Annotated in this window: 54 protein-coding genes and 3 pseudogenes (1 of these 57 running past the window's edge); 25 read left to right on the forward strand and 32 right to left on the reverse strand. The window is 67.2% G+C overall.

The genetic code is table 11. The annotated features are described in order from the left end of the window. The coding region (locus tag E0L17_RS04690; RefSeq protein ID WP_167930102.1) for a helix-turn-helix domain-containing protein at positions 1-196 on the reverse strand (196 nt) is incomplete at its 3' end. Positions 197-419: 223 nt separating this feature from the next. On the opposite strand from E0L17_RS04690, the gene E0L17_RS04695 reads away from it, so the two are divergent. Continuing rightward, complete coding sequence (locus E0L17_RS04695) at positions 420-719, forward strand: type II toxin-antitoxin system RelB/DinJ family antitoxin (protein ID WP_167930103.1); 300 nt, start codon at positions 420-422, stop codon at positions 717-719. Next, positions 709-1,137 carry a type II toxin-antitoxin system VapC family toxin gene (locus E0L17_RS04700; protein ID WP_167930104.1) on the forward strand — a complete coding sequence of 143 codons (429 nt, stop codon included), beginning with the start codon at positions 709-711 and terminating at the stop codon, positions 1,135-1,137. Before E0L17_RS04695 ends, E0L17_RS04700 begins: the two co-directional genes overlap by 11 nt. 113 nt (positions 1,138-1,250) lie before the next feature. Here the strand turns inward: E0L17_RS04700 and E0L17_RS04705 are convergent, their stop codons facing one another. The 4 genes from E0L17_RS04705 to E0L17_RS04720 all read right to left on the reverse strand — a co-directional run bounded on the left by E0L17_RS04705 (position 1,251) and on the right by E0L17_RS04720 (position 3,987). Next, positions 1,251-2,267 (reverse strand): aldo/keto reductase, encoded by a 1,017-nt coding sequence (locus tag E0L17_RS04705; RefSeq protein ID WP_167930105.1) that lies wholly within the window; start codon positions 2,265-2,267, stop codon positions 1,251-1,253. A gap of 148 nt (positions 2,268-2,415) precedes the next feature. Beyond that, positions 2,416-2,835 carry a cupin domain-containing protein gene (locus E0L17_RS04710; protein ID WP_167930106.1) on the reverse strand — a complete coding sequence of 140 codons (420 nt, stop codon included), beginning with the start codon at positions 2,833-2,835 and terminating at the stop codon, positions 2,416-2,418. Positions 2,836-2,880: 45 nt separating this feature from the next. Further along, positions 2,881-3,606, reverse strand: a complete 726-nt coding sequence (locus E0L17_RS04715) for a carboxymuconolactone decarboxylase family protein (RefSeq protein ID WP_286163297.1) — start codon at positions 3,604-3,606, stop codon at positions 2,881-2,883. A 21-nt stretch (positions 3,607-3,627) separates the two neighbouring features. Continuing rightward, entirely contained in the window at positions 3,628-3,987 is a 360-nt protein-coding gene (locus tag E0L17_RS04720; protein WP_167930107.1) for a cyclophilin-like fold protein, read from the reverse strand. Positions 3,988-4,114: 127 nt separating this feature from the next. Between E0L17_RS04720 and E0L17_RS04725 the strand changes: the two genes are divergently transcribed. Continuing rightward, positions 4,115-5,008 (forward strand): LysR family transcriptional regulator, encoded by an 894-nt coding sequence (locus tag E0L17_RS04725; protein ID WP_167930108.1) that lies wholly within the window; start codon positions 4,115-4,117, stop codon positions 5,006-5,008. A 63-nt stretch (positions 5,009-5,071) separates the two neighbouring features. Here E0L17_RS04725 and E0L17_RS11215 read toward each other — a convergent pair whose 3' ends face one another. From E0L17_RS11215 to E0L17_RS04765, 7 genes are all read right to left on the reverse strand, one after another. Next, complete coding sequence (locus E0L17_RS11215; RefSeq protein ID WP_167930109.1) at positions 5,072-5,461, reverse strand: MarR family transcriptional regulator; 390 nt, start codon at positions 5,459-5,461, stop codon at positions 5,072-5,074. Between the two features lie 125 nt (positions 5,462-5,586). Then, positions 5,587-6,462 (reverse strand): EamA family transporter, encoded by an 876-nt coding sequence (locus E0L17_RS04735; protein ID WP_167930110.1) that lies wholly within the window; start codon positions 6,460-6,462, stop codon positions 5,587-5,589. A gap of 126 nt (positions 6,463-6,588) precedes the next feature. Next, positions 6,589-7,932 carry an ATP-binding protein gene (locus tag E0L17_RS04740; RefSeq protein WP_167930111.1) on the reverse strand — a complete coding sequence of 448 codons (1,344 nt, stop codon included), beginning with the start codon at positions 7,930-7,932 and terminating at the stop codon, positions 6,589-6,591. 163 nt (positions 7,933-8,095) lie between these two features. Further along, the gene (locus E0L17_RS04745) at positions 8,096-8,632 is read right to left on the reverse strand and encodes a flavodoxin family protein (protein WP_167930112.1); all 537 of its coding nucleotides are present in this window, start codon (positions 8,630-8,632) and stop codon (positions 8,096-8,098) included. A 10-nt stretch (positions 8,633-8,642) separates the two neighbouring features. Continuing rightward, positions 8,643-9,299 (reverse strand): flavodoxin, encoded by a 657-nt coding sequence (locus E0L17_RS04750; protein WP_167930113.1) that lies wholly within the window; start codon positions 9,297-9,299, stop codon positions 8,643-8,645. Positions 9,300-9,399: 100 nt separating this feature from the next. Beyond that, positions 9,400-10,770 (reverse strand): cyclophilin-like fold protein, encoded by a 1,371-nt coding sequence (locus tag E0L17_RS04760; protein WP_206109008.1) that lies wholly within the window; start codon positions 10,768-10,770, stop codon positions 9,400-9,402. Positions 10,771-10,834: 64 nt separating this feature from the next. Next, the gene (locus E0L17_RS04765; protein WP_167930114.1) at positions 10,835-11,404 is read right to left on the reverse strand and encodes a flavin reductase family protein; all 570 of its coding nucleotides are present in this window, start codon (positions 11,402-11,404) and stop codon (positions 10,835-10,837) included. 192 nt (positions 11,405-11,596) lie between these two features. On the opposite strand from E0L17_RS04765, the gene E0L17_RS04770 reads away from it, so the two are divergent. Beyond that, positions 11,597-12,238 (forward strand): TetR/AcrR family transcriptional regulator, encoded by a 642-nt coding sequence (locus E0L17_RS04770; RefSeq protein ID WP_167930115.1) that lies wholly within the window; start codon positions 11,597-11,599, stop codon positions 12,236-12,238. A gap of 255 nt (positions 12,239-12,493) precedes the next feature. On the opposite strand, the gene E0L17_RS04775 is transcribed toward E0L17_RS04770, so the two are convergent. Together E0L17_RS04775 and E0L17_RS04780 are read right to left on the reverse strand one after the other, a co-directional pair. Then, positions 12,494-15,085 carry a heavy metal translocating P-type ATPase gene (locus E0L17_RS04775; RefSeq protein ID WP_167930116.1) on the reverse strand — a complete coding sequence of 864 codons (2,592 nt, stop codon included), beginning with the start codon at positions 15,083-15,085 and terminating at the stop codon, positions 12,494-12,496. Between the two features lie 43 nt (positions 15,086-15,128). Beyond that, positions 15,129-15,464 (reverse strand): metal-sensing transcriptional repressor, encoded by a 336-nt coding sequence (locus E0L17_RS04780; protein ID WP_167930117.1) that lies wholly within the window; start codon positions 15,462-15,464, stop codon positions 15,129-15,131. Between the two features lie 309 nt (positions 15,465-15,773). On the opposite strand from E0L17_RS04780, the gene E0L17_RS04785 reads away from it, so the two are divergent. Further along, on the forward strand, positions 15,774-17,012 hold the full coding sequence (locus tag E0L17_RS04785) for an IS1096 element passenger TnpR family protein (RefSeq protein ID WP_167930118.1): 1,239 nt from the start codon (positions 15,774-15,776) through the stop codon (positions 17,010-17,012). Between the two features lie 106 nt (positions 17,013-17,118). After that, entirely contained in the window at positions 17,119-18,204 is a 1,086-nt protein-coding gene (locus E0L17_RS10915) for a GNAT family N-acetyltransferase (RefSeq protein ID WP_206109009.1), read from the forward strand. Positions 18,205-18,258: 54 nt separating this feature from the next. On the opposite strand, the gene E0L17_RS04795 is transcribed toward E0L17_RS10915, so the two are convergent. Beyond that, the gene (locus E0L17_RS04795) at positions 18,259-18,462 is read right to left on the reverse strand and encodes a hypothetical protein (protein ID WP_167930119.1); all 204 of its coding nucleotides are present in this window, start codon (positions 18,460-18,462) and stop codon (positions 18,259-18,261) included. Positions 18,463-18,617: 155 nt separating this feature from the next. Between E0L17_RS04795 and E0L17_RS04800 the strand changes: the two genes are divergently transcribed. From E0L17_RS04800 to pflA, 12 genes and pseudogenes are all read left to right on the forward strand, one after another. Continuing rightward, positions 18,618-19,853, forward strand: coding sequence for an iron-containing alcohol dehydrogenase (locus E0L17_RS04800; RefSeq protein WP_167930120.1), 1,236 nt, complete (start codon positions 18,618-18,620; stop codon positions 19,851-19,853). Positions 19,854-20,155: 302 nt separating this feature from the next. After that, positions 20,156-22,636, forward strand: a complete 2,481-nt coding sequence (locus E0L17_RS04805) for a SpaA isopeptide-forming pilin-related protein (RefSeq protein WP_167930121.1) — start codon at positions 20,156-20,158, stop codon at positions 22,634-22,636. 104 nt (positions 22,637-22,740) lie between these two features. After that, positions 22,741-22,890 (forward strand): annotated as a pseudogene (locus E0L17_RS11220) (type II toxin-antitoxin system HicA family toxin); the annotation flags it as partial. Positions 22,891-22,898: 8 nt separating this feature from the next. Next, complete coding sequence (locus tag E0L17_RS04815; protein WP_167930122.1) at positions 22,899-23,348, forward strand: helix-turn-helix domain-containing protein; 450 nt, start codon at positions 22,899-22,901, stop codon at positions 23,346-23,348. A 135-nt stretch (positions 23,349-23,483) separates the two neighbouring features. Continuing rightward, a complete protein-coding gene (locus tag E0L17_RS04820; RefSeq protein WP_167930123.1) occupies positions 23,484-24,134 on the forward strand; it encodes a DedA family protein in 651 nt (216 codons plus the stop codon). Between the two features lie 176 nt (positions 24,135-24,310). Next, on the forward strand, positions 24,311-24,871 hold the full coding sequence (locus E0L17_RS04825) for a TetR/AcrR family transcriptional regulator (RefSeq protein WP_167930124.1): 561 nt from the start codon (positions 24,311-24,313) through the stop codon (positions 24,869-24,871). Next, positions 24,868-25,803, forward strand: coding sequence for a flavin reductase family protein (locus E0L17_RS04830; RefSeq protein ID WP_167930125.1), 936 nt, complete (start codon positions 24,868-24,870; stop codon positions 25,801-25,803). Before E0L17_RS04825 ends, E0L17_RS04830 begins: the two co-directional genes overlap by 4 nt. 242 nt (positions 25,804-26,045) lie before the next feature. Further along, positions 26,046-28,550, forward strand: coding sequence for a glycoside hydrolase family 3 C-terminal domain-containing protein (locus tag E0L17_RS04835; protein WP_167930126.1), 2,505 nt, complete (start codon positions 26,046-26,048; stop codon positions 28,548-28,550). Positions 28,551-28,592: 42 nt separating this feature from the next. Next, entirely contained in the window at positions 28,593-29,093 is a 501-nt protein-coding gene (locus tag E0L17_RS04840; RefSeq protein WP_167930127.1) for a GtrA family protein, read from the forward strand. A gap of 364 nt (positions 29,094-29,457) precedes the next feature. Then, the gene (pflB, locus tag E0L17_RS04845; protein ID WP_167930128.1) at positions 29,458-31,548 is read left to right on the forward strand and encodes a formate C-acetyltransferase; all 2,091 of its coding nucleotides are present in this window, start codon (positions 29,458-29,460) and stop codon (positions 31,546-31,548) included. Between the two features lie 149 nt (positions 31,549-31,697). Beyond that, complete coding sequence (grcA3, locus tag E0L17_RS04850) at positions 31,698-31,946, forward strand: autonomous glycyl radical cofactor GrcA3 (protein WP_167930129.1); 249 nt, start codon at positions 31,698-31,700, stop codon at positions 31,944-31,946. A 166-nt stretch (positions 31,947-32,112) separates the two neighbouring features. Then, positions 32,113-32,931: a pyruvate formate-lyase-activating protein gene (gene pflA, locus E0L17_RS04855; protein ID WP_167930231.1), complete on the forward strand. Its 819-nt coding sequence runs from the start codon at positions 32,113-32,115 to the stop codon at positions 32,929-32,931. A gap of 9 nt (positions 32,932-32,940) precedes the next feature. Here the strand turns inward: pflA and E0L17_RS04860 are convergent, their stop codons facing one another. From E0L17_RS04860 to E0L17_RS04870, 3 genes are all read right to left on the reverse strand, one after another. After that, positions 32,941-34,044 (reverse strand): DUF4179 domain-containing protein, encoded by a 1,104-nt coding sequence (locus E0L17_RS04860; RefSeq protein WP_167930130.1) that lies wholly within the window; start codon positions 34,042-34,044, stop codon positions 32,941-32,943. Then, positions 34,041-34,541, reverse strand: a complete 501-nt coding sequence (locus tag E0L17_RS04865; RefSeq protein WP_167930131.1) for an RNA polymerase sigma factor — start codon at positions 34,539-34,541, stop codon at positions 34,041-34,043. The genes E0L17_RS04860 and E0L17_RS04865 overlap by 4 nt, the downstream gene beginning before the upstream one ends. A gap of 131 nt (positions 34,542-34,672) precedes the next feature. Then, positions 34,673-35,701, reverse strand: coding sequence for a 3-deoxy-7-phosphoheptulonate synthase (locus E0L17_RS04870; RefSeq protein ID WP_167930132.1), 1,029 nt, complete (start codon positions 35,699-35,701; stop codon positions 34,673-34,675). Between the two features lie 431 nt (positions 35,702-36,132). On the opposite strand from E0L17_RS04870, the gene E0L17_RS04875 reads away from it, so the two are divergent. Continuing rightward, entirely contained in the window at positions 36,133-37,581 is a 1,449-nt protein-coding gene (locus E0L17_RS04875) for a C69 family dipeptidase (RefSeq protein WP_167930133.1), read from the forward strand. Between the two features lie 96 nt (positions 37,582-37,677). Here the strand turns inward: E0L17_RS04875 and E0L17_RS04880 are convergent, their stop codons facing one another. After that, complete coding sequence (locus E0L17_RS04880; RefSeq protein WP_167930134.1) at positions 37,678-39,606, reverse strand: oxidoreductase; 1,929 nt, start codon at positions 39,604-39,606, stop codon at positions 37,678-37,680. Between the two features lie 224 nt (positions 39,607-39,830). On the opposite strand from E0L17_RS04880, the gene E0L17_RS04885 reads away from it, so the two are divergent. Continuing rightward, a complete protein-coding gene (locus E0L17_RS04885) occupies positions 39,831-40,397 on the forward strand; it encodes a TetR/AcrR family transcriptional regulator (RefSeq protein WP_167930135.1) in 567 nt (188 codons plus the stop codon). 173 nt (positions 40,398-40,570) lie between these two features. Here the strand turns inward: E0L17_RS04885 and E0L17_RS04890 are convergent, their stop codons facing one another. The 4 genes and pseudogenes from E0L17_RS04890 to E0L17_RS11335 form a co-directional block, all read right to left on the reverse strand. Next, positions 40,571-41,629, reverse strand: a complete 1,059-nt coding sequence (locus tag E0L17_RS04890) for a hypothetical protein (RefSeq protein ID WP_167930136.1) — start codon at positions 41,627-41,629, stop codon at positions 40,571-40,573. Positions 41,630-41,927: 298 nt separating this feature from the next. Then, a complete protein-coding gene (locus E0L17_RS04895) occupies positions 41,928-42,614 on the reverse strand; it encodes an HAD family hydrolase (RefSeq protein WP_167930137.1) in 687 nt (228 codons plus the stop codon). 113 nt (positions 42,615-42,727) lie between these two features. After that, positions 42,728-42,833 (reverse strand): annotated as a pseudogene (locus E0L17_RS11330) (DapH/DapD/GlmU-related protein); the annotation flags it as partial. 240 nt (positions 42,834-43,073) lie between these two features. Further along, positions 43,074-43,373 (reverse strand): annotated as a pseudogene (locus E0L17_RS11335) (hypothetical protein); the annotation flags it as partial. Between E0L17_RS11335 and E0L17_RS04905 the strand changes: the two are divergent. Next, the gene (locus E0L17_RS04905; RefSeq protein WP_167930139.1) at positions 43,354-43,869 is read left to right on the forward strand and encodes a nitroreductase family protein; all 516 of its coding nucleotides are present in this window, start codon (positions 43,354-43,356) and stop codon (positions 43,867-43,869) included. The pseudogene E0L17_RS11335 and the gene E0L17_RS04905 overlap by 20 nt on opposite strands. A gap of 48 nt (positions 43,870-43,917) precedes the next feature. Here the strand turns inward: E0L17_RS04905 and E0L17_RS04910 are convergent, their stop codons facing one another. Beyond that, entirely contained in the window at positions 43,918-44,343 is a 426-nt protein-coding gene (locus E0L17_RS04910) for a hypothetical protein (RefSeq protein WP_167930140.1), read from the reverse strand. Between the two features lie 484 nt (positions 44,344-44,827). After that, positions 44,828-46,174 carry a hypothetical protein gene (locus E0L17_RS04915; protein WP_167930141.1) on the reverse strand — a complete coding sequence of 449 codons (1,347 nt, stop codon included), beginning with the start codon at positions 46,172-46,174 and terminating at the stop codon, positions 44,828-44,830. A gap of 23 nt (positions 46,175-46,197) precedes the next feature. On the opposite strand from E0L17_RS04915, the gene E0L17_RS04920 reads away from it, so the two are divergent. From E0L17_RS04920 to brnA, 3 genes are all read left to right on the forward strand, one after another. After that, entirely contained in the window at positions 46,198-46,431 is a 234-nt protein-coding gene (locus tag E0L17_RS04920) for a hypothetical protein (RefSeq protein WP_167930142.1), read from the forward strand. A gap of 61 nt (positions 46,432-46,492) precedes the next feature. Beyond that, positions 46,493-46,771, forward strand: coding sequence for a BrnT family toxin (locus tag E0L17_RS04925; RefSeq protein WP_167930143.1), 279 nt, complete (start codon positions 46,493-46,495; stop codon positions 46,769-46,771). Continuing rightward, the gene (gene brnA, locus E0L17_RS04930) at positions 46,764-47,036 is read left to right on the forward strand and encodes a type II toxin-antitoxin system BrnA family antitoxin (protein ID WP_167930144.1); all 273 of its coding nucleotides are present in this window, start codon (positions 46,764-46,766) and stop codon (positions 47,034-47,036) included. Before E0L17_RS04925 ends, brnA begins: the two co-directional genes overlap by 8 nt. 25 nt (positions 47,037-47,061) lie before the next feature. Here the strand turns inward: brnA and E0L17_RS04935 are convergent, their stop codons facing one another. The 7 genes from E0L17_RS04935 to E0L17_RS04965 form a co-directional block, all read right to left on the reverse strand. Beyond that, positions 47,062-47,676, reverse strand: coding sequence for a DUF1349 domain-containing protein (locus E0L17_RS04935; protein ID WP_286163301.1), 615 nt, complete (start codon positions 47,674-47,676; stop codon positions 47,062-47,064). 114 nt (positions 47,677-47,790) lie between these two features. After that, entirely contained in the window at positions 47,791-48,630 is an 840-nt protein-coding gene (locus E0L17_RS04940) for a MetQ/NlpA family ABC transporter substrate-binding protein (RefSeq protein WP_167930145.1), read from the reverse strand. 62 nt (positions 48,631-48,692) lie between these two features. Then, positions 48,693-49,373 (reverse strand): methionine ABC transporter permease, encoded by a 681-nt coding sequence (locus tag E0L17_RS04945; RefSeq protein WP_167930146.1) that lies wholly within the window; start codon positions 49,371-49,373, stop codon positions 48,693-48,695. Continuing rightward, positions 49,366-50,115: a methionine ABC transporter ATP-binding protein gene (locus E0L17_RS04950; RefSeq protein WP_167930147.1), complete on the reverse strand. Its 750-nt coding sequence runs from the start codon at positions 50,113-50,115 to the stop codon at positions 49,366-49,368. Before E0L17_RS04950 ends, E0L17_RS04945 begins: the two co-directional genes overlap by 8 nt. Positions 50,116-50,389: 274 nt before the next feature. Continuing rightward, positions 50,390-50,758: a YccF domain-containing protein gene (locus tag E0L17_RS04955; protein WP_167930148.1), complete on the reverse strand. Its 369-nt coding sequence runs from the start codon at positions 50,756-50,758 to the stop codon at positions 50,390-50,392. Positions 50,759-50,961: 203 nt separating this feature from the next. Continuing rightward, positions 50,962-51,606, reverse strand: a complete 645-nt coding sequence (locus E0L17_RS04960) for a vWA domain-containing protein (protein ID WP_167930149.1) — start codon at positions 51,604-51,606, stop codon at positions 50,962-50,964. 114 nt (positions 51,607-51,720) lie between these two features. Beyond that, a complete protein-coding gene (locus E0L17_RS04965; RefSeq protein ID WP_167930150.1) occupies positions 51,721-52,746 on the reverse strand; it encodes a macro domain-containing protein in 1,026 nt (341 codons plus the stop codon). Between the two features lie 260 nt (positions 52,747-53,006). On the opposite strand from E0L17_RS04965, the gene E0L17_RS04970 reads away from it, so the two are divergent. Next, a protein-coding gene (locus tag E0L17_RS04970; protein WP_167930151.1) for a LamG-like jellyroll fold domain-containing protein crosses the window boundary here: on the forward strand, positions 53,007-55,745 show its 5' portion. The gene runs 858 nt beyond the window's last position; only the first 2,739 of its 3,597 coding nucleotides appear in the window; the start codon lies at positions 53,007-53,009; its stop codon lies beyond the right edge, outside the window.

Consider the following 55,745-nt stretch of genomic DNA (forward strand, 5'->3'; position numbering starts at 1 on the left):
CGCGCGGCGAGGTCACGAAGCGGTGCCTCCCCACCTCGTTGGCCACGGTCGAGGGGGCCCGGTCGAGCTCTCGGGCTATCTCCCGGCACCCCTTCCCCCGGTCCAGCATCCTCTCGATCGTCTGCCGCTCGTGCCTCGTGAGCCTCGCGTACGACCTCTCCGACGGCGCCTTTCGCGCCTTCCTCCTCTTCGGCATAGCCGCCTCCTCGGTTCGCGGGCCGGCGTCTCCGGCCCCCGAGGGGAAACTCTGCCCCGAACTCAGCAATACATGTTTCGCTGAGTCCCGGAGGCGTCTCGCTGAACTTGCGAATCGACGGCCGGGAACTGGCTATCCTTGCCCCACCAACCGCGAAAGAGGGTGGTGAGAACCCATGGGTATACTGTTAACAGATAACGGTTTGCTGATGAGGGGAAGGGCAATGGCCTCGGTACTGGTTGCGGGCAGGGTGAGCGAGGAGTGCAAGGAGCGAGCGGACTTCTACATCCGCCGCGCGGGACTCACGGCCTCGGAGGTCATCCGCATCGTGTGGGAGAACATCGCGCGCACCGGCGAGGTGCCGCGCGCGGTTGAGCCCGTACATGACGAGGACGCCGAGATGGAGGAGAGCCCGCTCATGCGGCGCTACTACGAGCTGCGAGCCGCCACACCCCGCTGCGAGTTTCTTGAGAACCTCACGCCCGAGGGCCTGAAAGAGGAGCTGTCAAACCGTGACATATAAGCTGTTCCTTGATACGAACATCCTGCTCGACAACATGCTTGAGCGGCGTCCCGACGGAGACGCCGCCTGTGAGCTCATGAGGCTCTCGGAAAGTGGCGACGTCCTGTGCACCGTCTCCGCGACGTCGCTGAACGACGTGTACTACGTCTCGCGCCGCTTCATGACGGAGGAGCAGCGCCGCGGGTGGCTCGCCTTCTTCCTCGACGCCTTTGACGTCGCAGCGCCGACGGCGGAAGTCTGCCGAAGGGCCCTCGCCTCGGACGAGCCGGACTTCGAGGACGGCATCATCCGCGCCCTCGCCGAGGCATGGGGCGCAAGCTACATCATCTCACGCGACGAGCGGGCCTTCACGAGCTCGCCGATACCCCGCGTATCCGCAGGCGAGTTCCTGGAGCTGGTCGGGGCATCGCGGAGCTGAGCCGACGCAACCCGCCAATTGGGGACGTGTTTTTTCTTGCAGATAATTTGGTACAGGTTATGGGTCAAGGGGGGCAGTCCCCTTTTGAGCCAGAGGGAACAGTCCCTTTTGCCCTACTTTGCGTTGGGGTTCGTGGTGCCCGCGAGGGGCTTCTCCCCGGGACGAGCCGACGGGCCCACGAGCTCGTGCGCGGTGTAGGGCTCCTCAAGGTAGGCGACCTCCTCTGACGTGAGCTTCACGCCGAGCGCCGCCACCGCGTCGTCCACGCGCGCCGGCGACGAACAGCCAACGATGGGCGCCTCCACGCCGCGCGCCCAGTGCCAGGCGAGCGCGATGCGCGACATGGGCACGCCGTGCTTCTCGGCCAGCTCGGCTACGCGCGCGACGATGGGCATGTCACGCTCGCGGTCGGCGTCGTACTTGTTGCGCATCGTGGCGTCGGTCGTCGAGCGCTTGGACGCGGAGTCCCACGTTGGGCGGCACAGGTGTCCCGAGGCGAGCGGACTGTACGGCGTGAGCGCCATATTGAACTGGCGGCACACGGGGATCATCTCGCGCTCGTCCTCGCGGTAGAGCAGGTTGTAGTGGCACTGCATGCTCGTGAACGGCGTCCAGCCGTTCTGAACGGCCGCGACCTGCATGTTGTGGAGCTGGTAGGCGTACATCGCGCTCGCGCCGAGCGCACGGACCTTGCCCGCGCGCACGAGGGCGTCGAGGGCCTCCATGGTCTCCTCGATGGGCGTCTCGTAGTCGAAGCGGTGGATGATGTAGAGGTCCAGGTAGTCCGTTCCCAGGCGCGCGAGCGTGCCGTCGATCTCGCGGTTGATCGCCTCGCGCGAGAGTCCGCCCTCGTTGAAGAAGACCTTGCTGGCAAGGACCACCTGGTCACGCGGCACGCCCAGCTCGCGCAGGGCGGCGCCGATGTACTCCTCGCTCGTGCCGTGCGCGTAGCAGTTGGCCGTGTCGATGAAGTTCAGGCCCAGCTCGAGGGCACGGGCGATCACCGCGCGCGTCTCGTTAGGGCCGATCGTCCACTGGTGGAAGTCCGCCGAGGGCGCGCCGAAGCTCATGCCACCGATGCAGAGCCGCGGAATCCGAATGCCAGAGTGTCCGAGCGTCGTGTAATTCATGTCTGCACCTCCAATTGGGGACGTGTTTTTTCTTACAGACAATTTGGGACAGGTTATCGGGCGAGCCTTGGAGCGAGCCATCCTCCTACGTGTGGGTGAAGGCCTGTCCCAAAAACTCTGCGAGAAGTAACACGTCCCCAAAGTGGGGCTACGCCGGGTACTGGTCGTCCGTGACGGGCTCGAGCCACTCGTTCGTGCAGTTCTCGCCCGGTGCCTCGAAGGCGATGTGGGAGAACCAGCTGTCACGCGCAGCGCCGTGCCAGTGCTTCACACCCTCGGGGATAACCACGACGGTGCCGGGCGTGAGCTCCTGCGGGCCCTTCCCCCACTCCTGATACCAGCCGCGGCCGTCCGTGCAGACGAGGATCTGCCCACCGCCCTTGTCGGCGTGGTGGACGTGCCAGTTGTTGCGACAGCCCGGCTCGAAGGTCACGTTGGCGAGCCCGACGCCACACTCCGCGGCGCTCGTCAGTGGGTTCAGATACGAGTTGCCGATGAAGTACTGGGCGTAGCCGTCATTGGGGCTGCCCAGGCCGAACATGGGGGTGAAGTCGTTCTTCTCGCTCATGGCTCTTCTCCTTTGCTCGATGTGCAGGGCGTGCAAAAGTTCCTGTCACTTTTGCACGGCGTTGTCGATGCAGGTAAGGGCATTCAGGCTGCGCGGGTAGCCGATGTAGGGCAGGATCTGCATGACCACGCGGTAGAGGAAGTCCTTCGTGCGCCCGAGGTTGAGGTTTGCCCCGGCGTGCGCGGTGGCCTGCGGCTCGCAGCCGCCCTGCGCCACGAGATAGCAGAACGTGGCCATCTCGCGGTCGAGGTCGGAGAGGCCGCCACGCGTGTAGTAGTCGCCAAAGCAGTTCTCTGCGAGCCACCGGTTCACGCTAGCGCGCTCGGAGGCGCCGGTCTTCCAGTTCTCGCGCATGTGCTCTCCGAAGTAGTCGACCTGCTTCTGGTTGCCCGCGGCGCCACGCGTCTCGAGCGTCGTGGTGCCCTGCGCGGGCAGCGGGAGCTCCACGCCCCTCTCGGCAAACACCTCGTTCATGGCCGAGAAGAACGGGCGGGTCCGACCGATGCCGAGGTATGCCGTGCCCTGGTAGACGACCTCGCGGGCCTCGACGGGGGTCACGGCCTCGGCGTCGAGCGCCTCGGCCAGCGTGACGCGGAACTGCTCTGCGCCCTGGCAGCCGAGAAGCGCCGCCAGAATCGCGAGGTAGCGATCGCGCGCCGGGAGCTCGGCCGTGGGCTCGCCGGGGACCACCTCGCCCGCGAAGTACGCGAAGCGCTCCGCGAACTCCGGGTCGGTCCCCTCGAACTCGGTCATGCCTGCAGATAGTGACATCGTTTCTCCTCTCTCAACCAGCTATTTGCTCAGCTCGATGCGGACGTCGTGGGTTCCCGAAAGGCCCCGCAGCACATCGAGCGGCCCGTCGACGTGCCCCAGCGTGACCTGCCCGCCGTAACGCGCGGAGTTCTTCTCGTCGTCAAAGAAGAGCGCGAGCCAGTCGCCCTCGGGCTTGTAGTTGAGGTCGCCGTCGGACCAGCCGGAATGGACGTCAGCCGCATCGCACGGCAGCGAGAAGCCCAGCTGCCCGCAGCACCCCACGCTCGAGACGCTCATGGATATCACCGACGGGAGCCTCTCTGCGAGCGCGCAGGCGGCCGCGGACCCGTTCAGCTCCACCAGCACCGCAACCTCGCCTATCCGCAGCTCAACCCTCACATCCGCCTCCCGCGTGCAAAAGCGTGCAAAAGTGCCTGTCCCTTTTGCACATTCTCCATCGTGGGAGGATGGGCTACAATTGCTTATATCGCATATCGTGATATTCCATACTTTCATGGGAGCGCGCATGGAACTCCGGACCCTTCGCTACTTCCTCGCCGTCTGCGAGCACGGCACGATGTCGCGCGCCGCCGAGGCCCTGCACGTAACGCAGCCAGCGCTCTCCCGGCAGATCGCCGCACTGGAGCGCGAGCTCGGCACCCCGCTCCTCGAGCGCCACAGCCGCAGCGTCACGCCCACCGAGAAGGGCCTCTACCTGCGGCGTCGCGCACAGGAGATCGTCGGCCTCGCGGACCAGACCACCTCGGACCTCGCGCACGGAGAGGACATCGTGGAGGGCGACGTCTTCATCGGCGCCGGCGAGTCGGAGGGCCTGCGCGTGATCGCCCGCCACGTGCGCGACTTTCGCGAGAAGTACCCCGGCGTGCGCTTCCACCTGCACAGCGGCAACGCGCCGGACCTCATCGAGCGCCTGGAGCACGGCGTCGACGACTTCTCCGTGCTCATGAGCTACCCCGACGTTGACCGCTACGCCCACCTGCGCCTCTCCCCCACCGATGCCTGGGGCGTGCTCATGCGCGACGACGACCCCCTGGTCGCGCGCGAGGCCGTGGGCCCCGCCGACCTTCTCGACGCGCCGCTCGTCGTTCCGGAGCGTCACGCCAAGGGCGACAAGCTCACCGGGCTTCTCGCCACGTGGTTTGGCGAGCGCGCCGGCGAGATCAACATCGCGGCGACGTACAACCTCTCCTACAACGGCGCGCTGCTCGTGCGCGAGGGTGTGGGCCGTATGGTCTCCTTCGACGGGCTCACGACGGTTGGCCCAGGCACGGGATTGGAGTTCCGCCTGCTCTTCCCGCCGCTCGTCTCGGTCATCGACCTTGCCTGGAAGCGCGACGTCCCCCTCGGAGACGCCGCACGACGGTTCCTGGGGCTCATCCACGAGAGCACCTTCCATTGAATACCGAGGCCGACTTATCAGATCCCAGGCGACACGTCAAAGAGCCATGCGCATCACACGCATCTAGGCCCTGCGATACCTCCTGCTTCGGCCGACGCCCTCCTTTGCTACCAGCCCGCGAAGCGCAAGGTTGTTCAGAATCCGCACCGTCTTATCCTTACTGAAGCCGGTTCTCCGCTCGATATTGCCTCTCGATAGGAGCGGCGTGCGGCTCAATTCGCGCATCACCGCAGTCTCGTCCGGAGGTAGCCCAGCAGACGCCTTCTCTACAAAGGGCAGTGTCACGACAAGCGAGCTCTCGCGGACCTCAAGGCGCGGCTTCGTGGCTACGTCCTCGTACGCCTCGCATGACACCCTCTTTTTCGTTGCGTCAATCGCACAACGAAAGGATATTCGTTGCACTGTCTTATGCAACGAATACCCTTTCGACGCATAATCGTCGTGGCCCGTCACCGTTTTTGGATAACAGGGCAAACGTGTACATTACGTCCGCTTCTCGCCGGCGACTTACAGGGGGCTGACGTCGGAACCGTAGACTGGCGAGAAGAACGCTCGGCTCGGGAGCGCGCCCCATGTAATCACGCCGCGGCGATCGCGAGCGTGCCCGCCACCAGGAGCGTAAGGCCGCCTAGCTCGCGGCGGCCCAGGTGCTCGCGTAGCACCAGCGCCGAGAAGGCCACCGTCACGAGGATGCTCAGCTTGTCCACGGGCACGACCACGCTCACGGGACCGTTCTGGATGGCGTAGTAGTAGCAGAGCCAGCTCGCGCCCGTGGCCACGCCGGAGAGCGCGATGAAGGCGGCCTCGCGCCGGTCGATGCCCCTGAGCTGGCGCTGCTTGCCGCGCGCGAGCACGATCGCCCACGCCATCACGAGCACCACGCCCGTCCTGAGCGCCGTCGCGAGGTTGGACTCCACGCCCTCGACGCCCACCTTGGCAAGAATCGACGTAAGCGCGGCAAACACGGCCGAGAGCACGGCAAAGACTGCCCAGCGCCGGTCGCACGGCGCGCCCTCGGGGCACGCGTCGTCCTTCTCGCCCGCCGCCATGAGAAGCGCACCGACCGCAAGCAGCGCCGTCCCCGCCAGCTTGAGCGGCAGCCCGTCCGTCTCACCAAAGAGCGCGATGGCGAGAAGGACGGTGAGCGCCGTGCTCGACTTGTCGATGGGCGCCACGCGGCTCACGTCCGCGAGCGCGAGCGCCCGGAAGTAGCAGAGCCAGCTCGCGCCGGTTGCGAGCCCCGAGAGCACGAGAAACGTCGCCGCGCGAGGCGTGACCTGCGCAAGCGTGCCCTGCGAGCCCACCACGAGAACCATGAGCCAGGAGAAGGCCAGCACCACGCAGGTGCGCAGCGCCGTCACCAGATCGGAGTCCGTCTCGCGCACGCCGAGCTTGGCGAGAACCGCCGTCGCGCCCGCAAAGAGCGCCGAACCGCACGCCGCCAGCAGCCACATGTCGCACCTCCCCCAACGAGTCCATCCCGTTGAAACGCGTGGAAAAGGGACTGTCTCTTTTCCACGCGCGTGTTAATGCTCTGGCTACCTCCTGCCGCGCCTCACCGTCGACATGACTATGCCCCATCAATCCCGCGATATGGAAGACAGATACCCATTCACAGCGTAGAGCGGCACGTTCGTGAGCCAATCGCGCTCTTTCCATCCAAGAAGCGAGAACCGCACCGCACGCTCGATACCGTACGTTCGCGCGAACGAGGCGATGCTCCCGCCAGCAGTGTTCTCACCCGCCTTCACCTCGATGGGCAGCGGGCCTCCCGCCCCTTCGACAACGAAGTCAACCTCGCCCTTCTTCTGTTTGCCGTCGGCCGACCAGTAATAGGGCGCAAACCCCTCGGCTACGAGCTGCTGGCAAACGAATTGCTCGGCGTAGGCGCCCTTATATTCCGTAAAGAGACGATTCCCCTTCACAAGTGCGCGTGAGGTAAGTCCGGTCGCCGCACCCAAGAGTCCCACATCGAGCAGGTACAGCTTAAAGTACGTCTCGTCGGCATAGCCCGTGAGGGGAATCCCCGGCTTCGAGACACGCGGCACCTTGGTCACCAGCCCCGCATCAACCAGCCATGCCACCGCATCACGATAATCACGGCCGCGCGCGCCATTGCGAATCGCGGCATACGAAAAACGCTTTAGGTCGCTCTCGCGTGCCAGCTGCACCGGCACCGATCGCCACGTCTGGCGAATGTGCTCCACATCAAGGGCGCTCACCACATGCTTTGAGAAGTCGTGCTCGTAATCGGCAAGAAGCGTCCTCTGAACGGCTCGCGCCTGCGCGAAATCCTTCGTGTCGCTATAGCGCTGCACAACTTCTGGCATGCCACCTACATACAGGTACTCGCGCAAAAGTCCCTCAAGTCGTCCGGCAAACGCCGTGACAAGGTCGCACTCGGCAGAGCGGGTAATGTCTGCGAGGTTTTCGTTGGCAATCTCGCGGACGAACTCATCGAACGTCAGCGGGTGCAGATCAAGATACTCAACCTTACCCACTGGCCACGACGTACCCATGCCGTCTTCCGCGCGCTGCCTGTTGAGCGCCACCCCCAGCAAAGACCCCGCCGCGATAACGGGAACATCGGGACGCTGTTCGCAGAACATCTTGAGCGCAGTGATGGCGCGCGGACATTCTTGGATTTCATCGAGAAACACGAGCGTGTTGCCATCGCGCGGATTCGTGCCCGTTTCCGCCCCAATGAGCATGAGAAGGCGATCGGCGTCCAGACTGCCCTCAAAGGCGCGCTTCATGTCCTCGTTATCAAGAAACACCACATGTGCGAGAGCGGCGAATTCGGCCTGCGCAAAGGCCCTCACCAGCCAGGTCTTGCCCACCTGCCGCGCACCGTTAACGATAAGCGGCTTGCGCGTAGGCGCGTTTTTCCACGCTTTCAGCCTGTCCATGGCATTGCGGTACATGACCCCTCCTCCTGGCGGATACCGGCATCGGTTTACACAATTTTTTGGCGGATACCGATGCCTGCTTCAACCGTATTATGGTCGATACCGACATCGGTATCAGCCAAAAAATGGCGGATACCGAAAACGGTATTCGCCATATCTCATCGTTTACGCAGCTGATCTACAGCGAGCGCCCCAGCTCGAAGGCGCGCCGCGGGGCGTCCGTGGCGCGCGTCATGGACGGCGTGCCACAGCCGCGTCCGAACACGCGCCCGCAGTCGCGCAGTTCGAGGTAGCGGACCAGCGTGTCGTAGTGCGCCTCGAGGGCGTCGAAGGTCCAGCCGTCAGCGTTCCACGCCACAGCGAGAAGGACGGAGCGCAGCCGCCGTGCCGTGATGGCGGAGTTCTCGGAGCAGAAGCGGTCGATCACGGCCTTGAGCTGGGCCGACATACCGTAATAGTACAAAGGCGTCGCCAGGACCAGCACGTCGGCCGCGAGGATCTTCTCCAGGATCGCGGCCATGCCGTCGCGCTGGACGCACGGACGCGCGCCGTAGCCGCAGGCCACGCAGCCCGTGCACGGCCTCACGTCCGCCTGCGCCACGTCGATGCGCTCGACCGCGTGCCCCGCCTGACGCGCCCCACGCGCGAACTCCTCGCAGAGGATGGCAGTGGAGCCGTCGCGGTTGGGGCTCCCCCGCAGAATGACGATGTTCATGATCTTCTCCCTACAGCGCCAGGCCGGCCGCCCAGTCAGCCGCCTCGTCGCCGGCGCCGGACGAGAAGCGCTCGCCCTCGAGCCAGTCGCCGGCACCCGCCGCCTCAGCCAGAAGCTCGCCCGAGCGGCCGATTCCCGAGGAGGCGGAGGTGCAGAACGGCACCACGGTCTTATCGGCAAAGTCGCTGCCCGCCACAAAGGTGCGCAGGGGCCAGGCGGCCTCGCCCCACCAAATCGGGTAGCCGAGAAGGACCGTGTCGTAGTCGGCCCAGCCGTCGGGCGTGACCTGCGCGAGCTCGGGATTGGTCCCGTCCGCGCGCTCGACGCTCGTGCGGGAGGCGTCGTCGTTGTAGTTGAGGTCCTCATCTGTGTAGGGATCTGCCGCCTCAATGGCAAAGATATCCGCGCCTAGGCGCTCGGCTATTGCGGTAGCCACACCCTCCGTATTTCCCGTCGCCGAGAAGTACGCGACGAGGGTCGAGCCTGCCGGCGTCGCCTCTTCGTCGGCGTTGCCACCGGTGTCGGCCGCGGGCTCGTCGCTAACCGTCGGCTCGTCCTGGGCCTGCGGCTCGGGCTCAGGGTCCGATGCGCACCCGGCGAGCAGCGCGGTCGCACCCGCGGCGGCTATGGTCAGGAAGTTCCTTCTTGTCAGCATGATTCCCCTCATTCCAATCCACTCGATTAACGTACAGAATCCGATTTCATTTCATATATCGGCAGGAAAGAATTTCGGTAAGGTCTGATTTTGTACGTTAATCCTGACCGCACTACGCGCGTGTCACCGTGATCGCACCGGACATGCCCGCAACGTTCTCCGCACCCGCCGTGGCATGCCCCAGCTCGAAGAGGCTGCCGTTGCCGGAGAAGTCGTCGTAGAACATCACGACGTCACCCCACGGCTCATAGTAGGCAAGCACGCCGGCTCCACCCTCGGCGAGCGGGGCGTCCGAGCAATCGAGCTCCTCGGGCGGGTAGAAGGTCTGCTCGTTGCTGCCGAAAGGCTCGACGTCACAGGTCAGCGGCAGCTGCTCGTAGAGTGCTCGAGCCGCCGCGGAGCCGTTGAGCTCGTAGGTCACCGTTGCGCCCGCGCAGGTCACGTTGATGGTCATGGTCTCCTCCTCGGTCGTTTCGACGTCCAGATCAACCAGGTTGTAGGTCTGAGTACCAAGGCCGATGATCTCCGCGTGGTCGAGCGTGTGGGCGCCATTCCTGCTCTCGATGCGCTCCACGAGCGCCGCACCGTCCCCAGCCGCGTACACGAGGTCAACGCAGGCGCGGTCGAGCGCCACCGGGTCCAGCGACGCCAGGATGCCGATGTCGGCCATCTCGGGCTCGGCGGGATGAGAATCGCAGTCGCAGTCCACCGAGAGGCGGTTCATCACGTTGACGTACGCCATCGCACCGCCCACGCCGCCAAAGTGGTCGCTCACGGCCTTGGCCGCCTCGGCCATGGACTCCAGGAAGTCGTCCTGCGCGGGGCTGCCCCAGCTCGTGGTCGAGGCACCCGCACTGTGGATGAGCATCTTGCCCTCGCGGCTGGCGATGCCGATCGAGCAGTTCTTGATGGCACCACCAAAGCCGCCCATCGCGTGGCCCTTGAAGTGCACGAGCGAGACCACGGAGTCGTAGTTCGCCAGGTGCGCGCCCACGAGGTCCTCCGCGAGGTGCGTCCCGCCCGCGACGGGCAGGCTCATCGAGCCGTCGGCGTCCATGATGTCCACGTCAGCGATGGCGGTAAAGCCGTGGTCGGCGGCTGCTTGAAGGTGGCTCTCCGTGGTGCCGCGCGCCCCGCCATAGGCCGTGTTGCATTCCACGATCGTGGCGCCCAGGTCTTGCACCAGGCCGCCGATGAGGTCCGGCGAGAGGAAGTTGTGCCCGCCCGGCTCGCCCGTGGAGAGCTTCACGGCCACGTTGCCCGCGGGCGAGAAGCCCAGGGCGTCGAAGGCCCGGCGCAGGCCATCCGGCGAGATCTCGCGCGTGAAGTAGACGGGCGTCGCCGCAGGGGTCGCAGGTGCCGGGGGCTCGTCGGGCTCTGGCGAGGCCGCCTCGGGCGCATTCCCCGTCGCCCCGCAGCCCGCGAGCGCCGCCGTTGCCGCGGTCGCGGCCAACGCGTTCACGAACGTTCTTCTCGTCAGCATGTTCTTCTCCGTCCTCCCTTGGCGAGAAGGACCGCAGGCTCGAGGTCCTTCTCGCCAGTTCGGGCTAGTCCATGACGTCCTTCGCCTTGCGCGCCTTGGCAAGGCTCAGGCAGTCGGCGATCTTCTCGCCCGCGGCCAGGTAGGCGTAGGTAGGCATCTCAAAGAGCACGGGTCTGAGCGCCACCACGTCCACCTTGCCGTCCTCGGTCACGATGGAGTCGTCCGCGTAGGTGCCCGCGATCGAACAGATGAAGTTCTCGAAGTGGTCGATCTCGTAGACGTCCTCCACGCGGCACTCCATGGAGAGCTTGGCATCGTCGATGAGCGGGGCGCCGGCCTCGCCCGCGGTCCAGGCGAAGACGTCAGCCTTGCTCTGGCGCGCGCCGCTCACGCTGCCGCAGAAGTCCGCACGATCGAGCCAGGACCCGTCGACCACGTTCACGGAGAGCACGCCGGCCTGCTTGATGTGCTCGTTGATGAAGTGAGCGCCGGCGAGGCTCACCATGATCTTGCTGTGACTGGGGATGCCCGTGTGCGCCACGAGCGTCCAGGTGGGCTCGTCGCCGTTCATGGCGCCCACCACGATCACGGGCGCGGGATAGAGCGCGGGCTTGGACCCGATGTTCCTCTTCATGGCTCTCCTTCCGAGAGGCAGGCTCGGTCGAGACCTGTCCCATCTTTCCTGAGAGAAAAAACCTGTCCCCTATTTGCGCGCCGCTTATAGGTTACGTGACGTCACGTATCTTGTAAAGGGGTTAGATGAGATTCGGGAAATTTTTCCGAGGAGGACGCTATACTAGGCAGAAGGAGACACACGGAGGGTTCCATGGCCGATTTCATACGGGCGCGCAGCGCCGAGCAGAAGGAGCAGCGCCTCGAGGAGATCAAGGGGGCCGCCCGCAGCCAGTTCCAGACGCACCCCTATCATGAGATCACCCTCACCACGATCGCCGACGAGCTGGGCTGGTCGCGCGCCAACCTCTACAAGTACGTGACCACCAAGGAGGAGATCTTCCTGCTCCTCGCCGGCGACGAGTGCGCCAGCTACTTCGAGGCCCTTCTCGCCGCGCTCCCCGAGGGCTGTGGCCTCGCGCCCGACGTCGTGGCCGAGGTCTGGGCCGGAATCGCCAACGCCCATCAGGAGTACTTCCGACTGGGCGACCTGCTCACCACGATCATCGAGACCAACGTGACGGTGGAGCGCCTCGCCCGCTTCAAGAGCGGGTACTACGCGCACGTCAGCCCCATGGAGGAGCGCCTCCCCCGCATCCTCGACATCAGGGCGGAGAGCGTCGAGCCCCTGCTTTTGGCCATCTACTATCATGCCGTCGGGCTCGTCAGCGGATGCTGGCGCAACCCGCTCGTTGCACAGGCGCTCGAGTCCATCGGCAGGGAGCGGCGCCAGGTCGACTTCCGCGCCGAGATGTGCGACTTCATCGGGATGTGCCTCGCGCACTACGCGGGGTAAGCGCGCGATTCCGGCGACTCCCGGGGCACCCCGCCGCCTGAGTGACTGATTTCGAACAGACGGGGGCCCTCAGGGCGGCCCATCCGTTCAAAACGCGTCACTCGAACGCAAGGGAGGGCGGGGCTCACCCAGGCGCGAGGGGGACACAGAGCGTCCCCGCCCCTGTCGTTCTTGGGGCGGGGACGTACTTCTCGCGACGTTCTTCTCGCCAGGATCTTCTCGCCGGGCTCTTCTCGCCGGGCCCCTGGCTCGCGACTATGCGACGGCGGCCTCGTAGCCCACCTCGACGACGGCTGCCACGAGCGCGTCGTCGGCCACGGAGTCGGCGGCCTCGACGGTAGCGGTGCCGGCCTCGAGGTTCACGTCCACAGCGCTCACGCCGTCGACGCCCTCGAGCGCCTTCTTCACGTGCGCGACGCAGTGCTGGCACATCATGCCGGTGACGTTCAGGGTCTTGGTCATGGTTGGTTCCCTTCTCTCGGTCGCGGGCGCGGGCGCGCCTGCGACGCTCTCAACGGACACGGCCACGTCAGCGGCCGGGGTTGCCTCGGACGCCGGGCGCTCGCTCGGCTTCCAGGTGCGCAGGCGCAGGGCGTTGCTCACCACGAAGACGGAGCTGAAGCCCATGGCGGCCGCGCCGATCATCGGGTTGAGCGTGATGCCCCACGGCGAGAGCACGCCGGCGGCCACGGGGATGCAGATGGCGTTGTAGAAGAGCGCCCAGAAGAGGTTCTGCTTGATGTTTCTCATCGTGGCGCGGGAGAGCTCCATGGCGGTGGCCACGTCGGCCGGGTCGGAGTGCATGAGCACCACGTCGGCCGAGGAGATGGCCACGTCCGTGCCGGCACCGATGGCGATGCCCACGTCGGCGCGGGCAAGCGCCGGCGCGTCGTTGATGCCGTCGCCGACCATGGCAACGGTGCGCCCCGCCTCCTGGAGCTCGCGAACCTTGGCCTCCTTCTGCGCGGGCAGCACCCCGGCGATGACCTCGTCCACGCCCACCCGGCGCGCCACGGCGGCCGCGGTGCGCTCCTGGTCGCCGGTGAGCAGCACCGTGCGGGCACCCATCGCGCGGAGGCGCGCGATGGCGGGGGTGCTCGTGGGCTTGACGGGGTCGGCCACGGCGATCATGCCCAGCGCACGACCGGCAAGCGAGAAGAACAGCGGGGTCTTGCCGTCGTCCGCGAGCGTCGCGGCCGCCGCCTCGAGCTCGCCGAGCCCCACTCCGCGCGCGGCCATGAGGCGCGCGTTGCCGGCGAGCGCCGGAGCGCCGTCCACCGTCGCGGAGAGACCGCCGCCCGCGACCTGCTCGAACCTCTCGACGCGGGCGCCCTTCTCGGCATCCGGGCCCTTCTCGTCGGCATAGGAGCAGATGGCGCCGGCCAGCGGGTGCTCGCTCTTGCGCTCGATCGCCGCGGCCACGCGCAGCAGCTCCGCCTCGGGCACGCCCGGGGCGAGAAGGACGTCGGTCACACGCGGCTCGCCCGCCGTCACGGTGCCGGTCTTGTCCAGCACGACGGCGTCCACGTTGCAGGCGGTCTCGAGCGCCTCGGCGGACTTGATCAGGATGCCGTTGGCGGCGCCGCGGCCCGTGCCCACCATGATGGCCGTGGGCGTGGCCAGGCCGAGCGCGCACGGGCAGGAGATCACGAGGATCGAGATGGCGTGCGTGAGCGCCGTGGCAACGTCGCCCGCGAGCGCGAGCCACGCCACGAACGTCACCGCGGCGATGGCGATGACCACGGGCACGAAGACGCCGGCGATCTTGTCCGCCATGCGCTCGATCGGGGCCTTGGAGCTCGTGGCCTCGTCGACGAGGCGGATGATGCCCGCGAGCGTGGTGTCGTCGCCGACGGCGCGAGCCTCCATCGCAAACCAGCCGCGCGTGGAGACCGTGGCGCCGGTGACGCGGTCGCCCACGCCCTTCTCGACGGGCACGCTCTCGCCGGTGATGGCGGACTCGTCCACGGCGGCCGCGCCCTCCACCACCACGCCGTCCACCGGGACGGACTCGCCGGCGCGCACGATCACGCGCTCCCCCACCTGCACGTCCTCGGTGGGGACCTCGACCTCCTCGCCGTCGCGCACGACCGTGGCTGTCTTGGGAGCCAGGTCCATGAGGGCGGTGATGGCGTCCGTGGTGCGGCCCTTGGCGCGGGCCTCGAAGAACTTGCCCAGCGTGATGAGGGTGAGGATCATGCCGGCGGAGTCAAAGTAGAGGCTGTGCGCGGCGTCGTGCAGCGTGGCCACGTCGCCCGCGCCCGCAGCCCACGCCATGCGGTAGAGCTGCGCGACGCTCCAGACGGCGGACGCGGACGAGCCCAGCGCGATGAGCGAGTCCATGTTGGGCGCGCGGTGTGCCAGCGTCCTGAAGCCGGTGATGAAGTAGTGACGGTTCACAAAGAGGATCGGCGCGCAGAGCAGGAGCTGCGTGAGGCCGAGCGCCACGAGGTCGGTCTCCCCCGCGAGCGCGGGCGGCTGCGGCCAGCCGAACATCGGGCCCATGGCCACGTAGAAGAGCGGGACCGAGAAGACCGCGGAGACTATCAGCTGGTTGCGCTTCTCGCGGATGGCCCTCTCGGCGGCCGCGCCGGGGCGCTCGGCGGGCGCGGAGCCGCGGCCCTTCTCGCCCGATCGCGCGCGACGGGCGGCGCCGTAGCCGGACTTCTCGATGGCCTCCACCACAGCCGCCGCCGTCTCGGGCGAGCCGTCGTAGTCGAGCTCCATCGAGTTCTTGAGCAGGTTCACGTTGGCGCAGGCGACGCCGGGCACCTCGCCCGCCGCCCTCTGCACGCGTGACGAGCACGCCGCGCAGGTCATGCCCGTTATGTCAAAGGTCTCTCTCATCGCACCTCCCAGCGTGCAAAAGGGACAGTCACTTTTGCACGCATCACATGAACTTCTTGAAGAGGTCCATGACCTCGTCTGTGACCTCGGTGTCGCCGGCCTGGATGCGCTCGACGACGCAGGTCTCCAGGTGGTCGCGCATGACCTCGCGCGAGATGGCCTTCACCGCAGACTCCACCGCCGCGAGCTGCGTGAGGACGTCTCCGCAGTAGCGGTCCTCCTCAACCATCGCCCGGATGCCGTTCAGCTGCCCGACGGCACGGTTGATGCGCCGCGTGACGCTCGCCTTGAGCTCCGGCGAGCGCGGCGTGTGCTTGAGCTCGCCGCAGTGCGGGCAGGCGCGCTGGTCGACGTCCCTATCGACGCTTTCCTCGGTCATGGCTTCCCTCCCTGTCAGATACCCCCTCGGGGTTTCCGTCTCGATGCACTCTATACCCCATGGGGGTACCTGTCAAACGGCAGATTGGCGATTGGTGGCGAATCGTCGCGAATCCGACGCCCGTGGCGAGGCCGACGCCCCGCCTCCATACGCCCGGGGCGAGAAGGACGCCGCCCGCCGATTGCGCCCGGCTCGCCGCAGGCCGGGCCGGTCCCGTCACCTGCGCCGTCAGCGACCGGTCAGCAGGCGGGCAGACAACGCCGCGACCAGGGCTGCTAGGCTCGTCTCCCACGGGAGAAGGGAGCTACGATGTACCGCAACTACGACGACTTCGACCTCGACTTCGGAAGCGGCTACGGGTACGGCCTCGAGTGCGGCCGCGGGCGCGGCCCTGGGTACGCCCGAACGCCCGAATCCGCGCACGGCCGCGGCTCCGATACGCTGAACGCCCGCCTGGGTGACATCTTCACCCTCGTTCTGCTCTATCTGAATCCCGACTACGAGCTCTCTTGCTTCGAAACCGTCGTGTCGCCGCGCACCCACGCGTTCGGCTCGCTCCAGCGCCTCGCGGAATGCGGCCTCATCCACCGCCTCCCCGACGAGGCGAACGTCTCCCTCACCGGGGAGGGCATGCGGGAGGCACGGGGGATTCTCAAGTTTCTGCAGCTCGCCCTGGGGCCGCACATCGGGGCGAGCCTCGACGACATACGGGACGCGGAACCCGAGCTCCTCGCGCACGAGATTGTCGACGGCGCCGGCCCCCTCACGATGGACGAGATTGCCCGCGCCCTCTCAGGCAGGCCTGTCGCGGAATCGCCCGCGCCCCCAGACCCGACCATGCTTGCCGATCCGCCCGCGTCCTACCATCGCGCGACGGGCGACGAGAGGGCCTTCCTCCTCATGGTCCGCCTGCCCCTCGTGGCCGGCGGGCCCTACGGCAGGAGCTTCACGTGCTGGAGGAAGATTCTCGTACCGGCGGGCCTCACCTTCCTCGACCTGCACATCGTGATACAGCGCTGCTTCTGCTGGCTCGACACGCGCCCCTTCGGGTTCGAGCTCAGGCACGGGGGGAAGAACCACCTCATCGGGGAGCCCGAGATCCTCGGCGAGGTCCCGAGGGTGGAGTCGCGCCGCCACGCGTTCCTGCACGAGGACGCCTCGGAGACGCGGCTGGGCGACCTGCTCGCCCGCGCGTGGGGAACGGTGACGTACTGCTATGGGCTCGGGGGCCTATGGCGCCACGATATCGAGGTCCTCGACGTCGCGGACGGCCTCGCCGCGGCGGGCCCCCAGCTGCTCGACGGCATCGGCGACGCTCCCGGCGACTGGATGCGCAGCGCCGACGAGCTCGTCGAGTTCACGGAGGGCCTCCTCCGGGACGAGCCGAGCCAGCTCAAGGCGCTCGCGGATGCGGGAGAGCGGGGCTTCGAGCCCTTCGAGCTCCCGGGCGCGCGAAGGAGGCTCATGGGCTTCGAGGAGCACCGCGCGCGCTGGCAGGAGCGCCTCGACGCGAGGGGCGAGCCCCCGTCCCCTGACCCGGCCGCCTGAGGCAGCCCCGCCCTCGCCGGGGAGCGCTCACGCGCCGAACGGCCAACTCTGCGGGCACGGGGGGCGGCGGATGTGCGATGCTGTGGTGAGCCGATTGGAGGCAGCCATGACACAGCACCTCGAGACCACGCGCCTGACCCTGCGGCCCTGGAGGGAGTCCGACGCCGACGCGCTCTTCCGCTACGCGCGCGACCCCGACGTGGGCCCGCGTGCAGGATGGGCCGCGCACGAGAGCGTCGAGGAGAGCCGCCGGGTGATCCGCGAGGTGCTCGCCATGCCGGAGAGCTACGCCATCGTGCTCAAGCGACGCGCGGGGGACCTGCCCGTGGGCGCGATCGCCCTCATGCTTGGCGCGGCATCCGACCTCGCGCGGTCGAGCCGGGAGGCGGAGCTGGGCTACTGGGTCGGCCGGCCCCTCTGGGGGCAGGGCATCGTGCCCGAGGCGGCTGCGGCCCTGCTCGAGCACGCCTTCCTAGACCTGCGCCTCGATGCGGTCTGGGCGAGCTACTACGAGGGCAACGAGCAGAGCCGGCGCGTGCAGGAGAAGCTCGGCTTCATCCCCGACCGCGTCATCGAGTCGCTGCCCCGGCCGCGCCTCGGCGACGCGGCGCGTGCCCACGTCAACGTGCTCAGCCGTGACCGCTGGGCCCACATGCGCCACGCGCACCGCGGCCTCATCGACGAGCAGCAGGCCGAGAAGCACGACATCGTGGGGAACCTGTCACTGGTGGCCCTCGTCCGCTCGGGAGGCCAGACCGGGGCGGACCGCGGCGCGCTCGACGCCGCCCGCGAGATGGGCGTCGCCCTGTGCGGCTGGTGCCCGGCGGGCGGCCTCGCGGAGGACCTCCCCGAGGCCCCCGGCCTGCTCGGCCCCTACCCCGAGCTCAGGGAGACGCCGAGCGCCGGGTACATCCAGCGCACGGCGTGGAACGTCCGCGACTCCCATGCGACCCTCATCGTGTCCCCGGGCGGCCTCGAGCCCAAGAGCGGCACCGAGGCCACGGTCGACTTCGCCCGCGCGTACGGGCGCCCCGTGCTCGTGATCGAGGGTCCGGGTGAGGTTGCGCGGGCGCGGACGTGGCTCGAGGGCATCGGCCGAGAGCTGACGCTCAACGTGGCGGGCCCCCGCGCCTCCAAGGTGCCCGAGGTCTACGAGGTCACGCGCGGGGTCGTCCGCGAGCTTCTCTCCTAGGCGACGCCCCCTCGAGAGGCCGGCGAGAAGAACGGCGAGAAGAACGGCGGGGGGTCAGGCGCCCCGCTCCGCGCGGCTCAGCGCGGCGCCGCATCCCGCGACGAGGGCGCTCGCGGCGGTGGCGGCGAGCGCGTCGGCGGAGGGCGAGAGAAGGAGCAGCCCGAGCCCCAGCGCCGCCCCGGCGCCACAGAGAAGGGCCGCAAGCGCGCCGAGCCTTCGCAGGTACGATGCGTTCCTGCCAAGCAATGCCTCAGCCATGCCCCTCAGCCTCCTCCTGCGGCAACCCCAATGCTGCCCTTACGATAGACGTGCCGCGTAACGCGCGCGTAAGCCGCGCGGCAGGAGACGGCAAGCTCGGCGGGAGCGGGGCGCAAGCGCTAAGCTCTTCTCGACATTCCGTCGAAAGGACCGCCATGAACGACTTCACGTTCCTCTGCCCCACCAAGTTCGTCTTTGGCCGGGGCGTCACCGACCGCGTGGGCGCGGAGCTCACGGCACTCGGCAGGCACCGCGCGCTCGTGGTCTACGGCCAGGGCTCGGTCGTGCGCACCGGGACGCTCGGCAGGGTGCTCGCCGCGCTCGACGCGGAGGGGATCGCCCACGAGGAGCTCTCCGGCGTCCGGCCCAACCCCGAGGTCGGCCTCGTGCGCGCGGGCGTCGAGCGAGCCCGCGACATCGGGGCGGACGTCATCCTCGCCGTCGGCGGCGGGTCGGTCATCGACACCGCCAAGGCAATCGCGCTCGGCGTCCCCTACCAGGGCGACGTCTGGGACCTCTTCTCGAGGGCAGCCGAGCCCGTCGCCGAGGGCAAGCCTCCCGTCGCCTGCGTCCTCACCATCCCCGCCGCCGGCTCCGAGGCCTCGGCGAGCTGCGTCATCACCAACGACGAGCTGCGCCTCAAGCGCGGGCTCTCGAGCGAGCTCCATCGCCCCGCCGTCTCCGTCATGGACCCCGAGCTCACCTTCACCCTCCCCTCCTACCAGACGGCCGCCGGGGTCACGGACATGATCGCCCACGTCATCGAGCGGTACTTCTCCTCGGCGGGGCCGGTCCCGGTGACCGACGGCATCGCGTGCGCGATTGTGCGCTCGCTCGTGGAGGAGGCGCCGCGCGCCCTCGCCGACCCCGCTGACTACGACGCCCGCGCCAACATCATGTGGGCGGGCATGCTCGCGCACAACGACATCGCCGGCCTCGGCAGGAACGCCGTCGCCGGCGGCCGCGCGGGAGGCTGGGAGAGCCACGCCCTCGAGCACGAGCTCTCCGCCCACGACGCGCGCATCACGCACGGCGCCGGGCTCGCCGTCATCGTGCCCGCCTGGATGCGCCACGTGTGGCGCGAGAACCCGGACCGCTTCCTCTCGTTCGGCCGCGACGTCTTTGGGATCGAGCCCGTCGACCCCGCCGAGGACGCCGTGGACGTGACGGCCGAGGAGGCCGTCGCCGACGCCGTGGGCGCGACGATCGACGAGCTGCAGGGCTTCTTCGTCTCCCTCGGCATGCCGAGGACGCTCTCGGAGCTCGGCGTCACGAGAGGGCAGATTCCGGCGCTCCTCGAGACCCTGGAGAAGAACAAGGGGCCCGTCTTCGGCGAGTTCAGACGCCTGACGATGGAAGATGCGCGGCAGATCTACGAGTCCGCGCTGTAGGCGAGAAGGACGACGCATGGCGGCCCTCCGTCCCGGCAAATGGGGCGGAGGGCCTTTTCCATGGCTTTGAGCTGCAACGATACGAATCCTTACAAAAACGACGCCCATGTCTGCAGAGACGGTGAAGGCCCTCCGCCCACAGGCGAGAAGGACGCGCCTGCCGATAGGTTCTGAAATCGATTGCCGTTGACGGCCGCCCTCACCTGCCCCGTCAGCAGCCCGTCAGAGGGCGGGAAGACAACGTCGCGAGGCCCCTTGGTACGCTCGCCCGGCCCATCGGAAATCGATTGAGAGGAGCCTGCATGGAGCAGTTCAGGACAGCCATCGGACGTCGTCGCGAGGGGGTGACGGGCGTCGCGAGGGTCGCAACCCTCGTCGCGGCGCTCCTTCTCCTGCTCTGCGTCGCGTGCGGGGCGGCGCCGCGGGAGGCGCTCGCCATCGGCGACGCCGTGACCGTGCGCAGCGTGACGTCACCCAGCAACGAGGACGGCTTTGACGCCGGCACCCACTACTTCGACGTCATGGACGGCACGGGCACCACCGTCGCCGTGGGGTACTGCATGAACCTCGGGCGCGTGAACCCGGAGACGCTCTCCTACGACGCGGGCTGGGAGTACGCCACGGGCGCGCTCGCCTACATCGCCTACCACGGCTTCCCGGGCACCAGCGTCATCGCCGGCCACCAGCTGAGCGAGCTCGGGGCGCGCACCGCCACGGCGCTCGCGGTGTACATGCAGCAGGGCTACATCGAGCCCGGCGTGGAGTGCTACGTCCCCGTGGGCGCCTGGGAGGGAGGCGGCGGCTACAGCTTCGCCGACCGCGGCCCCACCAGCGCCGAGGTCCGTCAGGCGGCGCTCGACCTCTACCTCGAGGCGCAGGCGCACGCCGGCGAGGACGGACCCTGGAACCACGCGGTCCGCGTCTACCACGCCCCGCGCGGCGACGTGCAGAACATGCTCGTGATCGAGCGCAGCGCCTCCGCGACGCTCGTCAAGCATGACGCCGAGAGCGGCGAGGCCCTGGCGGGCGCGGAGTTCGACGTCGTCGCGAGAGGGGACGTCGTCGCCCCCGACGGGACCGTCCAGGCAGCGGACGGCCAGGTCGTGGCGCATGTGAGCACGGGCGCCGACGGCGCGGCGCGCGTGGGCGGGCTGCCGCTCGGGTCGGGCACCGCCACCTACGCCTTCGTGGAGACGAAGGCGCCGGACGGCTACGTCCTCGACGGGACGCCCCGTGAGTTCACGGTGTCGACGGGCGGCGAGCAGACCTCCGTCGTCACGGTGACCGTCGAGGCCACGAACGAGAAGAACTCGCTCGTCGTGACGAAGTCGGAGCTGGGAAGCGAGGACGCGACCCTCCCCGGGACCGAGTTCGCCTGGTGGAACGCCGCGGAAGGCGACGACCCCGCGGCGGCGGCGAGCGCCCGGACGCTTGTCGTGGGCGATGACGGGACCCTGAGGATCGAGGGGATGGCCCCGGGAGACTGGCACCTCATGGAGACCATGCCCGTCCCCGGGCACCTGCTCGACCGGACGGTGCGGACCGTCCACGTCGACGAGGCCGGGCTCGTGTCCGGAGACTGGCTCGCCGGGGGCGCCCATGTCAGCGCGAGGCTGGAGAACGACTACACCAAAGTCGACGTCTCCAAGCGCTCCGCGACCGGCGAGGACGAGGTGCCCGGGGCGACGCTCACCGTGCGCGACGGGGAGGGGACCCTCGTCGAGACGTGGGTCTCGGGGACCGAGCCGCACCGCATCGAGCGCCTCGAGCCGGGCACCTACACGCTGACGGAGGAGTTGACGCCCCGAAACTACGACCGGGCGGAGACCGTCACCTTCACCGTCGAGGAGACGGGGGAGGTGCAGACCGTCGTCATGCGTGACGACCCCATCGAGGTGTCCGGGCAGATCGACAAGCGGCAGGAGATCGCCGACCCCGTCGCCGCGCGCACGGAGGCCAACGGCGACGGGGCCAACCGCGCCGCGCTCACCGTCTCCGACGACGGGTCGTACGAGTACGGGATCGACTTCAGGAGCACGAGCGCGACCTGGGCCGACGAGCTCACGATGACCGACCGGATCGACGCCGCGGCACGCGGCCTCGCCGTGCTCACGTCGATCGTCACCCCACGCGCGAGCGGGGACTACGACGGCCTCATGAACGTCTGGTACCAGACCAACCTCACCGACCCCGCCCGCGTTGACGAGAGCGGCGCCAACGCCACGCGCTCGGACGGGCATGAGAACCCCTGGCTCGAGGGCGAGGGAAGGCAGCTCGGCTACGAGGGATGGAGGCTCTGGCGCGCCGACGTGCCCGCCGACGAGGCGGTCGAGCTCGCGGTCTCCGAGCTCGGGCTTGACGAGGGCGAGGTCGTGACCGGCATCCGCCTCGAGTATGGGCGCGTCGAGGCGGGCTTCACCACCCGGACGGGCGACTGGGACCGAAATGGCCTCAAGGACGCGCACGATGACGTCGACGACCTCGCGGCATCTCATGACGATGGCCTCTCCCCCGCCGTCCTGCGCATGCGCGCCACGGAGTCCTACGTCGAGGGGACCTCGCTCGACAACGCCGCTCGCGTCGACCTCTACCGCAACGGAGGGGGCGAGGGGCTCGAGGCGCACGACGAGGACGCGGTGACGCAGACGGCCGCCACGGCGCCCGAGTCCCCGGAGGGCCTGCCCGGCACCGGCGAGGACGCGCTCCCCGCGCTGCTCGTCGTCCTTCTCGGCGCGAGCTGCGTCGCCGTGCCCCTGCTGCGCTGGCGCCTTCATCTGAGATAGATCCCGGCGCCCCGGCCTCCCGCGGCCGGGGCGCAACAAAACATTAGCAGTGCTAATATCTGAGGTGATTCTTCTCGGCCAAGAGGCGAGGCCTCGAGCGCGAGCTCACCCGCGCGGGATGGGTCAAGCTCGCGGGCAGGGGGTCCAAGCATGACAAGTTCCGAAAAGGGGAACGTGTCATCACCGTTCCCCGACACAGGGAGCTGCGAGACACGACCGCCCTCGGAATACTGCGCGAGGCGGGTCTGAGATGATCGGGGGCATGGCGTTGGTCTACGTCCAGGAGTTCGAGTTCGTGGAGGAGGAGGGGGCCGTCATCGCCCTTCCCTGCGGCCTTCCGGGAGCAACCGAGGGGGCGGACCTTGCCGACGCGGTGGGCATGGCCGCGGACTGGCTGTACGAGCACGTGATCTCCGACCTCGCTGCCGGACGCGCCCGGCAGCCCGCAAACGTGGGCAACGCGCCGGAACGGGGTGGCACCGTGATCGCCGTCGCCGTGAGGGCGGGCATCGAGGACGTCCCGGCCATCACTGCCGCCGAGGCGGCGCGCCGCCTCGGCGTGAGCACCGCCCGCGTGGCGCAGCTCTGCCGCGCGGGGGAGCTGGACTCCTGGCGCGTCGGCTCGGCGCGCATGGTCTCCATCGAGAGCGTCGAGTACCGTCTGGCGGCGCGCCCCCACGCCGGCAGGCCGCGAAGGGCGGCGCTCGCCTGACCTCCCCGAGCCAAGCCGCCGCGAGGGAGGGCCGACGTCCGCGGTCCCAGTTCTGTGCAATCGTTGATTATTCCTCCGAGCTGGCCGGGGACTGGGATAATGTCCTCGTTTGTGCCGTCGAGCAGAAGGAGCCCCATGGAGGACGTCTTCACCAACCTCATCAGCCAGTTCGGCTACATTGGCGTCTGGTTTCTCATCTTCTTCGAGAACGTGTTCCCGCCCATTCCGTCCGAGCTGATCTTGCCCCTCTCGGGCTTCTTCACCACGACGACCGACCTCACGCTCCCCGGCGTCATCATCGCCGCCACCATCGGCTCGATCACCGGAGCCTACATCCTCTACGGCGTCGGCCGCCTCCTCTCCCGCGAGCGCCTCATGACGTTCTTCGGCACGCGCCCGATGCGCCTTCTGGGCTTCAAGCCCGAGGACATCTCGAGCGCCGTCGACTGGTTCGACCGCAAGGGCCAGGCAACCGTGCTCATCTGCCGCTGCATCCCCGTCGTGCGCAGCCTCATCTCCATCCCCGCCGGAACCGCCAAGATGGGCGTCGTGCGCTTCTCGCTCTACACGCTCGTCGGATCTGCCGTCTGGAACAGCGTGCTCTGCTCGCTCGGCGCGGCGGCCGGCAGCGCCTGGGAGACGGTGACCGCCCAGGCGGAGTGGGTCTCCGACGTCGTCAAGTACGTGATCATCGCCATCGTCATCGTGGCCGTGATCTTCTGGGTCGTCAAGCGCATCATCCCCGCCCTGCGCGAGCATAAGGACAACGAGGGCCAGCAGAAGTAGCCCCCGCATCCCGCACGCACCACCGACCTGGGCGGCTCCCGGACGCTCCCGCGAGGGCAGTCCGGGAGCCGCCCTTTTCGTCCGTCCCGTCCTCCCGCCCGGATACATGCCCTTGCGTCTCCCCTCTCCGGCCTTAAAATGAACGTGTTCATAAACGCCCGGCGAGAAGGGCGCTCATGCCCAAGATCATCGAGAACCTGCGGGAGCGCGTCCTCAAGGCCGCGCGCGAGACCCTCGTCACCGAGGGCTACCAGGCCCTCTCCATGCGCTCCCTCGCCCGACGCGCGGGCGTCGCCCCCGGCACCCTCTACAACTACTTCCGCGACAAGGAGGAGATCGTCGCCACGCTCGCGCTCGCCGACTGGCAGGGCGCGCTCGCGCGCATGGGCGCCGCCGCGGCCCGCGCGAGCGACCTCGAGCGCGGCCTCGCCGCCCTCTGCGACGAGCTCGATTCCTTCTCGGACGCATACCGCCCCACCTGGGAGCAGTACGGGGGCGGGCGCGCCGCAGGCTACCTCGCGCGCCATCACCGCATGCTCCGCGAGCAGGTCGCCCGCCCCGTCCGCACCGTGCTCGAGCGCTCGGGGCGTGCCGACCTCGCGCCCCTCGCGGACGTGCTCGCCGAGGTCCTTCTCGCCTGCTCGGTCAACGCGGACCTCGGCACCGCATCCATCGGCAATCTGGCGGCCGCCCTCGCGGCGGGCGCCCCGCACACAGAAGGAGGACAAGAATCGTGAGCAGCTTCAAGGACCTGAGGATCGTCGACAACTTCTACCAGACGTCGGCCTTCTTCCCCATGCCGACGGTGTGCGTCTCCACGATGAACCCCGACGGCTCCCTCAACATCGGCTCGTACTCGCTGTGCTTCCTGTACTACATCGCCGGCAAGGACCGCTACGCGATGCTCCTGGAGTGCCGCAACACGTCCAACACCTGCGCCAACCTGCTCCGCACGCACAAGTGCGCCCTGAACTTCATCCCCGACGACCGCGAGAGCTTCAAGGAGGCCGTGCGCCTGGGGTTCCCCGGGCCCTCCGCAGAGAAGATGGGCGACCTCAAGTTCGAGATGGAGCCCGGCCAGGCCGACCCCGCAGACCCGCTGCGCCCGCCCGTGATCAAGAGCGCGTTCCAGGTCTTCGAGTGCACCTGGGCCGCCGAGCTCGAGGGCGCGGACAAGTTCCGCGTGGAGGACATCGACGACGGACACCCTGGCCCCTACAACGACTTCAACGGTATCACGTCCAAGTACGGCGCGCACTTCATCCTTCACATCGACAAGATCCTCATGAAGGAGCGCTACTACGACGCCATCGTGAACGGCGTCAACAAGGCGAGCTTCCCGCCCGTGCCCGTGGACTACGGCTACCGCGACTCCACCAACTTCTGGTACACGCGCTTCCCCAAGCTCGCTAGGCCCATCGCCGAGCCCGTCCCCGCGCCCAAGGAGGTGGACATCGAGTCCATTCGCTACGCGGCCAACCGCGCGGACGACACGGTCAAGTTCACCGACGAGGCGCTCAGGAACTTCGTCAAGGTGCCGCGCCCGTTCCTCAAGACCGTCCTCAACGGCTGCGTGGCCTGGGCCAAGGAGAACGGCGTTAAGCTCATCACCGACGAGCACGTCAAGATCATCAACGACAAGCGCCGTGCCGAGAAGGACAAGCGCTGATGGGCGCCAGGGGGACGGAGCGGCGGCAGCCCCTCCGTCCCCCTGGCACGCGTGCAGCTTACGCCGCCCATCCGACCGCTTGTGACAGGTCGGCCGTCCTTCTCGCCCCGCGCGTCTACGCTAATGGCGTGAGGGCGAGCGCCAATCGTGTCTGCAGACGCGCCAATCGTGTCAGTGCGCCCGGGGAAGGGCTCGGCCTCAATATATTTGAGATGATGCCGAGCCTGTCGAAGGGGAGAGACATGAAACACGAGGACATCATCAGGAAGCTCTCGCTCGCCGAGAAGTGCGCGCTGCTCCAGGGCGGCACCACCTTCGGGAGCTGGCCCAACGAGCGCGCCGGCATCCCGGCCATCGAGTTCTCGGACGGCCCCTCGGGCGTCCGCCACCAGGCCGGCGCGGCCGACCACCTCGGCCTCAACGGCTCCGAGCCGGCCACGTGCTTCCCCACCGCCGTGACGATGGCCAACACGTGGGACACCGAGCTCGAGGAGCGCGTCGGCGCCGCGATGGGCCAGGAGGCCGCCGTCCAAAAGGTGGGGACGCTGCTCGCCCCCGGCCTCTGCATCAAGCGCAACCCGCTTTGCGGCCGCAACTTCGAGTACTTCTCGGAGGACCCGCTCGTCTCCGGCAAGATGGCCGCCGCCTTCGTCCGGGGCGTCCAGTCCAACGGCATCGGCGCCTGCCCCAAGCACTACGCCGTCAACAGCCAGGAGGCGCGCCGCCAGGCGTCCGACTCCGTCCTCGACGAGCGCACCCTGCGCGAGATCTACCTCGCCGGCTTTGAGACCGTGGTCCGCGAGGCCGACCCCATGACCATCATGAGCTCGTACAACCTCGTGAACGGCGTCTACGCCAACGAGAACGAGCACCTGCTCCAGGAGATCCTGCGCGACGAGTGGGGCTTCGACGGCTCCGTCGTCACCGACTGGGGCGGCTCCAACGACCACGCCGCCGGCGTGGCGGCGGGCTCGACCTTCGAGATGCCGGCCCCGGGCCTCGGCTCCACCCGCGAGCTCATCGCCGCCGTCGAGGCGGGCACCATCTCCGAGGCCGACGTCGACGCCCGCGTGGACGAGGTCATCGACCTCGCGCTCAAGGTGACCCCGGCCGTCGAGGCGGCGCCGGCATCCTTCGACGTCGACGCGCACCACGCGCTCGCCCGCGAGGCCGCCGCGGCCGGCTGCGTCCTGCTCAAGAACGACGGCCCCATCCTGCCGCTCCCCGCGCACGCCAAGGTCGCGCTCATCGGCGACTTCGCCAAGACCCCGCGCTACCAGGGCGCCGGCTCCTCCGCCGTCAACTGCACCAAGGTCGACAGCCTGTTCGACCTCATCGGCGAGACCGACCTCGACCTCGTGGGCTACGAGCCCGGCTTCGAGCGCCACGGCGGCGAGAACGCCTCCAAGCGCGCCGCGGCGCTCGACCTCGCGCGCCACGCCGACGTCATCCTGCTGTGCCTCGGCCTCGACGAGATCGCCGAGTCCGAGGGCGCCGAGCGCCTCACCATGCGCCTGAACGAGAACCAGGTCGAGCTCGCCCACGCCGTGGCCGAGGTCAACCCCAACGTCATCGTCCTGCTCTCCGCCGGCTCCTGCGTGGAGACCGACTGGGTCCAGGACGCGCGCGCCGTGCTCTACTGCGCGCTCGGCGGCCAGGCGGGCGCGGGCGCCGCGCTCGACGTGGTCACCGGAGCCGTCTGCCCCTCGGGCAAGCTCGCCGAGACCTGGCCGGTGCGCCTCGAGGACGTCCCCTCCTCCGCCAACTTCCCCTCCGAGGAGAAGAGCGCCGAGTACCGCGAGGGCCTCTACGTGGGCTATCGCTACTTCGACACCGCCAAGGTGCCGGTGGCCTTCCCCTTCGGCTTCGGCCTCTCGTACACCTCCTTCGCCTACTCGGGCCTCAAGGCCACGGCGGACGCGGTGAGCTTCACCGTCACCAACACCGGCGCCGTGGCCGGCGCCGAGGTGGCCCAGCTCTACGTAGCCAAGCCCGACCACGAGGTCTTCCGCCCGGAGCAGGAGCTTAGGGGCTTCGCCAAGGTCGAGCTCGCCCCCGGCGAGTCCAAGGTCGTCACCATCCCGCTCACCGAGCGCGCCTTCAGCTACTTCAACGTCAAGACGAACCGCTGGGAGGTCGAGGCGGGCACCTACGAGCTGCGCGTGGCCGCCGCCTCCGACGACGTCCGCCTCACCGCCGAGGTCGAGCTCGCCGGCACCGGCGCCCCCAACCCGTACGCCGGCGTCGACGTGGCACCCTACGAGTCCGCCGACGTGCTCCGCGTGGACGACGCGCACTTCGCCGCCCTCCTCGGCCACGCCATCCCGAGCAACGAGGCCAAGATCGAGCGCAACATGTGCTTCCGCGACCTCAACCACGGCCGCTCCCTCATCTTCTGGGTCGTGTGGCTCGTCCTGCGCGCCCTGAAGAACGCCGCCGACAAGTCCGGCCACCCCAACCTCAACGTCCTCTTCATCTGGAACATGCCGCTGCGCGCCCTCGCCAAGATGACCAACGGCATGGTGGACATGGGCCTCGTCGACGCGCTCGTCCGCGAGGTCAAGGGCTACGGCTGGGCGGGCATCGTCCTTCTCGCCCTCTCGATCGCCCTCGGCTGGGGCGTCGGCTTGGGCATCCTGCTCTGGCTGCTGTGGGTGCTCGCGCCCATCCTCTTCGCCTTCGTCATGAACCTCGTGCGCAACAACGCGCTCGCCAAGCAGATCGCCGACGCCTCGCGCGCCCGCTAGCCCCCGTCAACGACCGTCAGAACGTCACAGAAAGGACCCGCCATGAGCTTCAAGACTTGGACCGAGGAGCACCAGGGAATCTGGGAGTTCATCAAGTTCAACATCCTGTCGAACGTCTCCACCATCTCCCGCTTCGTCTTCACGTGGATCGGCACCGCCATCTTCATCAACGCGATGCAGATGACCCAGCCCTTCCAGTTCCTCATCTTCAACTACACCGAGCCGAGCTCCAACGGCCTGGGCGGCTTCATCACCTTCCTCATCGCCGAGGTCGTGGCGCAGGTCGTCAACTTCTTCGTCCAGATGAAGTGGGTCTTCAAGTCCGATGCCTCCTTCAAGGACGCCGCCTGGAAGTACGCCATCCTCGCCGTGATCATCGTCGTGGTGAACCTCATCCTCCCCGGCTACGTGATGAGCTTCTGCCAGACCACCTTCGGCTGGGACGCCGGCCTCTCCGGCACCGTGGCCTCCGTCGTGAACACGCTGCTCGCCGTTGTCGTGAGCTTCCCGCTCCTCAAGTTCTGGATCATGCCGAGCAAGTAGTCCCCAAGGGACACGGCCTTCCTCCTGGCGCCCCGACCACCCCGAGGTCGGGGCGCTCTTCTGTGCCGGGGCGCCGCGGGCCGGCGCGACACGATGGCGAAGCCGCCCTTGCACCATCGCGGACGCTCCGCACCGCGGGTTCTTCTCACCCGAGGGATAACGTGTGCAAAAGTGCCTGTCCCTTTTGCACGCTTTTGCACGACGCCCCTCCCCCGCTGGCTCCGCCCGTATGTGTGTTTTGCCAGATGTCACCATCAACTAACTTTTCTCAGCTCCATCAAGTTCTCATATCTGGTAGTTTGAAGAGTGCCGTTATCCCACGGCGGGCGCAACGCGCCCAACCTCAGATAAAGGAGCGTGAGCAGTGAGTCAGCAGGAGGCCTGGGCCGGCTTTGTCGGCGGCAACTGGGAGCACGAGATCGACGTCCGTGACTTCATCCAGAAGAACTACACCCCCTACGACGGCGACGAGTCCTTCCTCGCCGACCCCACGGAGAACACCACCAAGCTCTGGGACGAGGTCATGGGCCTCTTCGCCAAGGAGCGCGAGGCGGGCGGCGTCCTCGACATGGACACCGACCTCGTCTCCACGATCATCTCGCACCCCGCGGGCTACATCGACCAGCCCCTCGAGAAGATCGTCGGCCTGCAGACCGAGAAGCCGCTCAAGCGCGCCCTCATGGTCAACGGCGGCATCCGCATGGCCGTGGCCGCCTGCAAGCAGAACGGCTACGAGGTCGACCCGGAGATCGTGAACATCTACACGAACTACCGCAAGACCCACAACGCCGGCGTCTTTGACGCCTACACCCCCGAGATGCGCGCCTGCCGCCACAGCCACATCATCACCGGCCTGCCCGACGCCTACGGCCGCGGCCGCATCATCGGTGACTACCGCCGCGTCGCCCTCTACGGCGTCGACCGCCTCATCGAGGAGAAGAAGGCCGAGCACGCCGGCACCCAGAAGACCATGAACGAGGCCACGATCCGCCACCGCGAGGAGCTCGCGGAGCAGATCCGCGCCCTCCAGGAGCTGGGGCAGCTCGGCAAGATCTACGGCTTCGACATCTCCAAGCCGGCCAAGAACTTCCAGGAGGCCGTCCAGTGGCTCTACTTCGGCTACCTCGCCGCGGTCAAGGAGCAGAACGGCGCCGCCATGTCCATCGGCCGCAACTCCACGTTCCTCGACATCTACGCCGAGCGTGACCTCAAGGCCGGCGTCATCACCGAGGCCGAGGCCCAGGAGATCATCGATCACCTCGTCATGAAGCTCCGCATGGTCAAGTTCGCCCGCACCCCCGAGTACAACGAGCTCTTCTCCGGCGACCCGCAGTGGGTCACCGAGTCCCTCGGCGGCATGGGCGTCGACGGCCGCTCCATGGTCACCAAGACCGCCTTCCGCTACCTCCACACCCTCGAGAACATGGGCACCAGCCCCGAGCCCAACCTCACGGTGCTCTGGTCCACGCGCCTGCCCGAGGCCTTCAAGCGCTACTGCGCCAAGATCTCCATCACCACGAGCTCCATCCAGTACGAGAACGACGACCTCATGCGCGTCTACCACGGCGACGACTACGCGATCGCCTGCTGCGTGTCCTCCATGCGCATCGGCAAGGAGATGCAGTTCTTCGGCGCCCGCGCCAACCTCGCCAAGTGCCTCCTCTACGCCATCAACGGCGGCCGCGACGAGAAGACCGGCGAGCAGGTCGGCCCGAAGTTCCGTCCGGTCGAGGGCGACTACCTCGACTACGACGACGTGGTCTCCAAGTTCCGCGACATGATGCAGTGGCTCGCCGAGGTCTACGTCAACGCGCTGAACATCATCCACTACATGCACGACAAGTACTGCTACGAGCGCCTGCAGATGGCCCTGCACGACGAGCACGTCCACCGCTGGTTCGCCACGGGCATCGCCGGCCTGTCCGTCGTGGCCGACTCCCTCTCCGCGATCAAGTACGCCAAGGTCAAGGTCATCCGCGACGAGACCGGCCTGGTCACCGACTACGAGGTCGAGGGCGAGTTCCCCAAGTACGGCAACGACGACGACCGCGTGGACCAGCTCGCCCACGACGTGGTCGAGGTCTTCATGAAGTACGTCCGCGAGACCGACACCTACCGCAACTCCGTCCCGACGACCTCGATCCTCACGATCACCTCGAACGTCGTCTACGGCAACGCCACCGGCAACACGCCCGACGGCCGCCGCGCCGGCGAGCCCTTCGCCCCGGGCGCGAACCCCATGCACCGTCGTGACACCCACGGCGCCGTGGCGTCGCTCGCCTCCGTCGCCAAGCTCCCGTTCAAGGACGCCCAGGACGGCATCTCCAACACGTTCTCCATCGTGCCGAACGCCCTCGGCAAGGGCGACGCCGTCATGTTCGACGAGCTCGACCTCGACGCCCTCGGCGTGGACATCCAGATCGAGAACCCCGCCCCCGACTGCGGCTGCTGCTAGCCACCTGCGCATCGGGAACAGCCCCGACGCGCGGAGCCGTTCGGGCGGATTCGATAAATGTCACTGACTTGGTGACACTTATCGGGTACACTGTGGTTACAGGAGGGTCGCCTCGCTCCGGGGCGACCCGTACGAGAAAGGATTCCATCATGAGCGCAACCTCTTCCGCCGAGCAGGTCGACAACCTCGTCAGCATGATCGATGGCTACGTCGAGGAGGGCGGCCACCACCTCAACGTCAACGTCTTCACCAAGGAGACCCTGCTTGACGCCCAGGCCCACCCCGAGAAGTACCCGCAGCTGACCATCCGCGTCTCCGGCTACGCGGTGAAGTTCAACTCCCTCACCAAGAAGCAGCAGGACGACGTCATCTCCCGTACCTTCCACGAGGCGATGTAAGGTCAACCTGACCTGTTAGGCCAACGGCCCGGGCAATTGCTCCGCAAAGTGCTTCGCGCTCCGCGCTCAGGAACTTTGCTTCGCAATTGCCCGGGCCGTTCGCTCTATCATGGTTGTAATACGTGTCCGGGTGGAAGGTGCGGATGTGAGCGATCGAACCGACGGGATGAGCGAGAAGAACCTTGCGGTCGTGGGGAGGCTGCACTCCATCGAGTCCTTCGGGACCGTCGACGGTCCCGGGACGCGGCTCGTGGTGTTCTGCCAGGGCTGCCCCATGCGCTGCCAGTACTGCCACAACCCAGACACCTGGGAGTTCGGTCGCGCCGGCGGCACCGGCCCTGGCACCGACGTCACCGTGGCGGAGGTGCTCGAGCGATTCGAGCGCAACCGCCCCTTCTACAAGTCGGGCGGCATCACCGTCACGGGCGGAGAGCCCATGGCCCAGCCGGACTTCGTGGCCGCCCTCTTCGAGGAGGCCCACAGGGCCCCTGCCGGGCGCATCCACACCTGCCTGGACACCTCTGCCGCCACCTTCTCCGCGGAGCACGCAGAGCGCTTCTCGCGGCTTCTCGATGCCACCGACATGGTTCTTCTCGACATCAAGACCTCAGACCCCGTCCTGCACGAGTCGCTCTGCGGCATGTCTGCGAGCCACGCCCTCGAGCTGGGCGGCGAGCTCGCGCGGCGCGGCATACCCACGCTCATCCGCCACGTCATCGTCCCCGGCCTCACGGACTCCGAGGAGGAGTGCGCCGACGTGGGCCGCATCATCGGAGACTGGGACAACGTCGTGGGGCTCGACTTCCTCCCCTACCACACGTTGGGAAAGACGAAGTACGAGAAGCTCGGCATCCCCTACCCGCTCGAGGGCGTGAAGGCCATGGAGGCCGCGCGCGCCAAGGAGCTGCGCGAGGTTGCGCTGCGCGCCTTCGCGCGACGCCGCTCGGAGCGCCGGGGAGAGCGGCGACCCGAGCGGCGGGACTAGCCTCGGAAGTTACGCGGCGGGCTCGAGCGTGGCCGCATGAGCGGCCTCCCCGGAAATCGGGTCGCCCGTCGTCCCCGAGACCTCCACGCTCACGACCTCGGAGGTGCCGACCAGGCGCGTGAACGTGTAGTTCGAAGAGCCGTCGTCGAGCAGGTTGGCGGTGTAGTAGCCCATGGTCATGGCCTTGTCTTCGGACACGACCACATACGTGCTGCCGTCCGCGAGGTGCAGCGCAACCTCGTCCACGCTGGAGTCCCCCGCCTCCTTCCATGACGGGTCCACGTGGATGCTGAAGGGGCTCACCGTGACGACGCTCCCGTCCTCGGCGACAAACTCGCGCGCGCCCACGACCTTGCTCGGGATGAAGACGTCCGACTGCGCGTCGCAGTTCTCAAAGTCAGCGGACACGTTCCCCTCCTCGTCGACTGCCCCCGTGTGCCACGAAAGCGACCACGAGACCCCGGAGAGCACGTTGTCGAGATTCCCAAAGGCCGAGAAGTACACGGTCCCCCTGGCGAGCGTGTCCGTGGACAGCTCCTGATCGTAGATCCATTTGTAGTCGAGCAGCGTCGAGGTGCCCTCTCCGGTCGCAGACATGCCGAGCGCGTCAAGGGGGGCGTCGTCGTCGGGCACGAGCTCCCCCGGAAGGCCGTACTCCGGGTTGTTTCTGATGCCCTCCGGATTCTCCAGCGTGAAGCTCGCGACGCCGCACCCGTTCTCGTCCACGAGCATGTCCTCGATGGTGAGGGTATAGCCATTGCCCGTGACGGAGAGCCCCACGTGCTCGACGGAGGCCGCCAGGTCGTCGGACACGGCCCCAGGGTCGAGCGTGCCAAGCTCCAAGCTGAAGTCATTGCCCGCGTAGCTCCACTCCACGCGCTCGCCCATCCCGTGGTCTCCCCAGGCGGAGAAGATGTCGCCGCCGGACACGGCATACGCCACCCCTCCTGTGACGAGCACGCCCGCCATCGCCGCGCCCATCACTGCGGCCGCAGGCAGCGGCCCCCTGCGGGAGCGTCGGCGCCCCGCCTGTGCCCGCTCCATCACGCGCTCGTACGTGTCTTCGGACGCATGCATGTGCTCCATCGCCTCATGCAGCTCATTCTTCCTCATCGCACGACCTCCATCTCCCTATTGGAAATGTCATCAGCTTCCAGCATCTTCCGCAGACGACCGCGCGCCCGGGCGAGCCTCGTGCGCACCGTCGCGGCGGGCACGTGCAGCATGCTCGCGACCTCGCCGGTCGAGAAGCCCGCATAGTAGTGAAGCACCAGCGGAACGCGGTACTTCTCGGGCAGACGCATCACGCTCGTGAGCAGCTCGACGTGCTCGCGGCTCGGCATCTCGAGCGTGTTCGCGTATCCCTCGATGTCCTCAACGCGCCGCCAAGGCCGCCGGAAGAGCGACCGGCACTCGTTGACGCACACCCGGACGAGCCAGTTGCGCAGGTGGGCGTCGCTTGCAAAGTCGTCATCGTGCCGTAGGAGCTTGACGAGCACGTCCTGCGTCACGTCGTCTGCGTCCGCCGCATCGCGCAGGTAGGTGTACGCGACGCGGAACACGAGGTCGCGGTTCTTCTCGACGGCTCGTCGGAACTCATCGTCCTGCACGCCCCCTCCTCTCTCTTGTGTGCCATTGGAAAGGCGCCTATCAGTAATACTCGCGAGCGTGCAGAAATGTTTCAGCACGAAAAAAGGGCGGGTCCGAAGACCCGCCCCGTCAGAAGCTCGCACTCTCACGCCTACGCGCGCTCCGCGATCTCCCTCACCAGGCGCTCGGTCTTCTCCCAGCCGAGGCAGGCGTCGGTGATGGACTTGCCGTAGACGGTCCCGCCCACCGGCTGGTTGCCGTCCTCGAGGTAGGACTCCACCATGAAGCCGCGCACGAGGCGGCGAATTTCGGGCGCGCGGTGCATGGAGTCGAGCACCTCGTGGCAGATGCGGATCTGCTCGAGGGGGCGCTTGCCCGAGTTGTCGTGGTTGCAGTCGATGATGGCCGCCGGGTTGGAGAACTTGTCGGCAGTGTACTTCTCGGCCAGGCGCTCGAGGTACTCGTAGTGGTAGTTGGGGTAGTTGATGCCGTCGAGACCCACGTAGCCGCGCAGCACGGCATGGGCGAGCGGGTTGCCCGTGGTGTTGACCTCCCAGTTGCGGAAGATGAAGGTCTGGCGCTGCTGCGCGGCGTAGATGGAGTTGAGCATGACGTCGGTGGAGCCGCCGGTGGGGTTCTTCATGCCCACCGGCATGGGGACGCCCGAGGCCACGAGACGGTGCTCCTGGTTCTCCACGGAGCGCGCGCCCACCGCGATGTAGGCGAGAAGGTCGATGAGGTACTGGTAGTTGGTTGGATAGAGCATCTCGTCGGCGGTGAACAGGCCCGTCTCCTCGACCACGCGCACGTGCATGCGGCGGATGGCCTTGACGCCCTCGAGCAGGTCGTCGCCGGACTCGGGGTCGGGGTTGTGGAGCAGGCCCTTGTAGCCGATGCCCTTGGTGCGCGGCTTGTTGGTGTAGACGCGCGGGATGACGAGGATGCAGTCCTCGACCGACTCGGCAAGCTTGGCCAGGCGGACGGCGTAGTCCAGCACCGAGTCCTCGCGGTCCGCCGAGCACGGGCCGATGATGAGCAGCAGGCGCTCGTCCTCGCCGCGCAGGATCGCGGAGACCGCCGCGTCGAAGCCCGCCTTTCGCTCGGCCATCTCGGACGAGAGCGGCATCTCGGCGCGGATGTCCTTGGGGATGGGCAGAAGGCGCTTGAACTTCATCGACATGCAGGCTTCCTCTCACGATTGGGCGAACGCCAACGAATTATTGCGCTCGGGCGCCCCTGAGGCAACGCGTGGCGCGACTTCGTTACACAATGATGCCCTTCGCGCGGCGTCGTTCGGACTCCCCAAAGATGCAATCAGGGGGATAGTGCGAAGAAATGCCGCTGATCCCTGCAATCACCGGGATAGTGCGAAGCCCTTTCCCGCATGGGTCGCGTATCGTGCCTCTCACGAGCAGGGAATATATTCAATCTAATTAGATGCTACTCGGCAAGAGGGGCATTTGAGGCCAAAAACGCTTCGCACTATCCCGGTGATTGCAGACGAGCGCGCCGTTTTTTCACACTATCCGCCCAACTGCACGCGAGGGGCCGACTCGGCCTCGCGAGACGCTACCATGAACCCGGAACAAACCCGTCCCCCGAGGAGGCACCATGCCCTGCACCACCATTCTCATCGGCAAGAGGGCGAGCTACGACGGCTCCACGATCGTGGCCCGCAACGAGGACTCCCCCAACGGCGAGTTCTCCCCCAAGCGCTTTGTCTCCCGTCCCGCGCCCAAGGCCGGAGACGTCTACAAGAGCGTGATATCGCACCTGGAGATCGAGCTTCCCGAGGGCGGCGTCCGCTACACCGCCATCCCCAACGCCGACCTCAAGGAGGGCCTCTGGGAGGAGGCCGGCTTCAGCGCCCGCAACGTGGGGATGAGCGCAACCGAGACCCTCACCTCCAACGAGCGCGTGCTCGCCGCAGACCCGCTCGTGCGCTACGACAAGGACGCCGGCACGCCCGGCGGCATCGGCGAGGAGGACATGCTCACGCTCGTCCTCCCCTACATGACAAGCGCCCGCGACGGCGTGCTGCGCATGGGGGCGCTGCTCGAGCGATACGGCACCTACGAGATGAACGGCATCGCGTTCTCTGACGCGGACGAGATCTGGTGGATGGAGACCGTGGGCGGCCACCACTGGATCGCCCGCCGCGTGCCGGACGACTGCTACGTCACGATGCCCAACCAGCTCGGCATCGACGACTTCGACCTCGAGGATGCCTGCGGGCGACAGGAGGAGCACCTCTGCTCCGCCGACCTGCGCGAGTGGATGGCGGCCAACCACCTGGACCTGACAATCGGCGTTGCGGCCGGGCACTTCAACCCGCGCGATGCCTTCGGCAGCCACTCCGACTCCGACCACGTCTACAACACGCCGCGCGCCTGGGCCATCCAGCGCGCCCTCAACCCGCACGCCGGCCCCTGGGACACCGCGGCGCCCGCGGCCGACTTCGGCCCCGAGAGCGACACCATCCCCTGGTGCCGCGAGCCCGAGCGCAAGCTCACCGTCGAGGACGTGAAGTACGTGCTCTCGCTCCACTACCAGGGCACGCCGTACGACCCCTACGCCGGCGGCGAGAAGGCCGGCCTCTACCGCCCCATCGGCATCAACCGCAACAGCCAGCTTGCCGTGCTGCAGCTGCGCCCCTACGTGGCTCCGGAGCGATCCGCGCTGCAGTGGATCGCCTACGGGTCAAACGCCTTCAACGCGCTCGTGCCGCTCTATGCCAACGTCGACGAGACGCCGGCCTACCTCGAGGACACCACCACGCGCGTGACCAGCGAGAACTTCTACTGGGCCAACCGCATCGTCGGGGCGCTCGCCGACGCCGCCTATGGGCCGTGCCTTCCTCACGTGGAGCGCTACCAGGAGGCGCTCACCTCACGCTGCGCCGCGCTCGTACGCGCGTGCGACGCCGAGGGTGGCAGCCTCGCGGACTGCAACCAGGCCATCGCCGACGAGTGCCGCCGGCAGACCGAGGCCCTCCTCGACAAGGTCCTCTTCGAGGCGAGCATGCACATGAGAAACGGCTTCTCCCGCAGCGACAACTAGCCGGCGGGCCCTCGCAAAGAAAAGGGGCGGGGCGAGAAGGACCAGCGTCAGGTCCTTCTCGCCCCGCCTTTTGCTACGTCGGGAGACGCCCCGGGGCTACTCCATCACGCGGATGGCGTGGTAGCCCTCGTGGACCGCAGTGAGGATCTTGCGCGGCGCCACGGCGTCGCCCACCACGGACAGGTCGTCGACGAGGCCCTCGAGCTGGTCCTCGAGCTCGTTGTTGGAGCGATAGCCCGCCGCGATGATCACGGTGTCGGCCGGGACGCTCACGGTCTGCCCGTCCTTCTCGTAGACGACGGCGTCATCGGTGACCTGCGTCACCTTGGCGCCGCACGCCTTGTTGACGCCGCGCTCCTCGAGCATCGCCTTGAGCGCCTGGTCGTTGTTCAGGCAGTGGCCGGCCGTGAGCAGGACGTCATCGAGCATCTCGACGATGGTCACGTTCTCGGCCTTCTCGGCCATGAACGCCGCGGTCTCGCAGCCCACGAGGCCTCCGCCGATGACTACGACGTCCTTGCCGGGCTCGCGCGTCCCCAGCAGGTAGCCGTCGGAGACCTCGGCGTGCTCGATGCCCGGGATGGGCGGCACGACGGAGTGGGAGCCGCATGCCAGGACGACCTTGTCGGCGCCGTAGGCCGCGATCTCGGCCGCGCTGGCGTCCTTGTTGTAGACCACGCGCACGCCGAGCTTGTTGACCTGCGTCTTCATGTAGTCGATGAGGCGCAGCACGTCGTGCTTGAACGTGGGCGAGCCGGCGGCCCAGAGGTTGCCGCCGAGCCGCGAGCTCCTCTCCCAGAGCTCGACGTCGTAGCCGCGCTCGGCCGCGGCGATGGCGGCCTCCATGCCGCCGGGGCCGCCGCCGACCACGAGGACGCTGCGCATGTCGTCGAGGTCCTCGACGGGGGCGGGCAGCGCGTAGTCGCGCTCGGCGTAGCACTGCGGGTTCACGGCGCAGTAGTAGTGCTTGCCGGAGAAGCCGGCCAGCAGGCACTCGTTGCAGCCGATGCAGGGGCGGATGTCGTCGACGCGGCCCTCGCGGACCTTGTTGGCCCATGCCGGGTCGGCGAGCGTCTGGTGCGCCAGCACCACGTAGTCGAGGGTGCCGTCCTCAACGGCGGCCTCGGCGCGGGCCGGGTCGAAGAGCTTGCCCTGGCCGAAGACCGGCACCTTCACGGCGTCCTTGATGGCGCGGACCACGCGCAGCTGGTGGCCCTCGGGCGCGTAGACGGTGGAGATGGCCTTGTACCACGCCTCGTAGCAGCCCACGTCAACGTGGAGCGCGTCCACGCCGGCGCCCTCGAGGATCTTGGCCATCTCGACGCCCTCGTCAAGCTCGCGGCCGCCGGGCACGCCGTGGTACGGCGTGAACTTCACCTGGACGGGGAAGCCCGCCGGCACGTTCTTCTTGATCGCGTCGATGCACTCGAGCGTGAAGCGCATGCGGTTCTCGAGCGAGCCGCCGTACTCGTCCGTGCGGTCGTTCCACATCGTGGACTGGAACTGGTCGAGCAGGTAGCCGCCGTAGGCGTGCAGCTCGAGCGCGTCGGCGCCGGCAGCCACGGCCAGCGAGGCGGAGTAGCCCACGCGCTCCACCAGGTAGGCGATGTCCTCCTTGGCGAAGGGCTTGCAGATGAGGCTCGGGAACCAGAACGAGGAGCACGCGCCCGCGGAGTACGGCGGCGTGAAGGGGTCGGTGAACTGCTGGCGGCCGAGGCCCGGGGAAAGCTGCACGCACACCTTGGCGCCCCAGTGGTGGCAGCGGTCGACGAGCATGTTCAGGCGCTCCACGTGGTGGAAGTTGCTGAGCTCGGTGCAGGGGCGCGGCTCGTACTTGGTGGAGACCACGTTGGCGCCGGTGATGATGAGGCCGCAGCCGCCCTTGGCGCGCTCCTCGAAGTAGTAGACGCCATCCATGGTGTAGGCGCCGTCCGCCTCACCGGTCGTGCCCATCGGGCCCATGACGATGCGGTTCTTGAGCCGCATGCTCCCGATCTGGGTCTTCTCGAACAGCCTGTTTGCCATGCGCTTCTCTCGCTTTCCCCTCGGTATTACCACGGTAACGCCTTTCGTTACCCGAGTTAAAGTTACACCCCGCGGGGCGAGGGGGACGTGGCGAGGGCCGCTTTTCGGCGGGCGTCGCGTTTCGCGCCGCGGCCGTCTTCTCGGGGGCGGCCGCGGACGGCCACGGTGTAAAGTAGGTCGAACGACCCGCCGCGTGACCGGCCCCCACGACGCGAGGAAGACGCATGAACCGCACCATCATCTCCGCCCAGGCGCTCCGGCTCTTCCAGGAGCGCGGCTACGAGAACGTGACCGTCCAGGACATCTGCGACGCGTGCGAGATAACCAAGCCCACCTTCTATCGCTACGTGCCCTCCAAGGAGGAGCTCGTTCTGGAGGTCTACGACGACATCACGATCCGCCTCTCGCAGCGGCTGCTCGCCGTGGCGGGCTCGGGCAACTACTGGGAGCAGCTCGTCACGTGCTTTGACACCCTCTACCAGGAGAGCTCCAAGCTGGGGGCGGGCCTTTTCAGCCAGGCCATGATCGCCAACCTGCAGGAGGATCGCCACACCTTTGACATGCGCCCCTACCTCACCGAGGTTGCGGTGGACATCATCCGCCACGCCCAGGATGCCGGCCAGGTGCGCAACCCCGCGCCCGCCGAGCGGCTCTACGAGGCCGCGTCGCACATGTTCAGCGGCTACGAGCTCCTCTGGTGCATCCGACGCGGCGCCACCGACTGGCGCGAGGACCTTCTCGCTAGCCTCGAGGCGATCTTCGAGGTCCCCGAGGAGTGGCGCGTGAGATAGCCCTGGCGCGCTTCCTGCCCGCGCGTCCTTCTCGCAAGCGCGCTCCTCTCGAGAGCGCGTCCTTCTCGCCGACACCCCCCGCCGAAACAGAGTCAATCGACAAAAACGTGCCCTCGGGGACGCCATTTTGTCGATTGGCTCTGTCTGGGCGTCGGGGCATGCTCGGACGCTCGCTACGCCGCCACGAGCTCCGTCGCCAGCACCCTCCAGCCGCCAAGCTGCATCAGCTCCGCGCGCCTGGTCGTGAACGGAGCCGGGACCGCCGGGTCGCCCGATTGCCTCGGAACGCCGAACGAGTCGAGCAGAGAGCCGAGAAGGACGGGGTCGCGCGCCACATCGTAGCCAAATCGCACGACCGCGGGGCGAAGCGCCGAGAGGTGAGACTCGCGCAGGCGCTCGTCCTGCAGCACCCGCACCGCGCTGCGGCCACCCATGAGCTCGGGACGCTCGGTCTTCTGCCTGCCGTCCATCTCTCCGATGATGACGGACCCATCAGGAAGCAGCCAGAGGAAGTCGACGCGGAACCACGTTCCCGGCTCAACGGGATCCTCAATCCACACCTGCAGCTCAGGAGGCTCAAATCCGGCTTCGAGCATCGTCCAGCGGGCGATTGACTCCCCTCCGCTCTCGGCACGCGCGTCGGCGAGGGCGGCGACGCGCACCGCCCCGCGCACCCCGCGTCGGCCACGGTGCGCCGAGCGCAGGTAGTCGACGACCTGGCGTGCAGACGCCTGGCTCAGCCGGAGCGCCCAATCAACGATTGCCAGCGCGTCAGGAGGGGGAAACGCCACGAGACAGTCGAAGACGGTCCTCCAGAACGACGTCACAGGAAGGCCTTGGGCGAGTGCGGGACCCTCGGGATCGCTCACGCAGCGTCGGATGACGCCCGGAACGGACTTGTCATGCGAGCCCCGCCCCGCCGCCACCCACACGTGCGTGAGCAGCCCCCACGTCACCGGAAGGCCATATGCGACCGCGGCCGACGCCTCGCAGAAGCGCCAGCCCGGATGGCGCGCGGCAAGTCCCCGCATGAGCCAGAGCGACCGCTCCGCAGGGTTAAGCCGCCTCCAAGCCCCTCTGCGGACGAACTGTCCGGCAATCGGCTGCACCAGCTCGAGCCCGCGGCGCAGGAGCGCCTTGCGGCCCTTCTCGTCCGACGGCACCAGGGAGCTCTCCCCGCGCTCCGCCGCGTCCAGCAGCGCATCGATTCGTCGCCTCACTGCCTCGCCCATCGCCCCTCCCTCGTCCAGGCAACCGGACCTCCATTGTTCCTCCGGACGAGGGCGCATCCGCGACTCGACAAAAAGAACGCGGGGCCTCTGGTACGCTTCCGGACAGCATGGGAATTCGAGCGCGCTTTTCCGACGCAGCGCGCACCGCCGTCGACGTGACGACGGCCCTTCTCGCCTAGCGCGACGACGGCCCTTCTCGCCGGCACCCCCTCGCCGAAACAGAGCCAATCGACAAAAACGCGCCCTCGGGAACGCCTTTTTGTCGATTGGCTCTGTCTGGGCGTCGGGGCATGCCCGGTTACGACCGGCCGAAGAACCGCCTCAGCAGCTCGGGATAGTCCCGCGCCATCAGGCCCTCGTCCAAGGCCGCGCCGAGCCGCGCGCACTTGCGCTCCGTCGGGACCATGCCGAGAAACGCGCAGCCGGCCCGCAGCGACGTCTCGTAGTCCCGCCGCGTGTCGCCCACGAAGACGGTCGTCTCCGGGCGGCCGCCCATCAGCTCGAGGACGCGCTCGACGCTCCACGTGCTGGGCTTCAGGCGCTCCGGATGCGCGCCATCCCGGCCCACCACCGGAAGCCGCCCGATGGACAGGCGATCGAGGAAGGCGTCGACCGCGCGGGCGGAGTTGTTGGTCGCCACGCCGACCCGATACCCCGCGGTCCTCCAGAAGTCGATGGCCTCGGCCACGCCCGCGACCGCGGGGCCCGTCCCGGCGGCCAACACCTCTGCGTCGGAGAGGACCTCGTCTGCCTTGAGCAGGGCCTCCGCACGAGCCTCAGGGCGGTCGGCGGTCTGCGCCAGCACGGCGTCGAAGGCATCGAACGCATCCAGTGCCTCGTCGAAGTCGATCGAGAATCGCCTGAGCTCCTCGTGCATCCTGCGCCTCGTCGCCGCGAGGTCATGGTTCTGGAAGAGCAGGCACATCGTCCCGTCAAAGTCCAGAACCACGCTCTCGCATCCCGTGCGGTCAACCCTGAGGTCCACGGCCTATCTCCCCTCCCCCTCGACGTCTTCCGGCGAGATCGGGGCCACGAGGTCGCGCTCCGACACCTCGCGCAGCACGCGGCAGGGCACGCCGGCCGCGATCACGCCGGCAGGCACGTCGCGCGTGACCACGCTTCCCGCGCCGATCACGCTGCCGTCGCCGATGGTGACGCCGCCGCAGACGGTCACGTTGGCGCCCAGCCAGACGTTGTTGCCCAGCGTGATGGGGGCCGAGGTCTGGATGCCCTCCGCGCGCTGGTCGGGGTGCACCGCGTGGCCGGCGCAGGCGAGCACGCAGCCTGGCGCGATGAACGTGCCCTCGCCGATGTTGATGGGCGAGGTGTCCAGGAACGCACAGTTGTAGTTCACGAGCGCGAAGCCGTGGAAGTGGATGTTGAAGCCGTAGTCGCAGCGGAACGTGGGCTTGACGTTTGCGCGCGGGTGCCACGTGCCGAAGAGTTCGGCCAGGATCTCCGCCCGCGACTCGGTGTCTGCGGGGTCCAACCGATTGAGGCGCCAGCAGAGACGCTGGGCGCGCGGCTGCAGGTCGTTGGGCATGTCAAGGTAGCTCACAGCGTACGGCGCGTCTGAGCGCATGAGGTCGAGCGCGGTCATGGGGGTCCGTTCTTCTTGGCGTGTCCGGCGCGGCCATTGTACAGCGCGCTGCGGGCGACGTAACGGCAGGCGTATCATTGGCGCAGGAAGACAGGTGAGCCACGACCAAGGAGGAGTGACCGAGATGGAGTTCAGGGACGTCATCGCCAAGCGCTACTCGTGCAAGAAGTACGACGAGACCCGTCAGGTGGAGCCCGGGGCGCTCGAGAAGATCCTCGAGGCGGGCAGGCTCGCCCCCACCGCCAAGAACCTGCAGGAGCAGCACGTTTACGTGCTCCAGAGCTCCGAGGCGCTCGCCATCGTGGACGAGCTCACGCCCTGCCGCTACGGCGCGCCCACGGTCCTGGCCGTGGCCTTTGACGCCACGAACGTCTACACCTACCCCGGCGACGCGCGCGACTCAGGCATCGAGGACGCCGCGATCGTGGCCACGCACATGGTCCTGGCCGCATGCAACGCGGGCGTGGACAGCTGCTGGCTCAACCGCTTTGACCCTGACGTTGCCAAGGAGCGCCTGGGCCTGCCCGAGAACGAGGAGCTCCTCATGCTGCTCGACCTCGGCTACGCCGCCGAGGGCACGGGACCGCTGCCCAACCACGAGAGCCGCAAGCCGATTGCGGAGACGGTGACGTACCGATAACGTGACAGGGGGACGGAGGAGTTGCCAGCGCTCCGTCCCCCAGCCACGTTAATCCCAGATGATCGTCGATTCCTTGAGCTTACCCCCGCACTTGGGACATCCCTTTTTCCTCATCTTTCTGAGGTATTCGACCGCATCGCCCTCTATGGGTATGCCACGTACCCACGCCATCGGCTGCCCGCATGCGGGGCAGACATCCTCGCAGGAGATGAACACGACTGGCATCTCATGCGCCCCCGCGTGTTGCGCTGTCATGAACTCACCGGAAACCAGCTCGCCACAATGCGCGCACTTGAACGTAGTCTGCTCCCTCTGGAGCTTTATTTCGTCAGAGGCCAGCTCGTCTGCCATACGCTGCGCGAGATTTCCGAACTCGCCCGATTTGAGGCTCTCCAGACACTCATCCTTGCAAGAGGAAAGTATCCCCCGCCCAAAAATGAACTGTCGCTCCCACCCGCAGGCTTCACAGTACACGCCGACTCCCCTGCCCATCTGATGACCTCCCGTAGCTCGCGAATCAATGCGCAAGTAAAGGATAGGGTGAGCACCGGACAATAATTCCCGACTGGACTGCTGCGACCCGTCCCATACGAACGCATGGTCAATGAGTTGGGTCGTGCACTTCTCCCCAACACCGAGCACGGACCGCGGACATGTCGCGAAGAACGCCCTAGGGACATAAAACATAGAGTCTTATCGGCTCGGTAGCCAGCATTGAGCTTGGGAAATGAATCATCAGCGCAAGGTTACAAGCCCTAGACAAGAAGCTCTCTTCAAGTCGCAGCGAGGGTCCTGGGCGAGCGGGAGCTTACACTCCTGCGTTCGGAGCATAGGGCAGCATCAGCCACCATGACTCCGCAACGCTTCGGGAAAGCTTAATCAAAGAGATGGCCAGCGCACAACTCGAGCAAAACAATCGCACGCTTCCGAGACAACGTTTATCAACGGGTGACGGAGGTCATTTTCCAAAGGGAAACCTGAACGGGAGCGACTCGATTGCCTTCCCTAAATCAATCCCTTCCAGCGCTTTCCCAATCTCCTGGGCGCCGCTCGAAACGACTGCCCCAATCTGCTCCGCTCCCTTTCCCGCCGCGTCCCCAAGCGCCCCCGCACCCTGGGCAACGGAATTGCCAAGATCCTGCGCACCAGAGACGGCCTTCTCACCAAGATCTTGTGCTCCCGCAGCAACTTGATCGGCCACCTCCGCCACGTCCTTCGCTCGCTCGTCGACAAACTCGAGAAACGCCTTGTCCCATTCGGGGGCGCGCTCGATGTCTCTCTTCGCAATCTCCATCCCGAGCTTTTCGCTGAACTCTGTCGTAGCATCCATCAATTCGTCGAGCATCCCGAGGCTGCTGTCCACTGCGAACGGGTGGAGAAGCTTCTCCCCGCGCACGCGCTCGGCAGTGCAGCTCAGGTCTTCTCGCAGCATCTCAACTCTTGCCCTCACCTTGCCTAGCCTGTCACGGCGAGCCTCGTTTATCCCCTGACGATGCCCCTCGAGCACCTCAGTCCTCTCGAAGTACGCGCGCTCAAGCTCAATCACCGAGAGTCTATCGCGCGTCTGGATGGCTCGAGCTATGACTCCAAGCCACGCGGGCACATCTTCGCAGGCCACCTTCAACACGCTCTCGACGTCCTCAGGAGAGTCAGCCGAAAGCAGCTTATCTGAAATACCTTTGAGCTTTGTAAGCGCATAGGCGAGCGCCGTTCCGGTTACCCGCGCGCAGGGGGCAAGTTTCGACCAAGCAGCGTCAGTGAGCATGCCAGTCTCATTGCGAATCGCAGCGGCCTCATCAACCTCAAATACAGCACCCATGAGGTCGGCCAAGGTACGATCCTTTTGATCCTGCAGTAAGTCGTTGATTTTTCCGTCAATTCTTACAAGATAATCTGTTATTTCTTGGATGGCCTGCTCAAGCGCCATCTGGGTCATCATGCCCGCAATGCCCGTCGCCATAGCAGGCGAGAAGAGGTTGCCCGGGGTCTCAAACTTAAGCCATTTGACAATCTTTCCACTTGCGTCTTGAACCACGCCGGGTTGTATTCCGCTTGCTTTCCCATATTTTTCAAGAAGCCCGACCGATTCCTCGGTCAGCTTAACCCACCTGCCGGACTTCGAAGACACCTGCGTCGCGGCCCTCAGCGCAGAAGCACCCGTTTTCAGAACCTTCGATGAGAACTCGCGTGACGCGAGACCGCATTCATCAAGCCAAGTCTTTATTTCCGACGGATCCCCGAGAAACAGAATTCCCTGATCGTCCTTTATGACAGAAATCTCCTGAACGCCAAGATGCTCAGACATGAGAAACTCGATTCTCCTATGCGATGCCCGCTATCAATCATGATAAAGCTCAGGTCGATCATCTTCTGGCTATTCTCGCTGAATCGCTTTTCCAACTCGCGGACAAGACACCACTCGTAACGGAATATCATCCGTTCACCGATATAATCTCAAATCATATTCATTGTTCTTATGCTGCCATCTGCGACGTCAGCAAGCGGATAGAGGGCGGGAATACACAAGTTCCCACCCGCATGCTATATTCCGCCCAGCTGTAATCACATCTCAAAAATGGCTTTATTTTTGAACTCTTTTTACGTAAAAAAGGGGGATAATTAGATGGCACTACTGTTTGAATGGAACCCCGATAAGGCTCTGAGCAACTGCCGGAAACATCACGTGAGATTTGAGGAGGCATGTGAGATTTGGAAAGATCCTTTTTACTATCGTGTTCGCGTCTCCTCGGAACCAGAGGAACGCTGGCTTGCGGTCGGCCGAATTTCCAAATCGTCATATCTCTCCGCAATCGTCACGTATCGCGGAGAGGACGGGGAGACCGTCAGGATTATCTCCGCGAGACGTTCCACGAAGCTAGAGATTGAGAGATACCATGGATAAGCGCATCAGCTCCCAACAGGCAGAGGACATCTTCGACGAAGGCGGGGACGTCCTTCCCTACGCGGAGGATCCGACCTTCGAGCGGCCCCACCAGTCCCAGCGACGCGTGAGCGTTGACATGAACGAGCCCATGGTCGTCCGGCTTGACGGCTACGCGAGCGAGTATGGCGTCACGCGTCAGTCGCTCATGAAAATCTGGCTGGCGGAGCGTCTTGACGAGGAGGACGATCACAAGGCGAGAAGAACGGCGCGTGCCTCACGCTAGGAGGCGCGGAGGGCGGCAGCGCCCCCTACTCCTCGTCCGGCTGCTGGCCGTCGTGGGCATCCCAGACGCACGGGCCATAGTCGAAGCCGCCGAAGCGCGCCGTGAACGACGAGTCCTCTGGAGAGCACGCATAGACGCCAAAGCTCACCGTGCCCGTCGCCGCGGCCAGGTGGCAGATGCGCATCTGCGAGAAGGCCACGCCGTCACGCGAGCACTCGATGCGGAAGTCGTCCCCGCGTCGAGAGAGCCGATACCACATCTGACGCTCGTCGGCGGGAATCTCCGTCGTGGCCCAGTCGGACCAGCCACCGTTGGTGACCACGCTCCCCAAGTGCTGAAAGCGGTCGTTCTCGTACTCCACGGACGCCTTGAGCCAGTTCTCGGAGTCCAGGTACACCACGATCCCGCACTGGTCGAAGCGGTGGTGGCTCTGCGAGAAGTCCGTGCGCACCGTGAAGCTGAAGTACTTCTCGCCCGTGCGCGCCTGGAAGACGGGGGCGTTGTCGTTGCGGAAGTGGTAGTAGGTGCGCTGCCAGAGGTCAGTGCGCGGGAGCGTGGTGACCTCGAGCGCCCCGTCGCGCGCCACGCAGGCCGCCGGCTCTCGCGTCCAGGTGAAGTCATCAAGGCTCATCGCCGCCATGGTCGCCCCCTCGTCCTCATGTCCTTTGGGAGATTGTACCGCTCGTGGGCGACGACGGAGCGACGGGGGGGACGGAGCGCCGGCAAGGGCTCCGTCCCCCGTCACGTCAGGAGGCTAGAAGGCCTGGACGGAGTCGCCGAAGGTCTCCCGGAGGTACGCCGCGAAGTCGTCGCCCTTGAGGACCTCGACGAGCGCCGCGACGCACTCGTCGTCCTCCAGCTCGGGGCGTGTGGCGATGATGTTGACGTACTGCTCGCGCACGGCCGTGGAGTCGGCGTTCTCGGTCGCCACGGCGTCGGCGAGCGAGAGGCCCGCGTCGATGGCGTAGTTGCCGTTGATGATGGCAAAGTCCACGTCTGCGAGCGTGGAGGGCAGGACCGCGGCCTCCTGCTCCACGATCTCGATGCCGTGGGGGTTGTCCGTGATGTCGTTCACCGTGGCGGTGACGCCGGCAGCCTCGTCGAGCGTGATGAGCCCAAGGTCCTGCAGCAGGAGCAGCGCACGGCCCTCGTTGGTGGGGTCGTTGGGCACGGAGATCGTGGTGCCCTCGGCGACGTCATCGAGGTCGTTCGAGCGACCGGGGAAGACGCCGAACGGCTCATAGTGGATGGCCCCGACGTTCACGAGGTCGGAGCCGTTCTCCTCGTTGTAGTTGTTGAGGTAGTTGATGTGCTGGAAGTAGTTCGCGTCAAGATCGCCGGAGATCACGTCCTCGTTGGGCTTGAGGTAGTCGGTGTACTCGACGACGTCGAGCGTGATGCCCCGCTCCTCGAGGCGCGGGGCGGCGAAGTCGTTGAGGATCTCCGCGTGCGGGCTCGGAGAGGCGCCGATCCTGAGCGTCCCATGCTCGTGCGCGGGCTTGCCGGCATCGCATGCCGCGAGCGAGCCGGCGGCCGCGAGCGCGAGGGTGGCGAGAAGGGAGCGGCGGGAAATGTTAGCGTTAGCGAACTTCATGGTTCTTCTCCTTACTCGGTAAAGTGGGGACGTCCCCCACATGAGCATGAATGTCTGATGTTCTAGCCGTTGGTGCGGTGGTCGACGCGGCGGGCCAAAAGGTCGCACGCGCTCTGGATCAGCTGCACGATGACCACGAGAATGACCACCGCGGCGATCATGACGTCGGACTGGTAGCGGTAGTAGCCGTAGCGGATGGCGATGTCGCCCAGGCCGCCCGCGCCCACGGCCCCCGCGATGGCGGTGTAGCCGAGGACCGCGATGAGCACCACGGCGACGCCGCGCACCAGGGACGGCAGGGCCTCGGGCAGGAGTGCCGAGAAGACCACGCGGGGCACCGAGGCGCCACAGGCCTCCACGGCCTCGACGCTCTCGCGCGGGACCTCGGCGAGCGACTGCTCGACCATACGCGCGATGAAGGGCGTGGCGGAGAGCACGAGCGGCGGGATGGTGCCCAGGATGCCCGAGCCCGTGCCCATGATGAGGCGCGTGAGCGGGATGATCGACACCATGAGCACGATGAACGGGAAGGAGCGGCAGATGTTGACCGCCCATCCGAGCACGGCGTTGAGCACGCGCATGGGACGCAGCGACCCCGGCGCCGTGAGGTAGAGGACCACGCCCAGGGCGATGCCCAGGGCATACGAGATGAGCGTGGGCACGAGCAGCATGACGATCGTCTCCCCGGTGCCCTGGAGCAGCAGCTCGCCGTACTCGGCGAGGAACTCTGAGAGGTTAGGCATCCCAATCAACCCTCTCGAGAAGAACCTTGGCAGCCTGCGACTGCGGGGCGGCAAAGACGTCGGCGACGCTCCCCCGCTCCACGACATGCCCGCGCTCGAGCACCACGACGTTCTTGCAGATCTTCTGGACCACGCCCATCGAGTGCGTGATCACGATGATGGTGACGCCGGTCTCGCGGTTGATCTGGCGCAGGAGCTTGAGGACGGTGTTGGTGCTCGCGGGGTCGAGGGCGCTCGTGGCCTCGTCGCACAGGATGTACTCCGGTTCGCACGCGAGGGCGCGGGCGATGGCCACGCGCTGCTGCTGGCCGCCGGAGAGCTGGCTCGGGTAGGAGTCGGCGCGGTCGGCCATGCCCACGAGGTCCAGGAGCTGGAGGGCGCGCTCGCGGTTCTGCGCGGTCACGCGGCCCGTTGCGGCCAAGTACGGGAAGCACACGTTGGCGAGCACGGTCTTCTGGGACAGAAGCCCGAAGCTCTGGAAGATCATCGCCACGCGACGGCGGTACGCGCGAAGCGTCGCGCCGGTGAGCCCGGTGACGTCCTGGCCGTCCACGAGGATCTGGCCGGAGGTGGGCTGCTCGAGCAGGTTGATGCAGCGCACGAGCGTGGACTTGCCGGCGCCGCTCATGCCGATGATGCCCACGACGTCGCCGTCGGCGATGTCTATGGAGACGTCGTCGAGGGCGTGGGGCGCATCCGGCTGCGCGCCGTAGGACTTGCAGAGGTTCTTGATCTGGATCATGCGAGAGCTCCGCTCGATGAGTGGGATGGGTCTGGGCGGCCTCCCGCCGGAGGCAGCCCGTGAGGGCGCCCGGTCTCCTAGCGCCCGACCTCGCGGCACGGCGCGTCAGAGTGCCCGGGCTTGGGCATCTCCATGACCACCATGGCCATCATCGAAATATGTGCGGCAGCAATGTTCATGCGGGCTACCTTATCAGCCCGCGCGCAGGGGCGAGAAAGACGTAACATTCTTGCAAAGTGTTACGACAGTGCCGGCGAGAGGGCAGCGGACCCCCCTACCGCACCGTGGCGCCAAATGGCAGCAGGGCGAGCTTGGCCATCTTGAAGAGCTGCAGGCCAAACGGAATGCCCACGACGGTGACGCAGAAGAGGGCGCCTTCGACGAGGTAGCAGAGGGCCGACCACCAGCCGCCGAGCAGCACCCAGACCACGTTGGCCGCAAGCGACGGGGCGCCTCCCCCGTACTCGATCGTCTTGCCGAAGGGCGCGAGCGTGAGGGAGGCCATCTTGAACGCCTGCCGGCCGAGCGGGATGCCGATGATCGTCACATAGCAGATCACGCCGGTGAGGAAGAACCCGAGCGCCGTGACCCAGCCTCCCGTGAGGATCCAGATGATGTTGAAGACCACGCTGAGGCAGCCCATGTCGCTCCTATCGAACGTCCTTCTCGATGCTCGAATTCCTACCCGTCAGGCACCGACGCCAGTCACCCTCCACGAATTATCGGCGCCGCACCACTCCCCCGCGCGGCGACGATACCGCAAGAGGGCGTCACAGCATGCACTCTGCGACCGGACGAGGACGACTCCCCAGATGGCGTCTGGGGAGTCGCGCAGAATGCGTGCTGCTATCTCCTCCGCGCCCTCACGTCAGCGTCAAGGCCCGCGCGCCACGAGTCGCCCATCACCGAGCCAGGCGCGCCGGAGCGCACGTTCGCCACCGCCATCGCCATCGCGCTGTAGAGCACCTCGGTGCCGCGCCCGTCCGCCACGTAGTCCGCCGCGCGCTCGCTCGCAATGCCGAGGTGAGACGCCTCCGCGGCCGCATCGATGTTCGCCCCGATGAAGAGGAACTCCCAGCCCCGCTCACGATGCTGCTCGATCATCTTCTTGACCTGCGGATACGTGAAGCGTCGGCTCGCGTTTTCCATGCCGTCCGTGGTGATGACGAAGAGCACCCTGTCCGCCGCGTGACCCCTTGGCTGCACGCGCTGGACAAGGTCGACGTGCCCGATGGCGCCACCGACGGCGTCGAGCAGGGCCGTGCAGCCGCAGCAGCGATAGTCGGCGCGCGTGAGCGCGGGGACCTCGCGGATGTCCAGCCGGTCGTGCAGGACGCGTGAGCCGTCCGAGAAGAGAATCGTGGAGACCGTGGCCTCGCCCGGCTCCTCTCGGTTCTTCTCGATGAGGCTGTTGAAGCCACCGACGGTATCGGCCTCGAGCCCCGCCATCGAGCCGCTCGCATCGAGGATGAAGACGATTTCCGTACGCATTGCTACCTCCTTCGTCGTGGTCATGCCCTACGACTGGGAGGTTACGCGTAGCGGCAACACGAGAGGTAAACCACGAGGCGACATTCGCTCGCCGATGGCCCACGCACCGGCGGCCTACTGGGAGCCGAGCAGCGGCTGATCGAAGGCGAAGAGGGCCTCGTTCACGGCAATGACGTCATGGACGCCGCGCATGAGGTAGAACTCCACGATCACGTCGAACTTGCTGCTGTGCGAGAGCGCGAGGCCGGCGCGGGCGAGAAGCTCCCGCGTCTGAGGGAGCGTGAGCTCGAGCGCCAGGGCGAGGGCCACCGCAGTGGGCTTGGTCGGCTGGTAGTCCACTCGGGACCGGATCTTGGAGAAGAGCTGCCGGCTCAGATTGGCCCGCCGATAGACCTGGGCGTCGGTGAGCCCGCGCTCGTCAATCAGGGCGAGAAGCGCCTGCGAGAAGGACGCGTCGAGGTGCGACAGCCGTTCGGCGAGCTCGTCCGAGGCGGGGGCGAACGCCATGGGCGCGCATGCCGTGTACTTCCGCCCCGCCGCCGCGGACGGCAGCGGGGCACCGAGGGCCTCGAGCTCCCTCCGGCGGTCGCGCAGGAAGGGGCTCGCGTCAACGTACGCGTCGTCGACGAACTCGCGCAGCTCGCCGATGAGCGCCACGCTCTCCGCGACCACGTCGCGCGAGAAGACGACGAGCGTGGCATCCACGTCAGGATGCGCGTCGAGAAAGGCCTGCGCCTCGGCGCGCGCGACGTCGAGGGCCTCGTGCACGGGGCAGCCGAAGACGCCGGCGGAGATGAGCGGGAACGCGACGGAGGAGGCACCAAGACGCGCAGCCTCGGAGAAGGCGCTCCGGTAGCAGCTGCGAAGCAGGTCCTTCTCGCCCCGCGCGCCACCCCGCCAGACGGGCCCGACGGCATGGACGACCCAACGACAGGGAAGGTCGAACCCCGGCGTGGTCACGGCCTTGCCCGCGGGGCAGCCGCCGATCCGCGCGCACGCCTCCGACATGCGGTCACGCCCCGCGCCGGCAAAGATGGCCCCGCACACGCCACCGCCCTCCATGAGCCGCTCGTTGGCAGCGTTGACAAGCACGTCCGCGCTCACGCGCGCGATATCGTCGCGAACGATGGAAAACGGCATGGCGGTCCTCCCTCGCAAAGCGGGCGTTGGGCATCGCGACCCCTCACGCGACACTATACCCCGCCCCCCCTTGGGCGAGGTGGTGCGCGAGGGGCGCGAATAGTCAAGCGGCCTTACGGAAGGATTCCCTACGCGGGACCAACCCTAACGAGAGCCGAGGAACCCTGACCCACAGAAGACCAGGGCGAGAAGGGCAGCTTACGGACGCGCTCAAAAATGAGGTGAGTTTTGTCCATGGGACGCGACCAAAGGGGGGACGCATGGAACAGGGCACGGAGCAGGGCACGACGGTCGGGGTCTCCCGCCGCGGCTTCCTCAGGCTGGTGATGACCGCTGGTCTGGGCCTCGTGGCGACGGGGGCCGCTCAGCCGGGAATCGCATGGGCCGACGAGACGGGCCTCTCGCGCGAGGGCGTAAGGGCGCGCCTTCTCATTGGGTCCGACCTGCACGTCAACAACAACACGGGTGCCGAGCCGCGCGACGCCGACAAGAAGCTGCGGTTTGCCTTCGACACGATCTATGAGATCGACCCGCAGCTCGACGCGTTCTGTCTGGTGGGCGACCTCACCGACAACGGCAGCAACGACCAGTACGAGCGCCTCATGGCCCTCATCAACGACGGCGGTGCGCACAACGCGGGCTACACCGACGGCACGGGACACACGCAGATGATCCTCTGCCAGGGCAACCACGAGACGTACAACTGGGGCGTCACCCTCGCGCGCTCCGTCTTTGAGGACCGCACCGGCCAGGCGGCGAACAAGGTCGTGGACGTGAACGGCGTGCGCGTCATCACGATGGGCCCCATCGGTGCGAGCGACGGCGACTACCGCCCCAACTACGACTGGTTCAAGCAGCAGCTCGAGGAGCAGGGCTGCGATGACGGCGTGCCGTTCCTCGTGCTGACCCACCACCAGATGCGCGGGTCCTCCTACACCTCGCCCGAGTGGCACGGCAACTTCGGCCAGGGAGAGGCCAACGACTTCCAGAAGCTCATGGCCCAGTACCCCAACCTGATCCAGGTCTCCGGACACAGCCACGCCACGCTGGAGGACGAGCGTTCCATCAGCCAGGACCTCGGGTTCACCGCCATCCAGGACTCCACGATCGGCGCCTACTACGAGAACGAGACCGGCAAGGTCGACCCCGACTCCGGCAACGGCGCCTCCGTGCCGCCGCAGACGGCCGACGTCTTCACCCCGGGCACCAGCCGTCAGGAGGCGTCGCAGGTCGTCCTTCTCGACTTCATGGAGGACGACACCGTGCGCGCCTACCGCATCTCGCTCGTGCGCTCCCGCGCCGAGGGCGAGGGCGTCGTCTACCTGTACGAGCCGTGGGTCATCGACCCCAGCGACATGACCGCCTACACCACCGCGCGCGAGTCCACCGCCGCCCCCACCTGGCCCGCGGGCGCCGAGGTCACCGTCGACGAGGTCACCAACACCTCCGCCAAGGTGCACTTCCCCGCCGCCCAGCCCGGCTCCGAGCGCGGCGATGACATGGTCCACGAGTACAAGCTCGTCGCCGAGGCCGAGGACGGCTCGACCGTCACCAAGCGCATCTTCGGGGACTACTACCGTCCCGCCGCGTACATCCGCAACTCCTGGGCCGTCGCCTTCAAGGGGCTCGTCGCCGACACCACCTACACCATGAGCGTCTACGCCCAGACCTCCTGGAACAAGGAGGCGGGCTCCGAGGGCTCCGGCACCTGGGCCGGCAGCACCGAGCCGGCACCCAACTCCACCTCCCCGGCCATCGTCTCGGCAGCCTTCACCACCGGCTCCGCGCCCGTGACCCCGCGCGCGATCCTCGACATCGACTACCGCGAGGGCGTGACCGAGGACGCCATGGGCCACACGCCCAACCGCGAGCAGGGCATGGGGCTCGTAGAGGACGAGGAGATCGGCTTTAAGGCGCTCGAGGCCAACGGCTCCACCGGCTGGGGCTACCGCCTCTCCGCCACCGACTACGACCAGTTCGTCGGCGCCTCCACGCACGAGTGCTACTTCAAGCTCGTCGACAACCAGACCGACCAGTGCCTCTTCTCCAACCAGCAGAGCGCCGGCGCCGGCTTCGAGGTGGAGAACGGCAAGATCGAGTTCTGGTACAACAACGACCAGGACAGGCGAATCCTCGGCACCCCCGTCAACACCGACGAGTGGGTCCACGCCGTCGCCACCTATGACGGCACGAACGTCACGCTCTACGTCAACGGCGAGCAGGCCGACCAGGTGAGCGCCGGCAAGATGACCGTGCCGAGTCCCGACCGCTACTACGTCTGCTCCGACGTGAGCACCTCCAACATGCCGGAGATCTGTGCCAAGGCCGGCACCCGCGTCGCCTTCGCGCGCCTCTTCCCCTACGCCATGACGGCCGAGCAGGTCAGGACCGCCTACGCCGCCCGCCTGCTCCCGCCTGCGCCGGAGAAGCTCCTCGACGTCGACTTCGCCGCCGTCGAGCGCGCCGCCGGCATCGCGGACGCCGCCGGGCACGAGGCCGTCCACCCCGAGCTCGCCGCGACCGCCGTCATCGCCTACGACGAGGCCCTGGGCCAGAACGTCTTCGAGTGCGACGGCAGGAGCGCCTTCGGCTTTGCGTTCGACCAGGACGACTACACCTACCTCGGCAACGAGCACGCCCTCGAGTGCGTCTTCATGGCACACGACCTCGACTCCGACCAGTGCTTCATCTCCAACCAGCAGAGCTCCGGCGACGGCCTGGAGATCGCCGGCAACAGCGACACGCACGGCAAGATGGCCTTCTGGTTCAACTCCAACGGCTCCGGCACGCCCAAGCCGGCCGGAGCGGTGACCGCCGACGTCTGGCACCACGCCCTCGGCGTCTACAGCTGCGGCAAGGTCCGCATGTACATCGACGGCAGGCTCTGCGAGGAGGCCGACGCCAAGGGCGGCCTCGAGGTCCCGCCCGAGAACTGCCGGAACTACTACGTCGGCGCCGACGTCTACACCGGCGGCGGGGCGCAGCTCTTCACCAAGCCC

Origin of the sequence: Olsenella sp. SW781, from assembly GCF_012027725.1 — a bacterium.
Classification (GTDB): domain Bacteria; phylum Actinomycetota; class Coriobacteriia; order Coriobacteriales; family Atopobiaceae; genus Thermophilibacter.

Coding starts and splice junctions, on each gene's coding strand:
- E0L17_RS04695 (WP_167930103.1), top strand. CDS start 420: ATGGCCTCGGTACTGGTTGCGGGCAGGGTGAGCGAGGAGTGCAAGGAG.
- E0L17_RS04705 (WP_167930105.1), bottom strand. CDS start 2,267: ATGAATTACACGACGCTCGGACACTCTGGCATTCGGATTCCGCGGCTC.
- E0L17_RS04710 (WP_167930106.1), bottom strand. CDS start 2,835: ATGAGCGAGAAGAACGACTTCACCCCCATGTTCGGCCTGGGCAGCCCC.
- E0L17_RS04715 (WP_286163297.1), bottom strand. CDS start 3,606: ATGTCACTATCTGCAGGCATGACCGAGTTCGAGGGGACCGACCCGGAG.
- E0L17_RS04725 (WP_167930108.1), top strand. CDS start 4,115: ATGGAACTCCGGACCCTTCGCTACTTCCTCGCCGTCTGCGAGCACGGC.
- E0L17_RS04735 (WP_167930110.1), bottom strand. CDS start 6,462: ATGTGGCTGCTGGCGGCGTGCGGTTCGGCGCTCTTTGCGGGCGCGACG.
- E0L17_RS04740 (WP_167930111.1), bottom strand. CDS start 7,932: ATGTACCGCAATGCCATGGACAGGCTGAAAGCGTGGAAAAACGCGCCT.
- E0L17_RS04745 (WP_167930112.1), bottom strand. CDS start 8,632: ATGAACATCGTCATTCTGCGGGGGAGCCCCAACCGCGACGGCTCCACT.
- E0L17_RS04750 (WP_167930113.1), bottom strand. CDS start 9,299: ATGAGGGGAATCATGCTGACAAGAAGGAACTTCCTGACCATAGCCGCC.
- E0L17_RS04760 (WP_206109008.1), bottom strand. CDS start 10,770: ATGCTGACGAGAAGAACGTTCGTGAACGCGTTGGCCGCGACCGCGGCA.
- E0L17_RS04765 (WP_167930114.1), bottom strand. CDS start 11,404: ATGAAGAGGAACATCGGGTCCAAGCCCGCGCTCTATCCCGCGCCCGTG.
- E0L17_RS04770 (WP_167930115.1), top strand. CDS start 11,597: ATGGCCGATTTCATACGGGCGCGCAGCGCCGAGCAGAAGGAGCAGCGC.
- E0L17_RS04775 (WP_167930116.1), bottom strand. CDS start 15,085: ATGAGAGAGACCTTTGACATAACGGGCATGACCTGCGCGGCGTGCTCG.
- E0L17_RS04780 (WP_167930117.1), bottom strand. CDS start 15,464: ATGACCGAGGAAAGCGTCGATAGGGACGTCGACCAGCGCGCCTGCCCG.
- E0L17_RS04785 (WP_167930118.1), top strand. CDS start 15,774: ATGTACCGCAACTACGACGACTTCGACCTCGACTTCGGAAGCGGCTAC.
- E0L17_RS10915 (WP_206109009.1), top strand. CDS start 17,119: ATGACACAGCACCTCGAGACCACGCGCCTGACCCTGCGGCCCTGGAGG.
- E0L17_RS04795 (WP_167930119.1), bottom strand. CDS start 18,462: ATGGCTGAGGCATTGCTTGGCAGGAACGCATCGTACCTGCGAAGGCTC.
- E0L17_RS04800 (WP_167930120.1), top strand. CDS start 18,618: ATGAACGACTTCACGTTCCTCTGCCCCACCAAGTTCGTCTTTGGCCGG.
- E0L17_RS04805 (WP_167930121.1), top strand. CDS start 20,156: ATGGAGCAGTTCAGGACAGCCATCGGACGTCGTCGCGAGGGGGTGACG.
- E0L17_RS04815 (WP_167930122.1), top strand. CDS start 22,899: ATGGCGTTGGTCTACGTCCAGGAGTTCGAGTTCGTGGAGGAGGAGGGG.
- E0L17_RS04820 (WP_167930123.1), top strand. CDS start 23,484: ATGGAGGACGTCTTCACCAACCTCATCAGCCAGTTCGGCTACATTGGC.
- E0L17_RS04825 (WP_167930124.1), top strand. CDS start 24,311: ATGCCCAAGATCATCGAGAACCTGCGGGAGCGCGTCCTCAAGGCCGCG.
- E0L17_RS04835 (WP_167930126.1), top strand. CDS start 26,046: ATGAAACACGAGGACATCATCAGGAAGCTCTCGCTCGCCGAGAAGTGC.
- E0L17_RS04840 (WP_167930127.1), top strand. CDS start 28,593: ATGAGCTTCAAGACTTGGACCGAGGAGCACCAGGGAATCTGGGAGTTC.
- grcA3 (WP_167930129.1), top strand. CDS start 31,698: ATGAGCGCAACCTCTTCCGCCGAGCAGGTCGACAACCTCGTCAGCATG.
- pflA (WP_167930231.1), top strand. CDS start 32,113: ATGAGCGAGAAGAACCTTGCGGTCGTGGGGAGGCTGCACTCCATCGAG.
- E0L17_RS04860 (WP_167930130.1), bottom strand. CDS start 34,044: ATGAGGAAGAATGAGCTGCATGAGGCGATGGAGCACATGCATGCGTCC.
- E0L17_RS04870 (WP_167930132.1), bottom strand. CDS start 35,701: ATGTCGATGAAGTTCAAGCGCCTTCTGCCCATCCCCAAGGACATCCGC.
- E0L17_RS04875 (WP_167930133.1), top strand. CDS start 36,133: ATGCCCTGCACCACCATTCTCATCGGCAAGAGGGCGAGCTACGACGGC.
- E0L17_RS04880 (WP_167930134.1), bottom strand. CDS start 39,606: ATGGCAAACAGGCTGTTCGAGAAGACCCAGATCGGGAGCATGCGGCTC.
- E0L17_RS04885 (WP_167930135.1), top strand. CDS start 39,831: ATGAACCGCACCATCATCTCCGCCCAGGCGCTCCGGCTCTTCCAGGAG.
- E0L17_RS04890 (WP_167930136.1), bottom strand. CDS start 41,629: ATGGGCGAGGCAGTGAGGCGACGAATCGATGCGCTGCTGGACGCGGCG.
- E0L17_RS04905 (WP_167930139.1), top strand. CDS start 43,354: ATGGAGTTCAGGGACGTCATCGCCAAGCGCTACTCGTGCAAGAAGTAC.
- E0L17_RS04915 (WP_167930141.1), bottom strand. CDS start 46,174: ATGTCTGAGCATCTTGGCGTTCAGGAGATTTCTGTCATAAAGGACGAT.
- E0L17_RS04920 (WP_167930142.1), top strand. CDS start 46,198: ATGCCCGCTATCAATCATGATAAAGCTCAGGTCGATCATCTTCTGGCT.
- E0L17_RS04925 (WP_167930143.1), top strand. CDS start 46,493: ATGGCACTACTGTTTGAATGGAACCCCGATAAGGCTCTGAGCAACTGC.
- brnA (WP_167930144.1), top strand. CDS start 46,764: ATGGATAAGCGCATCAGCTCCCAACAGGCAGAGGACATCTTCGACGAA.
- E0L17_RS04935 (WP_286163301.1), bottom strand. CDS start 47,676: ATGGCGGCGATGAGCCTTGATGACTTCACCTGGACGCGAGAGCCGGCG.
- E0L17_RS04940 (WP_167930145.1), bottom strand. CDS start 48,630: ATGAAGTTCGCTAACGCTAACATTTCCCGCCGCTCCCTTCTCGCCACC.
- E0L17_RS04945 (WP_167930146.1), bottom strand. CDS start 49,373: ATGCCTAACCTCTCAGAGTTCCTCGCCGAGTACGGCGAGCTGCTGCTC.
- E0L17_RS04950 (WP_167930147.1), bottom strand. CDS start 50,115: ATGATCCAGATCAAGAACCTCTGCAAGTCCTACGGCGCGCAGCCGGAT.
- E0L17_RS04955 (WP_167930148.1), bottom strand. CDS start 50,758: ATGGGCTGCCTCAGCGTGGTCTTCAACATCATCTGGATCCTCACGGGA.
- E0L17_RS04960 (WP_167930149.1), bottom strand. CDS start 51,606: ATGCGTACGGAAATCGTCTTCATCCTCGATGCGAGCGGCTCGATGGCG.
- E0L17_RS04965 (WP_167930150.1), bottom strand. CDS start 52,746: ATGCCGTTTTCCATCGTTCGCGACGATATCGCGCGCGTGAGCGCGGAC.